Genomic DNA, 57,671 nt, shown 5'->3' with positions numbered 1-57,671 from the left:
TTTGCAAAAACTCAAGCGTGTCCATGGCATGCGCGTTGATACCGATAAAAAATAAACCCCGCTCTTGACCGTCGTCTTGGGTCACGTTGGGCGGCACGATATCGCCATACGAAACGCTACGGCGGATGATACGGTGAAGACGTACATCGCTTAGAATAAAGTCTTTGGTATTGCGTGGGTTCATACGGCGAGCATGGGCACCAAATGGGCAGCCTTTGCCATAGGGATCGTCCGTGTAGTCAAATTTATTGTTTGCTACATTGTCTTTGCCGAGGGCTTCATCATCGTGATCTGGGCTTAGGGTGATGGGGGCACCCGAACGCCAGCGACCAAACATTTTTGCCCCCAATTTATCGGCTTTAGCTGGGTCATTGTCGCTTTGTTCTAGGCAATAGCGGTGAAAGTCAGCCACATTACTGCGGTATTTTCGCAGTACCATAAACGAACCGTTTTTTCCCAATACTTCAGGCTGTGGCATGGGGGGTACCACGCCCGCTTCACCTTTATAACCTAACACAAATTCACCCGCCGCAATCGGGCGTTCGGTGTTATTTTCAAGGCTGATACCACTGCCATCAACTTCTGGGTTACTGATACCATCGCGATAACCAAACACGTTTTTGACGTCACCCTCTGCGCCAAAATCATGTTCCACCAAGATTTCGATGGCGTTACGGCTGGCATCTAGATACGGGGCAAACGCCTGTTTAATTTCGGCAAGTTTGGCTTGCCATTTTTCTTGGCTATCGGCAATCACCGCGCCGCAAATATGAATATCGCCTTTATCACCAAATGGCGCAAGCCAGTTGCTAGGGTCATTATCGCCTTTGTCACCCAAGATATTGGAGCGACCTGCCATACCTGTTTTGAAATTTTCTGGGAAAGAATCAAGCGAGCTTTGCGGTAAGCCTAAGGCTTTTAGCCCCTCATACGTCATCACAATGGTCAAATTGGCATCCATATCTTTTTGGAAATTTTTTGAGCCTGTGACGTTTGGTAATACCGATTTTAGTAATTCACGACCCGCGTTGCTGTCATTGACTTTTAGCGCGACAAGCGTGCCATAGTAAGGTGCAGGGCGGTCATGCAAAATGATGGCTTGAATATCCTCAAGTTCCATCGTGGCGATATTGGGATAGATAGCGTTCGTTGCCCGTGTGGTGACGCTGTGCAGCTGCGTGCTGATTTTTTGTCTGGCTTCATGTACCCGTTCTTTGACACTGCCTTTTTCAGCGGATGTATCGCTGTGTTCAAGTTTGTCTTTAACGGCCTCTATGCCATGCTCGATACCATCTTGTAGATGGGTTTTTAATTTGCCAAGTAGGCTTTCATTCGCTGGGTTGTCGTTATTCATGGTCGTTCCTAGCAGGGAATTTTAAAAATTTGATGCTAAGAACCTGTTCACCATACACCACGCTAAATATCGTTTATGGTAAAAATCACGCAACAAATGGCTTTTGTATCTAAAATTTGACATAAAGCTTGCTCATTTATAGTACGCTTAGACTAATACCCTTATAATAGTATGCTGATAAACGTGATATAGTGAAGACAGGTTCTAAGCGGGATTATTGGGCTTGTTCAATGGCTTTATTGATGCCACGCACGATTTTGTCATTACGCGCAATATCACGAACCGTCAGATGAGGCACACCCACATACCAACCGGTAGCGGTAATCTGATGGTCAAGGATAAATTGCTTAACCGTCGGGCTTTTAATCCCAGGCCAACCCTCTACATTGCCAAAAATCAAGTCCATGAGTTCTGGAATTTTGGTAGCAAAGTCATTAATGTAAGCATCCCAATCGCCATCATAGGCGGTACAAAACAGTAGCTTGGTGTCATTGTCTAAAAACACCAACCGCAAATCATGCAAGGTGCCTACATTGGTCGCCCCTGCAAGATTGCCTTTGGTGATTTCTAAAATTCGCTTGATACGAGCTGCCCCATCTTTGGTTAAGGGAGCGATGGCGGTGAGTTCAGACACTTTGCCTGATTTTAAGCCCTTTTCACCGGCACTGGTGACAGAATGGTCATAGCCATCATCACCGCCCTCTTTGAAGTTTGCCATGAGCATTTGTGCTTTCAATGCCACATCGTCTAATAAAGAAAGTTTTTCGTTGTTTTCAGTTGTCATGTTTTATTGCCCTTATAGTTAGTTGATCATTAAGTAAAGTGCTTGATTTAAATTTATTTATCCCATTGTTTTATTATTTAAGATTTAAATCTTTTTCATTATATAAGCCGTAAAAAGTAAAAAGCGCTAAATTAACTTTTATCACCCATAAAATTACAAAACTAAACTATTGATTAAAAAATGACATACTAGAAACCATAAAACCGAAGCATTAATTTAAAAAATTCTCATTACAATCAATAGATTATTTAACTTTTAAATATAAAATCTGTGTAGAAAAATCACTTTTCCTGCTATGTGGGACCTCAAAAAATTTGGGACCTTGGACTTTGATGATTAACTTTAGCAAAGTAGCTTGCTGGTCTAATCTCACCCTATAACTGGCTACCACTTTTAAAAAAAGTCTATCAGTTAAAAGATTTATCAGTTAAAAGATGCTTATCATGGCTAGGGTACATTCCACTCACCCTGTCGGATGATAGATATAGATAGGTATAATAGGTAAAACCGAGGCGTAAAACGTGCCTTAGTTAGCACGTTTTATCACAAGCATTTAAGAGGCCTTTAATATGTATTTAAGATGAAGTTAAGAGGCGATGGCGTGTTTGGGTGTTTCAGTGGCAGGTGTTTTTGAGGCTGCCGTGTCACGGGTTTGTTGCGGGGGTGCATAGTTATTAGCGACAATTTCACCAAACGGCCCTGTCAAATTTGGCTTGACCAAGGTGTTTTGGGTGTCAATCGGTAATAATGGGAAAACCAATTCAGCAAAACGATACGCTTCTTCCAAGTGTGGATAGCCTGAAAAAATAAAGTTATCAATGCCCAAATCCGCATACTCTTGAATACGCGCGGCAACGGTTTGTGGGTCGCCCACCAGTGCCGTGCCTGCGCCGCCACGCACCAGTCCAATTCCTGCCCATAAGTTGGGCGAAATTTCTAAGTTATCACGGCGACCGCCATGCAAGGCTGCCATACGTTGTTGTCCCACCGAGTCCATTTGGGCAAATTTGGCTTGGGCGGCGGCAATAGTGTCATCATTGACATAACTCAATAATTCATCAGCGGCTTGCCAAGCGGCTTCATTGGTTTCACGCACAATCACGTGCAGACGAATCCCATAGCTTAATGTGCGACCTTTGGCAGCGGCTTTGGTTTTAAGCTGCTCAATCTTCTCTTTGACAGCGGCAGGCGGCTCACCCCAAGTCAAATAACTGTCAACTTGTTCGGCAGCCAGTGTTTGCGCCGCCTCAGATGAACCGCCAAACCACAACGGCGGATACGGCTGTTGTAAAGGGGGATATAGCAATTTGGCATCCTCGACTTGCAAGCGTTCACCGTTAAAAGTAAAGGATTCGCCTGTGTGCGAGCGAGTCAAAATCTCTCGCCAAATCGTGGTGTATTCACTGGCTGTCTGATAACGCGTCGCGTGGTCTTCAAAGATGCCATCGCCTTTAAGCTCTTGTTCATCACCGCCTGTCACCAGATTAAGCAGTAATCGACCATTTGATAATCGATCAAACGTGCCTGTCATACGAGCAGCAAGCGCGGGTGTCGTCACCCCAGGACGTAATGCCACCAAAAACTTTAAGCGAGTGGTCGCATCAATGAGACTAGCAGCGACCAGCCAAGGGTCTTCACATGAGCGACCCGTTGGAATCAACACGCCCTCATAGCCGAGGTTATCGGCTGCCACTGCAATTTGCTTCATATAGGTATGGTCAACGGTTCTTGCCCCTTTACTCGTGCCTAAATAACGACTGTCGCCATGTGTTGGTATAAACCAAAAAATTTTCATCGTAACACCTGCTTGTAAGCTCAAAAATTGATTAAGATAACTCGCCTTTTGTCATGGGCGGTTTATCAGTAGCCATAAGCTTAAAGCAAATATCGCTCAATAAAAAATAACAAAAACTGCTTTGGTTAGCACAAAAACTACTTAATAGTTTTGCTGCTAACCCTATCAATTTAATCGCTAAAGCAGTGACATCAAAAAAAACGCTTTACAGTTTTCACCACAAAGCGTTTTTATCGTCAAATGCATTGATATCAACACCAGATAAACAAGCCCAAATCTTAAAAATAGCACAGCAAGCGAGACAGCAAGCGAGACAGCAAGCGAGTTTAACGCGTATTACATCGAATGTAACAGACGATAAATTTGCAAACTTGCTTATCAGGATTTAGCGTTAGCTGCTAGGTTGTATGGCATCATGCATTGTTGTTTGGGTTAATGTGGGGTTACACAAGGCTAAAAACTGATAGCCAAATCCTCGTAAAAAATGCCCTTGTCGCACTGCTAGCAAGGTAGTATTTTGATGAAATAGTGGCTCGCAATTGAGTAATGTTAACTGGGTGTCTTTATTGGGATTGAACGCCATATCCGCGATAATACCAATGCCCATACCAAATTCCACATAAGTTTTTATCACATCAGAATCCAAGGCCGTCATCACGATATCAGGCTGTAATTCTGCTTTGGCGAACGCCTCATCAATCATCGTTCGCCCGGTATGACCACTAATGTAAGTGATAATCGGATAATGGACAATGTCGGCAAGCGTTACCTGTTCAAGCTGGGTTAGCGGATGGTTTGGCGGCACCACAATCGCATGATACCAGTGATAATAAGAAAAAGTCACAAGCTCGCTATAGCTTGACAAGGCTTCGGTGGCAATGCCAATATCCGCTCGTCCATCAAGTAGCATTGCCGCAATTTCTGGCGGTGCGGCTTGTAGCAATCGCAAATGCACCTTAGGAAAAAGCTGTTTAAACGCTTGCACAACGGGCGGCAAAATATAACGAGACTGGGTATGGGTGGCTGCGATGGTCAATTCGCCTTTATCTTGGCTGGTATATTGTTCAGCCAAGGTTTTGATATTATTGGCATCATGTAGCATCCGCTCTACAATCACCAACAATTCTTTACCCGGTTCGGTCAAACCTAATAGCCGTTTACCCTTACGCACAAACAGTCCTACCCCAAGCTCATCTTCTAAGTCTTTGATATGTTTGGACACACCCGATTGTGAGGTAAATAATGCATTGCCTACTTCCGTCAAGTTATAGTCACAGCGCACCGTTTCTCGAATAATACGAAGTTGTTGAAAGTTCATAGTCTGTTGCCCCAAATAATCCGATAATGAATAAAATTAGTGTAAGCCGAGCGGCCTAGGACAACAAACGCCTATCAAACAAATTAATATTCCAAAATTACATATATCAATCACACAAAAAACAAAATTAGAATAACCCAAACAGTTTGTTGCTCGGGTTATATTTACTCATACTGAGCTGGTGATGTCAGCTAATACACACTAAGACATGCGCCCTTTAGGCGACGGATGGATGGTTTTTAGGGGATGATTGAGTAGTTTGCTGGTGTAGTCTGGCTTCGGCACTCGATAAATCTGGCACTGCCACAGAGGGTAATATTTCCGCTTGTTCGACTTGTTTATTAATGCCTAACTGCTGATTGGCTTGCGCTGATTTTTCTTTAATGGCTTGGGCGCGTCGGCCTTTGGTGGGTGCCCACTCAAGTATCGGCAACGCGCGCGCCACCGCTAACACAATACGGTCACGCAACTGTTGGCTTGAGACGGTGTATTCTGGGGTAAAGTCTTTATCCGTCGCATACACGCCTATTGGTAATGTTTGGGCTTGGAAAAAACTAAACAATGGGCGAAGTTGGTGCTCTAGAACCAGTGCATGACGATCGCTACCGCCAGAGGCAGCCAATAATACCGGCACATCCACGAGCGCGGTTTGCTCCACAAAGTCAAATAAGTGTTTAAACAATCCGGTAAAAGACGCGCGATACACTGGCGTTCCTACAATCAAGGCGTCCGCCGCCTCAATCGCTGCCAAGTCGTTTTGTACTCGCTCTGGCAGTTGGTTACGATAAATCGCCCCACTGAGTAAAGGCCCGATTTCACTAAGTTTGATAAAATGTACGTTGATGGGCGTGGCTTGTGCCAATTCATCTACAATATTTTGCACCAAGCTTTCGGTTTTTGATGGTGTGTTGAGCCCACCCGATACCGCAACGATATTGAGTGGAATGGCTGGATTTGGTTGATTGGTGAAATTTTGAGTGATAGACATCTTTGTTCCTTAATTTAATGTAATCAGATAAATCGATGACATGTCGATAACCCCATTAAACGAAAAATTAAGCCGCTTGTGAAACAACAATATCTGCATTATTTAGCTGATTTTTTGCTATATCAAATTTGCCATATCAAAGTGGTAAATCTGCATGGCTACAATTGGCGTTTATCGACCCATTGAGCCAGACTATCGCCTGTGGCTTGCACCAACATCACCAATGCCACCAAAACGACAATGACTGATACCATCATTTGCACATCAAAGCGCTGATAGCCATAACGATAGGCAATATCGCCCAAGCCCCCCGCTCCAATCGCGCCAGCAATGGCAGACGAATTAATCATGGTAACAATCGTCACGGTAAACCCGGCAATAATGCCAGGCAATGCTTCGGGCAATAAGACATACCGAATAATCTGTGTACGGTTGCAGCCAATCGCTTGTGCCGCTTCTATGAGCCCTGGGTCAACTTCACGCAGACTCACTTCGGCAATTCGAGCAAAAAAAGGGGTTGCGGCTAAGGTTAACGGTACCACGGCTGCCCACACACCATAGCTTGTACCGACAATCATTCGAGTGGCTGGAATAATAGCCACCATCAATATCAAAAAGGGAATAGCACGCACAATGTTCACCGACCAACCCAAACTTAGATTGGTCAAAAATGATGGGGCAATACCTTGCTCGCTTGAATTGACCAATACCAATGCGATCGGTAACCCCAATAAAAACGCTAAAATCGCTGATACGCCAACCATAATCAGCGTATCAATCAACCCCGTCAGTAACAACTCAAGCATAACCGATTAACTCCACATGCAAAATTTGATTTCCCAAGCGATGCGCTAATTGCGCGACATCCAACCCAGTGGTTGCGACGCCAACGACGATATTGCCTACCAAATAGCCTTGAATGGTATCCACTTGACTTTGATACAAAGAGACGGGCGCTTCAAATTGCGCAAAAATTGCTTTTAAATCAGGGGCAGATTTTACTGGGGCAACGTATCTTAGGTTGAGCAAGGTATGAGTGGCATTGTGCTTGTCGGTGAGTTTATCCTCACCCAAATCAATGGATGACTGATTATAGCCTAGTAATTCTTGGGTCATGGTGTGCATGGGTGAGGCAAATACCTTCCACACCGGTCCTGTTTCAACGATTTGCCCTTGGTTAATGACAATCACTTGATCGCAAATATCTCGAATGACTTGCATTTCATGGGTAATGAGCACAATGGTAATGCCAAGTTTTTTATTAATTTGCTTGAGTAACTGCAAAATTAACTGGGTACTTTCTGGGTCTAGTGCTGATGTGGCTTCATCACACAATAACATTTTGGGTTCATTCACGAGCGCCCGCGCAATGCCTACCCGCTGTTTTTGACCGCCTGATAGCTGGGACGGATACATCAATGCTTTATCACTGAGCCCCACCATCTCTAGCACTTGCGCCACACGTTTATTGATATCAGCCTGACTTACCTTGGCGACTTTTAGGGGTAAGGCGACGTTGTCTTGTACCGTTTTACTCGACAGCAGATTAAAATGCTGAAAAATCATACCAATACCTTGTCGCAGCTGTCGCAGCTGTGTTTGGTTCAGCGCTGCCACATTGTTATCATCGATATAAACATGACCATCACTAATCGACTCCAAGCCGTTGATAATGCGTAATAAAGATGATTTGCCTGCCCCGCTTTTACCGATAATACCCAGAATTTTGCCTGTTGGCACCTCAAGCGAGATATCTTTTAGTGCATGAATCGCTTGCGCTTGTCCTTGATAAAACTTATTGACCTTATCGATTCGGATATAGGGAGGTGATGAATGACTGTCATCTTGGGTAATATGAGTAAACGACTGCATAGCATGATCCTTTGTAATTGTTATGGCTAAAACTTGTTAACGCATTACGAGGTCCAACCTGGAAACCAAAGTTTTCCCCCGATTTCTTTGTCAAGCACTTGTTTTACGTTGGGTGACGTTTGATAAATGTGAATAAATTTTTTCAGCTGTTCGGCTCGTTCAGGATTTTTTTGGGCAAAATCATCCCGGGTGACAAATAAAATCGCATAGCGGTTGTTGGTGGTATCATCAAGGATTAAGGCTTGATTGGGGTCAATGGTTTTGGCTAAGCGCAAATAATGCGGGTAGCTAAACACCAAATCAGCATCATCAACCGCTCTTGCAGTCTGCGGGCCTTCGACTTCAACAAATTGCAATTGTTTTGGGTTGCTGCTGATATCGCTTAAGTTAGACAGAAAATTATTTGGGTCTTTTAGCCCAATTAATTTTGCCTGTTGCAGCAGTAGTAGCGCTCGCCCTTGATTAACAGGGTCATTTGGCACCACCACACGGGCACGCGTCGGCAATGCTGCTAGGCTTTGGTATTTTTTAGAATACAAACCGACATGGGTGGCAACCCCTTTATCCAAAGCCGATAGCTTATACTCTGGATGCTGTTTGAGCGCATTGGTTAAAAACGGCTGATGTTGAAAATAATTGGCGTCGATGTCGCCACTGTTAAGTGTTACATTTGGGGTATTCCAATCCGTAAACTCGACCAATTTAACGTTGATACCTTGCTGTTTCGCCGCCGCGACCGCTTCTTTAAGTGGATTGGCAAAAGGCGGGCTAATACCGATGGTTAACGGATTGTCTTTGGTGACGTTTGATGCTTGGCTTTTATTGTAAAATGCCCAGCCGCTCAGTAACACCAAGACAGCAATGATAGTTACCCCTAAAACAGTAGCACGATGTTTTGCTGCGATTGCCATAATAGCTCCTTAAAAATAATTGTTTAAAAATAGCTGCTTAAAACATAAAAAACTGAAAACGCTGAAAAATGTCCTCTAAACAAGCCCTTAACATCGAAAGCTTTGCACTGGGTGTGAACTGGGTAATCGCTCACCTTTGCCAATGAGCTTATGGCGTAGACTGCCTTGTTTGTATTCGGTTTTGAAGCGTCCAAGACGTTGTAGCTCAGGAATGACATACTGAATAAAATCCTCATAAGACTCAGGCGTGACCGTGCGAGTGACATTAAAACCGTCAATCCCTGTCTCATCCACCCAAGTCAACAATGCCTCAGCCACCTCGCGCCCATCCCCCACGATTAGCGGATAGCGTCCCCCTAACCGATGCTCTGCTATCAGCTGCGCTTTGGTAACCTGCTGATGCTGAAAGCGCTGGTTCACCGACGCAATGCTATTGGTTTGTTGGTAGGCAATCACCTCATCATCGGCATACTGTGATAAATCAATCCCCACCGAACTTGAGTAATGTGCCAATCCTGCCTCGCTACTGGCATAGCCTTCATACTCTGCCAGTTTTGCTTGGGCAAGGTCGTGACGCTTGTCAGTCACTACCGTGATTCCCATCAGTATTTTGATGTCATTGGGATTGCGCCCCTGTGCTTTTGCCAACTGGCGAATCGTCTCCACCTGCCGTTTAATCGCTGATTTTTCACCACCCCCAATAAAAATCGCCTCCGCATGGTGGGTAGCAAATGCCAAACCTTTGGCTGATGCCCCTGCTTGAAATAACACAGGCGTGCGCTGAATAGACGGCATCACTTGAAAAACCCCATCACTTTGGTAAAAACGCCCTTGATGGTGAATCGCTTTTACCTTGGCAGGGTCAGTGAAAATGCGCGCCTGTTTGTCTATTTTGACTGCATCGTCTTGCCATGAGCCTTCCCAAAACTGGTAGCACAACTGTAAAAACTCGTCGGCTTGCTCATAGCGTAAATCATGCGCCTTTAGCCCTTGATTACCAATCAACCGCTCAGCGCTGTCCAAATACCCTGTCACGATATTCCATCCCAAACGACCTTGGGTTAAGTGATCTAGACTTGCCATACGTCTAGCAAATTGGTAAGGCGTCTCATAACTTAAATTCACAGTGATACCAAAGCCCAAATGCTCGGTCACCGACGCCATGGCAGACACCAAGGTGGTGGGGTCATGGCTTGGCAATTGCACCGACTCTTTAAGGGTCACATCGATGTTATGTTGATAAACGTCATAACACCCTGTGATATCCGCCAAAAACAACCCATCAAATAACCCTTCTTCCAAGGTCTTTGCCAAGCCTGTCCAATAGCTAAGCTCATTGAATCGATAAGATTCATCCCTTGGGTGCGTCCACAAACCATGATTGATATGCCCAGCGCAATTCATATCAAAGGCGTTGAGAATAATCGGCTTTGGCGGGTTATTTTCTTTTTTTACCGTTTCACCCATTACAACGTCCCTCGTCGTGGCGGTAATACCCCATTGAGTACATAGTTGGCAATAAAGTAGTATTTCCACCGTGCTGCATCGTGCAAGGTATGCACCCGTGCGTTTCGCCAATACAGGTCTAGCCCTTTGTCACGTTGGCTACCGCGACTGCCTGCCAGCTCAATGAGTTGTGAGGATGTTTTTAATGCCACTTCGGTGCTTAATGCACGCACTGCCGCGACCGCCAATGACGCTTGGGCAATATTTTGCTCATTGGGCGTTGGACGAGCGGCATCGATGGTTTGGGCAGCGTGTTTGAGTAACACCTCCACCGCTCGCACATCTGCCGCACTGCGCCCTATTTGCAATAGCGTGAGTGGGTCATCGGTGGCTTTATCCACGCCCGAATCAATCCAAGGACGAGCTTGCCGCACTTGTACCAAGGTTTCTTCAAACGCCCCACGTGCAATACCTGTCTCAATGGCGGCGTGCAACAGCTGGGCAAACGGCCCGCAAACCGTTGGACTTTGATAGGCTGTATCCAAAGCAATGACATCGTCTCTATCCACAAAAACTTGGTCAAATAATACCGTGCCTGAGCCTGTGGTACGTTGACCAAAACTTTGCCAATCGTCAATCAGCGTGAGACCTTTGGCATCTCGCTGCACAAATGCCAAAAATTCGCGTTCATTGTCATCTTTTACCAAAGTCGGAATACGGTGTGCAAACAGACTGCCTGTGCAGTAAAATTTTTCGCCATTGATTAGATAACCGCCTGGCGTTGAGGTGAGTTTGGTGGTTTTATCAACGGCATTTTTGGGCTTAAACTCAGCCAACGCATTGCCTAGCCGCGCCCCTTGTAATACCTCAGCAAAAATGCGTTGCTGCTGGGCTTCTGTCCCCGTGTTTTTTAATACTTCTAACGCATAGTAATGATTTTGCGGAATTTGCCCAATCGCCCCATCTGCACCACTCAATAGCGCAATGATTTGAGCGACGGTCCAACTTGATACATCAGCCCCGCCAAAGCGTTTTGGCACGGTGATTGCCCATAACCCTGATTGGCTCAAGCTTTCAATTTCTGCAAAGGGTAATAGCCGTTCGCGGTCTCGTTTTATACGTTCTTGTTTAAACGATTGGGCAAGCTGATAGGCGATTTCTAATGCTTCGTTGTCCGACTTGATGATATGGGCGACGGGCGCAGGTTTGATTAACGAGGCTTGAGCGTTCGTTACTGGACGGGTGATGGTATCTGACATGGTGTTCTCCTTAGACTCTAAATCCAAGCATGACGGTTGGGCAATTTGTGATTTAAGTAATAATCGCCCAATGCGTGCAACTTCCAGCGCACTGGGTCATGCAAAGTATGCACGCGGGCATTTCGCCAATGCTGATCCAAGCCATGCTCGCTAAGTGATGAACGACTACCGCCAATTTCAAACAGTTTTTCAGAAATCGTGAGAGCGGCGTCATTGGCATATACTTTGGCTTCTGCCACTTTGATAGACGCGAGTGCTGCCTCTTCTGCGGTGACAAAATCCAATCTATCAAGCGCATCCAAATAATCAGCCGCTTCTTGCAGTAATAGGGTAGCCGCATCCAAGCGTACTTTTAACTTTCCCACTACTTGTAGCAAATACGGCTCAAAGCGCGCAGCTTCGACTTTGGCATCGACAATGGGACGGGCTTTTTTTGCCACGGCTAAGGTATCTTCAAACGCCCCTTCTGCAATTCCGACATCAATCGCCGCTTGTATCAGCTGGGAATAAGCCCCACGATACGTCGGTGCATCGCTGAGCAAGCGTTCATCAAAAATTAGCTCAGGTAGGACTTTGACTTGGTTGAGTTTGACCGTGCCGCTTGAGGTGGTACGCAGGCCAAAACCATCCCAATCATCTACCACCTCAACGCCCGTTGCGGTTTTATCAATAATGGTAAGTACCACATGACCTTCAGGGTGTAAGGCTTTAATCGCCAAGTAATCGGCAAAACTGCTGCCTGTTGAATAGAATTTTTCCCCGTTAAGATAGTAACTATTGTTGGCAATGGTCAATGTCGTCGCCAAGGTTTTGCTGTCTTTGGTGTCACGTTCTGGCCCGCCATTGGCTAAGCGACTGCCTGACAAAATCTCGCCAAAAATAAAGCGTTTTTGACTGTCATTGCCGATGATGTTGATGATATTGAGTAGGCTGATTTGATTTTGTGGAATCAATCCAATATTGGCATCGGCTTTGCTCAAAATGCGAAAGACGTCTGCCAAGGTGCGATTTGACACTTCGGCGCCGCCATATTGTTTGGGAATACGTATGCCGCCAAGCCCGGTTTGGCTAAATAAATCCATCACTGCAAAAGGCAATTGTCGCTGTTGGTCGCGCTCGTCGCGCTTGATGAGGGCAAAAGCCGCCACTTGCTTGGCAGCTTCAATGGCTTGCTCATCAGTGACAATGCGTTGCGCTTTGGCATATTTATCAAGTGGCTGATTAAAATCCGTCATGCTAATTCCTTACCGCTAAATGCTTGAATAAGGCATCATGGTAAAGATTTTTTTTCGCAAAGATAACCAAGATATTTTGCTATCTATAGCAAGAAATATGATGAACAGCATGTCATTTGATTGATTGGGTGAACATAAAAAAAGCCCATCAATCTTTTAATGGGCTTATATCAGGGCTTAGACCAACAGGTAAATTGTTGGATAAATTTCAAATTAATAACCAAGCTAATTTGTAGCGATAGGGTTTTTCAAACCATCAAAAATATCCCCACTGTCGGCTATAATTTACTGTCAGCTGATATTGATTTTCATCAATACCCGCTGCTTTGAGGGCTTTTTTTAACTCCCACGTATCAAAGACGGCTTGGGAGCAATGATTGCTAAAGCCAAATTGCGCTAACACCGTCTTTGGCAATGAGATTTGACTTTTGATAGTGGTTGATTGGGTAATCATAAATTTATCCAATAGTTTGCAAACACATGGTTAGAGAGCCAATAGCCCAGCGGTAGATTGACCAAAACACCCGCTGTAAATGCAAGTACAGGTTTAATGCCCACGCTTGCCAATGCTTTAAATCGCGTTGTCATACCAATGGATAAAAACGTTAAGGTAAAAAACCAACCGCGATAGTCTTTGATAAGACCCAATGCTTGTTTATTAAAGGCCTCAGCGTTGGGTGCAATCAGTACAAATAAGGTCGTGATGATTGAGGCAATAAAAAAACCGATAATAAACTTAGGGAATCGACGCCAAATCTCTGATTTATCAATTCGCTCGTTCGTTGAAGCACGCTCCCAGACAGTGACCGATAAATAAGCTGCCAAAAATGCCCATAATCCAACAAACATATCTCGGCCTACCACTTTCATTAATGTAAAAGCTTGGGTAGCAGACTCATTACCAATCGCTTCAACCGCCGCAAAGCCAGCAGCGTCTGCAAATTCAGACGTTCCAATCCAGGCACCAGCAATCGCAGGTGGCAAATCCAACAACTTACAAGCAAATGGCAGCGCAAAAATCATAATTACCGCCCACACAATCACCAACGAAATTGACGCCGCCACATGCTCATGCTTGGCTCTACACGCACCGCCAATGGCAATCGACGCTGACACCCCACACACCGAGCCACCTGCGCCAAGGGTCGCTGCAAATCGGTTATCAAGCTTGAATACTTTTGTTGCTACGAAATAAATGGTAGAAAAAGTCACAACCGAAACAATTAAGGCTTGCACAATGGCGGCCGGACCCGCTTTTAAAATCGTAGTGAAGGGTAAGGTCGCCCCCATTAAAATAATACCAATTTTGACATAGTATTCGGTTCTCAGCACTTCCTTTAATTTATCAGCAATTGAGGTAAAATTGCCAAGTAAAAGACCAATGAACAAGGCTACTAAAGGACTTTCTAGTTGCCATGCTTTGACGACCTTATTACTGCTTAAAATCAAAATGCCCGCCGCCATCAAAAACAATAAGATAAATTTGGCTAAAAATGGGGGTAACTTTATGTCTGGTTGCGCGGATTTGGCACCCAAAAATAGCAATAACCCAAAACCAATCGCTAAGCTTAGTAGTCCTAGGATTGAATGACTAAGTAGCGTAAATAATTCACTAAAATCTGACCAAGGTTTTATTTTGACATTTAAGTTGGCGATAGGTATTTGCAATATATACAAGGTGCAAATCACCACCACAATAAATAGTCCCAGCACAACCGACCAATTATCCTCATTTTTTAAAAATTTCATGACCTCACGCTCCTTTCTCCCAATATCGATATAACACTTGCATCAAATAAAAAAGACATTATTCCATAAATTATTGATTATACTTAATAACCATAACTGATATGAATATAATAAATTCTACTAACAGGCGCTACTGTGACCGCATAATGTTTAGGTGGTTTTTACTTACTGACTTAGCACCAATAAAAGCGCTGAGCAAAACTTTGACTAACCTAGACAGAGAAATCAAATCGATTAATTTTATCGTTAAAAAAGCCCATTAATTTTTTAATGGGCTTTTGCTAAATAAGTGTTACCAAAGGGTGTCAGTGGCTTGCCATTGAACGATTGACAGACTCAATGCACCGCTAAAATCTTATCCAGCACAATTTGCTCAAATGGCGCAGTTTTAGTCATATTATTACGGGGATGTGGCAATAAGATTGGCAAGTCAAGTCCAATTCTGCCTTGTTCAATTAAAATCACCCTATCAGCCGTGATGACCGCTTCACTGACATCATGGGTCACTAAAATCACCGTAAATCGATGTTCTTGCCATAATTTGACCAATAGTTGCTGCATATCAAGACGGGTTAACGCATCGAGTGCCCCCAATGGCTCATCAAGTAGCAACAGCTGGGGACGATGAATAATCGCTCTAGCTAAAGCCACTCGCTGCTTTTGCCCCCCTGACAATGCCGATGGCCAATCATCAGCCCGCTCTGCCAAACCGACCTCTGCCAACGCTTTTAACGCTTGCGCTTTCCAGTCTGGCGTTTTTAGCCCAAGCCCCACATTTTCCAGTACCGTTTTCCAAGGTAATAATCGGTCATCTTGGAACATCAGCCGCGTAGATTGTCGCCATGCCTGAGGTGACATGGCTTGGTTGGCAATTGACATGGCTGTCAACTCCCCACTACTCGCCGTTTCTAACTGCGCAAGTAAACGCAGGAGTGTTGATTTGCCACAGCCACTGTGCCCGACAATAGCGATAAAATCCCCACTTTGAATGTGCAAATCTAGGTTTTTAATGACCTCTCGATTGTCAAATTTTTTGACCACATTGGTTAAGCTTAAAGCCAATCCTGCTGAGGTTGTTAATGACGTTCTGAATGGCGCTGACAATTGCGTTGACATTAGTGTGCTCCTTGTTGGTAAGCGGGGTGCCATTTGAGCCAAACAAACTCAAGCTTTTTGGCAATAAAATCGGCTAAAAATCCTAATAATGCATAAACCAAGATTGAAAACATGATGATATCAATCTGAAAAAACTCGCGAGCGTGCATGGCTAAATACCCAATGCCTGTGGTGGCCGAAATGGTTTCCGCCACAATCAGCGTCAGCCACATAATGCCCAATGAAAAACGCACCCCCACCAAAATACTCGGTAATGCGCCAGGTAAAATCACTTCTTTAAACAATGCCCAACCTGTTAAATCATAGCTTTTTGCCATCTCAACCAGATGTTTATCCACATTACGCACACCATGATAGGTATTCAAATAAATCGGAAAAAATGTGCCAACTGCCACCAAAAAAACCTTTGCCGCTTCATCAATCCCAAACCACACGATGACCAAGGGAATTAATGCCAAATGTGGAATGTTTCTCAGCATTTGAAAGGTGGTATCCAATAAGGTGCGAAATACAGGCAAAGTGCTGGTCAATAGCCCAAACCCCAACCCAAACAACCCGCCAATCAACAACCCCGCAAACGCTCGCAGCGCACTAATGCCTAGATGCTGCCAAAGCTCACCACTTTTTATGAGTTCATAGCCCGCTTGAAGAACGGCACTGGGTGACGAAATATTTTTAAGGTAAGCCTCAGGCAGTAATTGATAACTTGCTACCAGTTGCCAACCCGCCAACATAAGTAATGGCAACCACCAACCCCCTGTACGCGCAAATAGGGTTTTAACAACCTTGCGGGTTGACAATGTCTTGACTTGCGCATTCACCCTTATCGGTTTCGTCGGTAGCGGTTTTGATGCCGCTACCACTGAATTATCCGCAACAAAACTTGACGTTTTCATAAACAATCTCTCAATGCAAATTTATCTTTATTAAGCTAACTGTTAAAAGCCTAACTGTCGGCTGTATCGCTTCAACGTAGTAAGTGCAAGCTAGCGTTATAAAGATTACCTACCCTTTTTTTACTAGCTTTTTACTAGCCATATTTTTACTAGCAATAGGGTTTACTTGGGTGGATACCAGACAATATCTTTTACCTGTATTTGTTTTGGCAGCAATTTATTTTTATAAAAAGTATCCGCTTCTTGCTGCTGCGCTTGAATGATGTCATCGGTGATATAGTTGACACCATAATTTCTTGATTTCACCGAGGCTAATGCCACATCAGGTTTTAGATTGGTGACTTTTTGGATCATTTTGCTAAAAGCTACCGGGTCAGCGGTAATGGCTTTATCCGCTTCATCAATGGCTTTGACAATGTCTTTAACCACATCGGGGTGTTTTTGAGCAAAATCCGTTGATGCCAAATAAAACGATGTATTATTCGGCTTAAGACCTGTAGCGTCGGTCAAAACTCGCGCTTTTAGCTCAATTTTGGCACTCGACAGATAAGGCTCCCAAACGGTCCAAGCATCCAGTTTCCCTGATTCAAAGGCAGCACGGGCATCAGATGGCTGTAAATACTTGACATCTATGTCAGCAAAACTCAATTTGTCACGTTCCAATGCTTTTAGTAACGTATAGTTAGCACTAGAGCCTTTAGTCACCGCCACAGATTTACCTTTTAATTCAGCCACTGACTTTAAGGTTGAATTAGCCGGGACAATGACGGCTTCAGATTGTGGTGAAGGTTTTTCATAGGCAACATACACCAAATTACTACCCGCAGCTTGGGCAAAAATGGGTGGCGTGTCGCCTGTGGTGCCAAAGTCAATATTGTTGGTATTTAGCGCTTCTAGCATCGGTGGTCCCGATTGAAACTGCACCCAATTGACTTTAATGCCGGATTTTTCGAGCGACTTTTCAAGCAGCTTACTTTCACGCAAATACACCAACGCCCCTGAACTTTGTAATCCGATACGCACTTCTTCAAGTGGTTTTGAATCACCGCTCTTAGCGTCATTGGTGTGTGCTTCATTGGTGGTTGCCGCATTGGCAGATTTGGAGGAATTTTGCTGGCAACCTGCTAATAGCAAGCTAATACTAAACCCCGAAATAAGTAGAGCAGAAACTTTTTTCATTACAATACCTTATGCAATATTTAGGACAATTTGTCCTTATCCTCAAAATTTTTCATTTTTTTCGAGATGAAATGCTATCAAGCGCTATCAAACATCATCGAATGGCGCTATTATTCCACAGAATAATAACAAAGCTTAATAATTATAATTGATAAGAATATAGAGGAATTTGCTAACCGCTTTAATTTTTGTTTATTGATAGCGGAAGGGTGTATGGACAGATAAATGCTATTCTGCGTAGAGAAAAACATAGGGCGCAATCGCTACAGCCAGTGCTGGACCGTTCATTTATTCGGGGTAATAATAGCGGACAAACATTCCTAGATTGTTGTTCGTGTATTTGTAAAATGCGTTATTCTCTCAGTCATGCCGTGAAATAGCCTGCCATAGGATATCAAACAAAGGGTCAAAGTCAGCCGTCATCGGTTTGGCAGCGTGTCTTAACACGTGCATCAGCCCCAATCGGGTGATAAATCCCATAAACACATCTAATAAGGTTTTAAGCGAAACATTTTGATTAAGCTCCCCACGCTGCTGCCCATCCGACAACACTTGCAAAAAAGCTTCCATCAAATCCTTGTTTTCATAAATGGCAATATGTTGATAGTGGGAGACAGGAATCGCTGTAGAAAAAAACAATACCGCATCAGGATTGTGGTCAACAAAATCAAACATCACCCATAGCGTCTTACGCAGCCGGTCTTTGACACTATCAATACCGCTCAAATGGTCAATCATTCGAGCGGCTAGGCGACTAAGCACTCGATCTAGAATCACATAAATCAGCGTGTTTTTATCGCCAAAATATTTATACAAGGTCTGCAGTGACACGTTCGCGTGTTTTGCAATTGACTGCATAGTCACACTATCCGCAGCTGCCTCACTCTCACCACTGGCATACAGCGTAATCACACTTTTTTCGATTTTATCTAAGGTTGCAGGTCGTATCTGCGCAAGTAAGGTTAAATCACCCATTGTATTACTAGGACGTCCAAGCCTCATTGGCTTTTTCAACGCAGACATAACATCCTCTATTCAAATATTTAAAAAATAGTAATATATATTACCATATCTATAGATAATATTGTTCTCATTTTTTATCTTTGTTATTATAAAAACAGATATTAGCCGTATTATCTGCTTTTAAAGCATTTTTAGTTAAAATAATAACGGTAATATAAATTACCATTAAAATTTTAATTTAACATATTTGGTTATAAATACCCAAACAAATTTTTAAGGTAGTAATTAATATTACTATCACAACGGTTCAATTAATCTCTCAATAACCAACAAGGAATCAAGGATGATCAACCATTTTGAATCAAGCTGGATGAACGAAGAAGTCGCCATGCTAGAAGATACTGCCAAGAAGTTTTTTCAAACTTGGATCGATAAAGACATCGAGTGGCGAAAAAACGGCATGATGGATAAAGAAGCATGGCTTGAAGCAGGCTCGATGGGCTTTTTATGTGCATCGATGCCTGAAGAGTATGGCGGTGCCGGTGGCGACTTTCGTCATGAAGCGGCATTGATTTATGCCCAAGCCGATGCGGCCTTGAGCGGATTTGGTGGCTTTTTGCATTCAGGTATTGTGGCACCTTATATCTTGCATCATGGCAGTGAACAGCAAAAACAGCGTTGGTTACCAAAAATGGCAACGGGCGAATTGGTTGGTGCAATTGCGATGACCGAGCCAGGGACGGGGTCAGATTTGCAAGCTATCAAAACCTATGCCGTTAAAGACGGTGATGACTACATTTTAAATGGTTCTAAAACTTTTATCACCAATGGCCAGTTAGCCAACCTAATTATCGTCGCTTGTAAAACCGACCGTGAAAAAGGCGCTCAAGGGGTATCTCTCTTGGTGTTAGAAACCGATGGATTAGCAGGCTTTGAGCGGGGTCGCAACTTAGAGAAAATCGGTTTATCGTCACAAGATACCTCAGAGTTGTTCTTCAATAATGTGCGTGTCCCACAAAAAAACTTATTGGGCAGTGTTGAAGGCATGGGCTTTATTCAGTTGATGCAAGAGTTGCCACAAGAACGCTTAATCATTGCTTTGGCGGCGGCGGGGGCGATTAAGAAATCGATTGAGCTTACCATCGAATATACCAAAGAACGCCACGCCTTTAACAAGCCTGTGTGGTCATTTCAAAATACCCGATTTAAACTTGCCGAATGTAATGCGGACTACCTTGCCGTCAGGGCGATGTGTGATGCGGCACTCGAGGCCCATCTTAACAAAAAACTGACCGTACAACATGCCGCTCTATTAAAAGCCTTTACCACGGATAAACAAGCCAAAGTCACGGATGAATGCTTACAGCTATTTGGTGGCTATGGTTATATGCTGGAGTATCCGATTGCCCGATTATATGCTGATGCCCGAGTGCAAAAAATCTATGGCGGTACCAATGAAATCATGAAAGAGTTGGCGTCTCGTTTTATGTAACTCATCGTTTTATATGGCTGCGCCAATTTTTAGCTAGCCTAGATATTAGTATCAGATATTAGGATTAGCCATTAGCAATTGACAAATTTTAATCATGATTAAGGAAAATCAAATGAGTAATACCGCTTATATTTATGATGCTATCCGCACGCCGCGTGGCAAAGGCAAATCCGATGGCAGCTTGCACCAAGTCGCTCCAATTTGGTTAATCAGAGAACTGCTGACAAATTTACAGTCGCGCAATCAGTTGGACACGCAGTTGGTGGATGATGTGGTACTAGGTTGTGTCACCCCTGTTGGTGAGCAAGGCTCGGATATCGCCCGAATTGCGGTAATTGATGCCGGTTGGGCAGAATCGGTGGCAGGCGTTACCCTATCACGGTTTTGTGCATCAGGGTTAGAGTCGATTAATTTAGCCGCAAGCAAAATCATGTCGGGCATGGAAGATATGGTGGTGGCAGGTGGCGTGGAGTCTATGAGCCGTGTCAAAATGGGGTTAGACGGCGGGGCTTGGTACATGGACCCACGCGTCAATACCGCCACCGGCTTTGCCCCACAAGGCATCGGTGCTGATACGATTGCGACCTTAGAAGGCTTTAGTCGCAGTGATGTTGATGCCTATGCCACCGAGTCTCATCGCAGAGCCCAGCAGGCTTCTGAGCAAGGGTATTTTGCTAAATCAATTATTCCTGTTAAAGATATCAATGGTCTGATGATTTTAGACCATGACGAAACCATTCGCGCTGATACCAGCGTTGAACGCTTGGCAGAATTAAAGCCCTCGTTTGCCATGCCAGGAAAAATGGGCTTTGATAAAGTGGTCTTAGATAAGTATGCCACGATTGAAAAAATTAACCATGTGCACCATGCCGGTAACTCATCAGGTATCGTTGACGGGGCCGCGTTATGTCTGCTTGGTAGTCAATCAGCGGGACAAGCGGCGAATTTAAAACCCCGTGCCAAAGTCACGATGGCGGCAGTGGTGGGGTCAGAACCGACGATTATGCTAACAGGTCCGACACTGGCCGCAAGAAAAGCCTTAGCCCGGGCGAATATGCAGGTGTCTGATATTGACCTATGGGAAATTAACGAAGCGTTTGCAGCGGTGCCAATGAAAACGGCAAAAGATTTAGGGCTTAATATGGATATCGTGAATGTCAACGGTGGTGCGATTGCTATGGGACATCCATTAGGCGCAACAGGAGCAATTTTGATTAACACTTTGTTAGATGAATTGGAGCGTCGTGATTTGACCACTGGACTTGCGACCTTATGTGTCGGTGGCGGTATGGGTATTGCCACGATTATTGAACGTGTTTAAGTCGCCTATTTAATTGAATTAAAAAACTGAAGAAAAAAGGATGTTTCTATGACCAGTCTTACCAGCCAAGCGGCGAATCAATTGGCCAATTTTTCTGCCACTGACGACGATAATATTGTCATTTTGACCATTCAACAATCTCGCAAAATGAATGTGCTTAATGAGCATTTTAGCAATGATTTAGAAAAAATCGCTCAAAGTTTTATTGAAGACAAAGACAGCAAAGGGCTTATCATCACCAGCGATAAAGATAGCTTTATCGTGGGTGCCGATATCGACCAATTTGCCAATATCCAATCCCCCAAGCAAGCTTTTGATTTTGTGGAACATTTCAAAAAGGTGTTACGCAACCTTGAAACCTGCGGTAAACCTGTCGTCGCTGCATTAACAGGCACTGCCTTAGGTGGCGGGCTTGAAGTGGCGTTGGGCTGTCATTATCGCATTGCCGTTGACCAACCGAATGCCAAATATGGCCTGCCTGAAGTCAAATTGGGCTTGTTACCTGGGGGCGGTGGTACGCAGCGTTTAATGCGTCTTGTCGGTATGCAAAAAGCTATAGAACTGATGACCCAAGGCACTAAGCTTACCACCCACGCCGCTCATCAGCTTGGCATTATCGATGCGGTAGTTACTGATAAAACGTCACTGATTGAACAAGCCAAACAGTGGATTCATGAGCATCCAACCGCTCAGCAGCCTTGGGATGCTAAAGGCTTTAAAATCCCTCAAGGCAATGCCTTAACCCCGCAAAATGCCCAAATACTGAGCATTGCCCCTGCGATGGCGAATCAAAAATCGCATGGCAACTACCCTGCCATTACCCACATTTTATCCTGTGTGTTTGAAGGTAGCTTAGTGGATATCGATACAGGCCTGCAACTTGAGTCTCGCTATTTTGCCGCCTGTGCCATGTCACAAGTGTCAAAAAACCTGATTGGTACGCTTTGGCACCAACTCAACAGCATCAACAAGGGCCAATCTCGTCCAAAATCTATCCCGCCATACCAAACCAAAAAAGTCGGTGTGTTGGGCGCAGGGATGATGGGTGCAGGTATTGCCTATGTCTCTGCTAAGGCAGGCATTGACGTGGTATTGCTCGATACCACGATTGAAAATGCGGATAAAGGCAAAACGTATTCAGAAAACTTGCTGGATAAAGCGATTGCCAAAGGCAGAAGCAATGATAGCAAAAAACAATCGTTACTGGATAAAATTCAAACCACCACAGATTATGCAGATTTAGCGGATTGTGACTTGGTGATTGAAGCGGTGTTTGAAGACCGTGATATTAAAGCCAAGTGTACCCAGCAAACAGAAGCAGTCACCGCTAGCGATGCGATTTTTGCGTCAAATACCTCAACCTTGCCAATTACCGGTTTAGCCAAAGCGAGTGGCCGTCCTAAGCAATTTATCGGCTTACACTTTTTCTCACCTGTCGATAAAATGCCGCTTGTTGAAATCATTATGGGCGAGCAAACCGATGAAACTACGTTAGCCAAAGCCTTTGACTATGTATTACAAATTGGTAAAACGCCGATTGTGGTCAATGATAGCCGTGGTTTTTATACGTCTCGTGTGTTTGCCACCTATATCACCGAAGGGTCTGCCATGCTCTCTGAGGGCGTCCATCCCCAATTGATTGAGGTAGCTGGTATCAAATCGGGTATGCCAGTCGGACCGCTGGCACTGCAAGACGAGGTGTCTTTAGGTCTGATGCTGCATATTAATGAGCAAACCAAAAAAGACTTACAAAAAGAAGGCAAAGAAATGCCGCATCACCCCGCCGATAACGTGGTCGAACTGATGGGCAAAACCCACGGGCGTTTGGGTAAAAAAGTCGGCAAAGGGTTTTATGACTACCCAGAGGGAGGTGAAAAACAACTGTGGCCCGGGCTATCAAACTTATTCCCTGTCGCAGACACGCAGCCTACTCAGCAAGAGCTTATTGACCGCTTTATGTTTATCCAAGCCAATGAAACCGCTCGTTGTTATGAAGAAAACGTGATTAATTCAATCGCAGATGCCAATATCGGTTCTATCTTTGGCTGGGGATTTGCCCCGCATCATGGGGGTACCTTGCAGTTTATTAATGCCTATGGCGTTGATAATTTTGTCGCACGCAGTCAACAACTTGCCGAGCGTTATGGCGAGCGCTTTGCCCCTGCCCAAGTTTTAGTAGCTATGGCAAAGGCGCATAAGGAGTTTGTTAATGAATGACGCCATAGCTGCACTGGGTATAGCTGACTGCTTAACAGGGCTAAAAGTTATTGACTTATCACGCAACTTGCCGGGTCCATTTGCCACAAGACTGCTCGCTGATTTGGGGGCAGATGTGATCAAGTATGAACCCAAGTCAGGTGACCCTGCACGGGCATTAGGCAATTTGTTTGATGCTTTAAATCATGGCAAAGCTTGTCACAAAATGGACTTCAAACACCCCGATGATATTGCTAAGCTTAAAAGCGAAATTGCCACTGCTGATGTGATGATTGATAGTTTCCGCCCCAACGTATTAGAAGGCATGGGACTTTCGCCACAGGCACTGCTTGCGGACAACCCAAAGCTGGTGATTGTTTCCATCACTAGCTATGGTACGACGCCCAACTGGGCGGATAAAGCCGGGCACGATATCAACTTTATGGCAATGAGTGGCGTGCTTGACCAACTCAAAACCGCATCGGGTGAACAAGCCATGCCCAATGTTCAATTTGCCGACTTGGCTGGCGGGAGTGACACGGCGGTCATCGCTTTATTAGCGGCCGTTGTCAATGCCAAGCTAACTGGCAAAGGTCGCCATATCATCATCAGCATGACCCATAGTTTATACAACCATTTGGTGATGCCAAAAGCGACGGGGAAATTTGTCAAAGCATTAACACAGGTAACACCGACGCCTGAGCAGGATTTTTTAGGCGGCGTGCTGCCATGTTACCGGCTATATCAGACACAAGACGGTCGTTATATGGCAGTCGGCTCGCTTGAGCTAAAGTTTTGGCAAGGCTTGTGTCAAGCGTTAGACGTTAATGAACATGCGGCTAGCCATTGGCAAATGGGCGTACTGCCTACTCATCCGCAGAGCCAAGCCGCTGCCCAAGCGATTGCTAAAAAATTTGCATCGCGGCCACTTAGCCACTGGCAGGATTACTTTACCCAATTTGATGTGTGTGTGACACCTATTTTAACCTTGGCAGAAGCCGCCTGTCATGAACTATTTGCTAATCAAGATGAGTATGGTAATGTTAAGCCTTGGTGTGATAATGACTGCAACTAGGCTATTCATTTGCGTCACTATCAACTCAAGGCACAGTAATTGATAGCAATCAAAAAGCGCGGCAATACGCGCACCCTAATAGGCCCATGAAAAAAACCTTTCAAGGGCCTATTAGCCTATTTTCTAAGGACAGAAAAAGGATAACAACATGGAAAATTTTTGGACAAAATTTTATGACCCTGCCACCGCCGCACACATTCCCGCTTTAACAGATCAATCGTTAATAGAATTTTTTGATGATCGTTTAACGGCCTTTGCCTCACGAGAATTCACCAGCAATATAGAGCGAGCGATCAGCTACAAAGAAGTGGATAACGTCGCACGCCTTGTCAGCCGCTGGCTACAATCCCAATCCTTGGGCCCAAATGCCAGTGTCGCTATCATGCTGCCTAACGTACAAGCGTATTTACCGGTCATGATAGGTGCGATTCGCTCAGGGTATGTTTTGACGCCGATTAATCCGCTACATACAGCTCGTGAATTAGAGTTTCAGTTGATTGATGCCAATACCGAAGTTATTTTTATTTTAGAAAATTTTGCTCACACTTTACAAAAAATCATTGATAAAACCCCAGTGAAAAAAGTCGTGATTATCCGTTTAGGGGACTTGTTAGGATTAAAGGGTAAAATAGTCGATATCGCTGTAAAATATGTCAAGAAAATGGTAGAGCCTTACCAAATTGACCAAAAGTATCAGCCATTACGATTGGGTCAAGTGATGAAAATCGCTAAATCCATGCCTTACCAACAGCCATCCAAATCACTTGATGATGTTGCCTTTATCCAATACACCGGCGGCACCACTGGCAGACCCAAAGGCATCTTGCTGACCCATCGAAATATTTTGACAGCAGTTGAACAATACTATCAGTGGTTTTTGCCGGTACTCAACCAACAAAAAAATGTCGAACAAGTATTCCATAGTATCCTAGCGTTGCCGCTATATCATATCTTTGCGTTTATCTTTTCCATGTTAGGCATGAAATCTGGCATGCGCATGACCTTGGTGACCAACCCTAAAGACATTGCCAGTTTTATCAAAATATTATCTGCTAAGCCGTTTCACATTCTTCCTGGGGTTAATACCTTGTTTCAGGCATTAGTTAACCACCCCGATTTTAAAAGTGTCGATACCCGTCAACTAAAATTATCAATCGCGGGCGGTATGGCAGCCACCCCCGCCACGGCCAAGGCTTGGCTTGAGCTTACAGGCTGCCCCTTAATAGAAGGATGGGGCATGTCCGAAACTATCGGTGCAGGCACGTGTAACCCCCTCACCAATCATGAGTACACTGGCGATATTGGCCTACCTTTACCGAGTATCGATATCAAAATCTGTGATGATGTGGGCAATGAAGTGGCGTTAGGCGAAGTAGGTGAAATCTGTATCAAAGGTGATAATGTGACTATAGGTTATCATAACATTGACAACACCGATTATTTCTTACCTGAAGGCCATTTAAAGACAGGCGACATTGGGATGATGATGCAAAACGGGCATATCAAATTAATGGATCGCAAAAAAGATATGCTGATCGTCAGTGGCTTTAATGTCTATCCAACCGAAATTGAAGCGGTGCTGTTAAATCACCCGAAAGTCCAAGAATGTGCCGTGATTGGCGTTGAAGATGCGCTTCAAGGACAATCGGTTAAAGCCTATATTGTCAAATCAGATGACAGTTTGACGATAGATGAGCTTAAAGCCTTTAGTCATGAGCAATTAACCGGGTATAAACGACCACGTCAATATACGTTTATTGAGCAATTACCCAAAACCGCGGTTGGCAAAATTCAAAAGACTCAATTACGACTGATTGATCAATAGGGTTTTTTAAGCAACCCTATGATTATTAAACACATTTTTTCAGCCTAACCGACACGGTTTTAAAGGCAGGCATGCCTGATTTTTTATCAAAATCTGTCATCGCAATTAGTGGATTGGCTTCAGGGTAGTACATGGCTAGATTGCCTTTAGGGATATCATACAAAATGACTTGAAAGCCTGTGACTTTTCGCTCAATACCATCGCCGTATTCACTTTGGATAGTCACCTTATCACCTGCTTTTAAATCCAATCTATCAGCATCATCAGCATTCATAAAAATTACTTGCCGCGTGTCAAAAACGTTGCGATAGCGGTCATCCAACCCATAAATGGTGGTATTGAATTGGTCATGAGAACGGATACTGGTTAGTGTTAATAAATCATCGGGCTGAGCCGTCAATTTATCTGCATAAATCTCGGTTAACGGTGTAAAGAAAAAGGTGGCTTTACCAGATTGGGTCTGCCATTCATAACGGTTGGCAGGATGCGGTAGATGAAAGCCTTGTTTGGTATAGACTTTTTGGTTAAAGTTATCAAAGCCTTCAATGGCTTTAGCAATGTCATTACGAATTCGGTCGTAATCTTCTACATACCAAGCCCAACGAATCGGGCTATGCCTAAGTGTAGCCGCAGCGATACTTGCGATAATCTCAGTTTCAGCGCGCAATTTATGTGAAACAGGCTGACGCGCTCCTTGTGACAACACCACATTACACATGGAATCTTCAATACTAATGTATTGGTTATTGTCGCCTTGCTTATCAATTTCAGTTCGTCCTAAACAAGGTAAAATAATGGCTTCTTTACCATGAATCAAGTGGCTACGATTGAGCTTGGTCTGTATCTGTACCGTTAACTCACAGCCGCGAATACCCGCTTCTGTACGTGCTTTATCGGGGGTTGCCACTGCAAAATTGCCCGCTAGGCTCATAAATACTTTAACCTTGCCTTGTTGCATGGCTTCAAGGGTCTCTACAACGTTATAGCCATGCGCTCTAGGGGACTTAATGCCAAAAACTTTGTCGATTTGATCAAGTAGCTTATCTGAAGGCTTGTCCCATACACCCATGGTACGGTTACCTTGAACATTACTATGCCCACGAATCGGCGCAAGTCCCGTCCCTGTCTTGCCAATATGCCCCATAACCAAGGCTAAATTTGCCAATATATGCACATTGTCCGTACCATGACGATGCTGGGTGATGCCCATACACCATGTTAAAATAGGACGTTTACTCTCTCGATAAAGCTGGGCTAGTTGCTCAATTTGCTGCGCGTCTAACCCTGTAATATGATAAATGGTTTGCCAATCGGTCGCCCTTACCCCTGCAATCATTTCATCAAAGCCTACGGTCTGGGCTTGAATAAAGTCATGATCAAAAATAGCGGCTTTACCGTTATCCCGTGCCTCGCGATCCCAATTATCTAAATGCTTGAGTATGCCCGTCATTAACGCATAGTCTGAGCCAATGTTTAGCTGGAAAAAATAGTGACTAAGTGGCGTGCTACCATTTGTCAGCATTTGGCTTGGGCGTTTTGGATCTTGAAAACGGGTAAGTCCCCGCTCTTTAAGCGGATTAATCACAATGATTTTGCCACCACGCTCAGCGACATTTGCCAATGTTTCTAGCATACGTGGGTGATTGGTACCTGGATTATGCCCGAAACTCCACACGCTGTCACAATGCTCAAAGTCATCCATTATGATGGTTGCTTTACCTAAGCCGATACTATCTTTTAACCCCACACTGCTTGCTTCATGGCACATATTGGAGCAATCTGGCATATTGTTCGTGCCATAGCATTTGGTAAATAACTGATACAAAAACGACGCTTCATTACTGGCTCGACCAGAGGTATAAAAGACAGCTTCATTCGGGTCATCCAATCGATTGAGATGACTGGCAATCAACTGATAAGCAGCTTCCCATTCGATGGGTTCGTACTTATCAGTCGCCGCATTGTACTGCATAGGCTCAGTCAAGCGTCCTTGGTTTTCCAAGAAATAATCACTTTGCGCGAGCAGTTCAGTGATGGTATATTTGGCAAAAAAATCAGCCGTCACGGTTTTTTTGGTGGTTTCAAATGCCGTTGCTTTAGCCCCATTTTCACAAAAATTAATGGGCTTTTTTTTGCCGTTTGGAAATGCACAACTTGGGCACTTAGTGCCAAATGGCTGATTTAGGTCTAATAATGTGATTGGCGCACGGGTCAATGCCTGCTGCTTTCGCATATTACCTTGCACGGCTATCAACGCACCCCACCCCCCAGATGGCGTAATAAGCGCATCAAGTTTATTATCGGTTTGGTTCAAATCGGTGGTATGAGTCAAACCATGAGGAAGATTGACATAGTCAAAAATTTGATTCGTCAACGTATGGAAGGGTTGCATTAATCGCATGGCGTTTTCCAAAATATTTGAGGAGAGATAAATTATCTTAAAATAAACATTTGAAGGATATAAAGTCATAAACTGTAGTAATTTATCTACAAAAATTTATTAATAGCTAAACATCTTTTAAATATTAACTCACGCTAAAACTTAACCAGCATTTTTAATCCCGCTAGCAATAACACCAATGACAATAGCTGATTAAGACTTGGGTCTGTAAGGCGTTTACTACCGTAACTTGCGCCGATAAATCCTCCGACCAATACCACGCCAAGCCAAACTGGCAATTCGCTGGGTAATTTCGCCCCTGTCGACAATACGCCAATTAAGCCTGAAATTGAATTGACCCAAATAAAGGCTGCCGCCACGCCCGCCACAACTTTTGGACTTGCCCATCAACACCGATAAATAAAGTAGCGCTGAGATGAAAAATAGTACACCCCATATGACAGCGGTCATGACGACAAGTCCTTATTTTTAATTATTACTTTATCCATTATTAGATAACCAAAGGCTTTCGCGACCGTTCGCATAAAACTCTTGCTTCCAGACAGGAATATCCGCTTTGATGGCATCAAGTAGCCAGCGGCAGGCATCAAATGCTGGGTAACGATGCGCCGATACCGCGCCAATCCATACCGCCATATCCCCGATACTTAAGTCGCCGATACGGTGAATCGCAACGATTTTTTCAATAGCAAACTGGGCATAGGCTTGCTCGACCAATTTTTTGCCTTCATTGAGTGCCAGTTTTTCATAACCATAGTAAGTCAGCTTGGTCACTGGGCGAGCGTTATTATGATTGCGCACCCAACCTTCAAACGTTGCTAACGCACCACAACCATCATTCATTAAGGCTTGTTTTAGCCGCTTGTCGTCAATGGGTTTATCAAGTAAAGCGAAACCTTGAGCAATGGCAAAGTGATAAGCATCATCTTCGCTTAATGCAATGGTGGATGAGCCTTGATGTAAATTTGCCATTGATTTAACCGCCTGCCACAGGGGGGACAAAAGCGACGGTATCGCCGTCATGAATGGTTGATTGCCAGTGAGTGATTTCATGGTTGATGGCCACCGCAAGTTTGTTGGTGGCAAGGTTAAAGCCATATTGGTTATGTAAATATTGGTAAAGCTCAGTCAACGTATCGCCATCAAAGCGGATGGTTTCTGCATCTTTGCCTGCTTGTTCGGCAAGGCTGGCAAAGTATAAAATTTCTAAGGTCTTAGTGCTTGGCATAATCGGATTTGCCCCCTGTTTTTTGTAATAACTTGATGTCGCTGATGGTGATGTCATGCGATAACGTCTTGGTCATGTCATAAATGGTGAGACAGGCCACTGATACGGCGGTGAGGGCTTCCATTTCCACGCCTGTTTTATGGGTGACTTTGACGGTGGCGGTGACGATGATTGCATGATTGCTGTCATCGTATTCAAAGCCGATTTTGACACCGTCTAGCGGTAGTTGGTGGCAAAGTGGAATCAGCTCGTGGGTACGTTTGGCGGCCATGACCCCTGCAATGTGGGCGGTCTGAGTGATTGAGCCTTTACGTGTCTGTCCGTCTGCGGTTTTAATGGCTTGGTAAGTGTCGGGCGGAAAAATCACTTTGCCAGTAGCAGCTGCGGTACGTTTGGTAATGGTTTTGTCAGCGACATCCACCATGGCAATGTCGCCGTTTGCGTCTAAATGCGTAAGGCTTGGATGCGTTAATTTTTGGGTCATTGATTACTCTTTGGTAATTGTTTTAAAGCTAAATTAAATTCATCTAAAGTATTAAAATTCGCCAAGTTTACCCAATCGTCCAGCAAAGCAACCGTTTTTAGCTCTTTATCGTTTAAAAACTGCATCACTGAGCGCTTGTCTTTGTCCAAGTAATCCCTTAATTGTGGCAACAAATCCGTGCGATATAGCCCTAGCAAGGGATAATCCCTTTCCCCTTTAACATACATCACATCGGCACAAGCCAAGTATTGCAACCGTTCAAATACCCAATCCGCCCCAAGCAAACTATCACAACTTACCACCAATAAATAACTGTCTTGAGCGGTTAAATGTTGCATTGCAGACGCGATTGCCGATAACGCCCCTGCACCTTTGCCAGTTTTATCTGATTGAACATAATCATCAATGATTGTCACATCATTGTCTTGGGAGAAATTATCTTGAAAGAAATTGTCTTGGTAAAAATTGTCTTGGTAAAAATTTTTACCATTGTCAGCGACCATCACAGGCACATTCAAATTTTTGGCATGGCGAATATGAAAATCAATTAATCGCTCGCCATTTGGTAATTTTAATAATGCTTTGGGCGAACCCATGCGACTAGACTCACCCCCTGCCAAAACCACAATCCCTACCAAATCAATCATGGGATGGATTTTCACGCATCAAGTGCGGCACAAAATTGCATGGACGGGTGCGATTATCTAATTGCGCTTTGATAATGCCTTCCCACCCTGTTCGACATGCCCCTGATGAACCCGGTAAACAAAAAATCACGGTGTTATTGGCCATGCCAGCCACCGCACGAGATTGCAGGGTCGACATACCAATTTCATCTTTGGATAACGCTCGGAACATTTCACCAAACCCTTGTACGTCTTTATCAAATAAAGGCATAAGCGCCTCAGGGATTTGATCACGAATATAAAACCCCGTACCGCCTGTGGTGATGATGGCATGCACATCTGGGTCAGCAATCCACTGACTGACTTTGGCACGGATTTGATAAATATCATCAGTGGTCAAAGCACGCTCAGCAAGCTTATGGCCTGCTTGTGTCAAACTATCGACAAGGTATTGACCTGAGGTATCTTGCGCTAGGGTGCGAGTGTCCGACACGGTCAAGACAGCAATGTTGAGTGCTATAAAAGGCTTTTCGGGTTTACTCATTGGGTTTTCCTTATTTTCTATAGGTTTTCTATAGATTTTCTATAGGCAATTTGACTATTACTCTATCTCATACGTTTTTTATACAATTTTTCTTGCCAATTCACATCCAGACAATCAATTGCTGTCCATTGATTGACAATAGCCATCGAGATAGGTTGTTTTTGATTGGCAAGTTGCCAAAGTGTGGCTAAATCGGCAAATGGATAGGGTCGCTCAACCAAGTAGACTGGTAGCCCAACGGATAAATTACCATCTTGTACCACTTGCAAATACCACCCTGCCATGCCTTGATGGTGAATGCAATTTACTAAGGTATCAAAAAAAATACTAGTCATAATTAGGGATCAGCACAGAATGCGGAGAAAATAGTACGCTAAGGAAATTAGTCGAGTATTTTTAAAATTGATAATGGGTGAAATGTCTATAAAACGACCGTACTGTGCGCATTGTGCCGAACCTTTCTTTATAAAAAATAAATCTCATCAGTCAGTGCCGATATTTCGTCTTTATCATGGCTAACATACAGAATAGGAATTTGCGTAGTAGTGATGATTTGTTGAAAAAACGGCAAAATCTCTTGCTTATGAATACTATCTAAGGCGGATAACGGCTCATCAAGAAGCAGTAATTGCGGAGAATATAGCAAAGCCCGCCCCAAAGCTACTCGCTGTTTTTCACCACCTGATAGCTTGGTTGGCATTCGATGAGTCAAATGCTCAAGTTTTAACAAGTCGATAATTTCATCAATTTGAAACCGCCGATTTTCTGGTGAGATATTACGATAGCCGAACAATAAATTTTCCATGACAGATTTGTGGGGAAAAATTTGAGCATCTTGGAACACCAAACCCACTCGTCGTTGCTGAGTCGATAGATTGATTTTCTTTTGGCTGTCAAACCATGTCTGACCATTGATGATGATTTTACCCTGTTTGGGTGTATTAATTCCCGCGATACTGTGCAAAATACTGGTTTTACCCGAACCCGACACACCAAATAATCCCATAACTTGCTTGGTTGATTGTAGGTTTGCTAACAACTGAAATTTACCCAAGCTTAGTAAAAAATCACAATCAAAAACAAGCGGTTGGGTAATATTTGTCATAATAATATTCGTTTAAGGTAGAATTTATTGTAAGGTGAAAAGCTAAGCCAGTTTGCGTTTCCTATAACGCCCATACCATTGCGACAACCACAATGCCATAAATGCAATACCAACCGATAAGACCAACAAGCGCATAATTTGGGAATCACTATCAGGCTGTTGTAATAGACTGTAAATAGCAAGCGGTAGTGTCCGAGTTTCGCCCTCAATATTACCGACAAAAGTAATGGTCGCCCCAAATTCCCCCAAACTGCGACAAAACGATAAAATAGCCCCGATCACAATCCCCGCACCCGACAGCGGTAAGGTCACTTGGAAAAACGTCCGCAAACGACTTGCACCCAGTGTCATGGCAGTTATTTCTAGGCGTTTATCGACCAACTCAATTGCCAAACGAACTGACTGTACCATGAGTGGAAAACCCATAACTGCCGATGCCAAGACCGCACCTTTCCAGTTAAAAGCAAGCTCAAAACCCATTCTTGTTAGGTATTTGCCAATTAAGCCTTCATTGCCAAATAGCACAAGCAAGATATACCCTGGTACAACTGGCGGCAATACAAGCGGTAAAAATACCAAAGTTTCAAATAACGATTTACCCCAAAAATCCTTACGAGCGAGCAACCACCCCATGCCAATGGCAGGGACAAGGTTAATCAGCAGGCTAAAACTTGCCACTTGGCAAGATAGCTTAATCACTTCAATTTCTTCTGGCGTCAAATTGGGGGCTAACATAGTTATTTGATTGCTTATTGCAGCCCATTAAAGCCATATTTTTTATAAATCGCTTTGGCAGGAGCAGATTGTAAGAACTGGTAATAGCGCTGTGCCTCCGCGTTTTTCTTAACCATAGCAATAGGATAAACAATCGGTGTATGCGTAGTCAGTGGGAACACACCAATAATTTGTACATTTTTGGCCACCGCTGCATCGGTTGCATACACGACACCAAGCTGACATTCCCCACGATTAACAAAGTTTAACGCCGCACGTACGTCTTCGGTTTCAACGAGACGTGGTTTGAGCGTATCCCACCAGCCAAGATTGGTCATGGCTTGTTTCGCATATTTGCCGACTGGTACACTTGAGGTATTACCTGTACACCATTTGCCCGTGAATGCTCCACCCATATTAAAGGATTTTTCCATTCTAATTGGTGTGGTAATAGGTTTTGATTTTGGTGTGATTAAAACCAAACGGTTGCCTAAAATATTTTTGTAAGTGCCACCGATGATTTTATTTTTTTTGCTTAAATAATCCATCCAAGCGGTATCTGCTGAGATAAATATATCTGCCCCTGCCCCTTGTTCGATTTGTTTGGCAAGGGTTGAGGAGGCAGCATAAGAGGTTTTTACTTTGGTTTTGTATTGTTCTGTATAGAGTTTATTGATATCGTTAATGGCATTGGTCATGCTGGCAGCAGCATAAATAGTGATATCAGCATTGGCGATTTGGTTAACACCAATGGCAAGGGCTGCTAAAACCAGGGTTTTTGCGACAAATTTCATGCGATTTTCCTCTCTTATATCCAATATTAATCTTTTTTTACACCCAAGATAATGTGCGATGATTTAATTAAAACAATACTTGGTATGCTTGCAGCCAAACAAATAGTAATAATACCGAGTAAGGATTTTAAGTTTTTCATTATTCATCCTAAATCTTTAATTAAATTTCCGATTAATTTGATACAACAAACATATAGCTAATATAATAAATCTTGGCTTATAAATCATGGATATCAAAATGAAAAATTTTTTAATTTGTAGTTTGAGTGTTTTATTTGCATGTAATGCCTTTGCTGACTCGTACTGGAATCATAATGGTTCAATTATGCGTTTAAGTAGCAGTGGCAATCATAGAATATTCTCATATGAAATTCCATCAAATAAAATGCTTAAAACAGGCGTTTCAAAAGGTATAATACTCCCAGAAAACTAGACCAAAAAATCGTAGTAAATAACTGAAGTTACGCAAAAGGCTATTTTTTAAAATTTTGACCACAAGATATTGTACTTTTAAGTGATTTAGAACCACAAAATACTATTGGTCTGCGTAACTTCAGTAAATAAGATAGAATAACCTTTAGAAAAGAGGTCTATCTAATGACAAAAGTTCGTAAGCGTCATAATGCTGAATTTAAAAGTAAAGTTGCCTTTGAAGCAATTAAAGAGCAAAAGGCTGATGCTAACAATCTATTGTTAACTGCAACGGTTATGAATACCCTACAGCTTGAAGACTGGCTAGTAAGTATGTCGCATATGTCAGAAGTTATTTAGCCAAAACCACTACGGGAAAATGTTATCGAAAGGCTTAAAAATGCGTTAGCTTATTATCAATGAGTGTTAGCGTTAGTTAGTATCCGTACTAAACAAAAACAGGTAATGCACGGTAAACCGCAACAGTGACGAAAACTGCCAAGTCGAATTATTGCCAACGGATTGCTTACGGGCAATCCCGATTTCATAATCAAAAGATGTTTTACTTGGAACAAGATGGAATTTAGGTTCTTCATTTTGCTCGTGATAGCTCTGAAGTAGCGTGGTTAACTTACTATAAATCACACTATCGGATTTTTGATACTTGATAAGCCATTTCTCAGCGGGCAGTAATGTTAAGGCAATGGGTAAAAATTCAACCAATTCTGCATAAGACAGTGGTAAGGCAGGCTGTCTGGTGCTGAGTTTTTGAATTCCCATTGTCAGTAACTTTTGATAGCCTAAATCCTTCTGGGTAACCAATTGACGCAAATTTAGCATCAGTGCTTGGCGCAACTTTTTTTCATCATCGTGAAAAACCGCTATTGGTGATAATTGGTTTGGCTCAATAGTAAAACGCGGTTGTTTTTTTCTTGTTTTTAAATTTGCTATTATTTTTGCTCTAGCTATTAGATGTTGAGCAATACCATCATCAATAGAACTTTGCTGGATAATTTGGCTAAAGTTTGCATCCAAATCTTGCTTATAAATCACATCGGCTTTGGCAAGTAAAGTTAATACCTGATTGACGCTATATTGATGAAAAGCAAAGGTCAAAAAGTCTTGATTCGCGAGATCGTCTTTTTCATCAAACATTGAACCCAACATGGGCAATGGTTGTTGCTCCCCTACTCGCTGCCAACTATCTTTGATAGCTTTTCGCTTGTCCAATATTAAACGATTGAGCAAAGGTTGCAGAGTTTTTAAATTCACACTATCACCCTCAAATTGATAGCCATTTTTGCCCAGTTTACGCCTATCAAAACCTGTGATGTTTTTGAAAGTGGCTAAAGGAATGATAATATCTGCTTGCGTGATTTTATCTGTCGCCATCAACATAGCCGTATGAATATAATACTGAAAAGTGCGTTGTGGGCTGATATGCGCAACAAAACTGGCAATCGCGTGCCACTTGTCTTGAGCATCATGGACACCTAATAATTCGCTATGCAGACGTTGTCGTTGTTCATCTGTCTGCTGCGTTAATAATCTAGCGAGCGTTGGGGTGGCATTAAGTGATAATGCCAAATTGGTGGCGGTGCAATGTCGTAATCCGTGAAGCGTAATTTCTTGCGTTGCCCCAATGTCTGCCAACACTTGCTCTAGCAGATTGTTGGGTAAAGAATCGCCAATGCCTTGTATGCTATCAGCAAAAACAAAAATTAACTGATTCAATTTATCGGGTTTACTCAGCTTAAAAAAATCACTCACAAAATTGAGTTCATCTTGGGTCAAAACCGCAAAAATCGGCACCCGCCGAATTGAACCCTCAGTTTTGATAGAGCGATGTTCATTGGGACGAATCAGCAACGAAGGATGCGGCGAAGATAACAGTTCTATATCTGAGAATTTTAGCCCAAGCAGTTCCTTTTTTCGCATACCTGTTCTGAAAGCGAGAATATAAAACACCCGAACCATCATGCCATCAAGTCCTTGGGTATTCAGGGTCAATTGCTCTAAGAAAGCCAAATACTGGTGGACTGAGAGCAGTTGAGCTCTTACCTTTAGCTTACTCTCTGCTTGTTCAATGGTGACTTTTGTGAGCCCAAAATTTGTTTCAGCAAAGTTATGTAAGCTCTGTAATCGCCGAGCAGCATAGGTGATATCTTGGTTACCTAATATACTTTTTTTATAATCGAGCATTTCATCATACGTTTCAGTAAAGTCTTCATCCGTCCAGCTATCAATGGGCTGAAAATTGGTAAAATAAATCCATTCATAGCCGATGGTGCTTAGGTATTGTAGAATTGACTGATAATTGGCAGATTGCCGCTTTACAAAATCAGCAATCCACGCGATCAAAATTCGTTCACTTAAACTGATGCCAACATGATGCAGTGATTGTAAGCGGTATAAAATATATTCTTCTTTTGTTGGTTTTTTATTGAGTGTTTCGATAAACTGGGGACGATATTTTTTATCCATAACTTTATCGAAAATATTGTGAATATCTTTGACCAAGTCTGATCGTCTCACCTTTTCTTTATAACCTGCCTTTGTAGCATCAAGCGACTTTGTGCTTTGAATATCAAGCTTGGCTAGTATCATCAAATCGTAATTGGCATCCAATTTTTTCGACGCTGGATTAGCAGATAACAAGTTTTCAAAATCAGCCTTTATCAGTCCCGTGGTACGATGTCTTCCTTGCATAACACCCACCAAGGCTTGGTCAATATCAACGCCGTCAAGCATTTCCCAATGATAACAGGCATTTTTTAAGAGCCAACTAAGCGTGATTTTTTTAAGACCTAATTGATTGGTGATAGGCGTAAGACCTGTTAATAACAACTCATTGACATTAATGGCTTTAGGATATGTCTGACCACTTTGTTTATAACGATATAGCCAACACAGACTCATCGCATCAAGCATAATTTGCTGGGTGTTAAATAGCGTTTCATTCTCAAATTCATTACCGTAGTGTTTTGAAGGGTAACGTATGCTCAATAACAATCGATAATCATCAAACACTAAGAAATCATCAATTTTTTGACAAGCTTTTAGCAAGCTAGTCAGCCAAGCTTGCAGCAGCGTGGCATCATTAATGCCGCCGTAGATAATGCCACTAAAAATCAGCCAACTTAAGCTTTCTTCTGTTGAAAAATCATCATGTGTCTGCCAATGGTGATGGACAGCTTTAATGATTTTGCGCAGCTGCTTGCCATTGGTGACATAACTATCAGTATAGCTAAGGGGATTTTCCTTGGGCTCAACGTCAATCGGTGGCGATGGCACCCGATAATGATATTCTTCAATAATCTGGGTATTTTGATAAGTGATAAACTGGGTTAAATGGCGATGTGCCGACAGATAAGTTTTTTTATTATCATTGTAATACTGATTGATAAAGCCTTGCGCAGACAGTAAGAATTGCTCAAAGCCTAATTTTGAGATAGGAATAGCGATACGCCATAGGCGGGTAAAATCTTTGCTAAACTGTCGATTAAGTGAATGATAGGTAGCAAAGCATGGATTAGGACAAGGATGAAAAATTTGTTTGGCAAAAAAACGATTGACGTATTTATCTGCCTTGGCCCATTTTCGATGCCCTGCGTTATCTTGCTGTTGTTGTCGCCATAGCGATGAGAGTTTGAGAAATAACACTGATTTTCTATGTTGCCGAAGGGCAAAGTAAGTTAGTGGTTGGCTTGAGAATTTACTTGTAGCAGCTTGATTACGATTTGTGTCACTATGATTGACAGGCGCAAAATCCGCAATGAGTTGCTTGGGAAATTTTAAAATCATGGTAAGTTATTTTTCTTTTAATTGATGAAGTTGCTGTTCAAGAAAGTGAATACTGTTATCTAATGCCAAGTCTGTAGCGATATGTTCAAAGGTATGGCGAACATCATGGACTTGTTTTTTTGAGGTTGAAGAAAATTTACCAAGGGCTTCTTGTTGGTTTTTCTCATGCCCTATCACGGTGTTTATCAGATGTATCGACACTTGCCGTTTTTCTAATTGAGTGCGAACAAAATGCCGTGTCCAGTAAACATCAAGCTTAATAAAATCCTGTAAAAATGCATTCATATCGCCCCGTTTGATGGCGTGTAATTTATCAAATTTTTCGGAGAGTAAATTGAGCAAGGTAATATCGGCATCGTCAAACGTGACTCGATGTAATCTTGCTGTGATAGCAGGGTTATCAAGGGATTGGGTGCGTAAAATAGCAAGGATTTTTTGGTAGATGACCAAATGGTTAATTAGCGTGTCGCATAAAGGTATCAAGCGGTGATTTTGCACTTTCTTATTGGGTTTATCTTTTACCATTATCCAGCCAACTTCCAAATCGATATCTCTCACCGCACCCAGTGCATTGTTAGGACGAATGCCTGTCAATACACAAAACACCAGCCAGACATAGCAGCTTAATCGATTAAATAGTGGCTCAAAATCATTGGTACTAGCAATCCAATTTTGTACTTCTTCAAGCAATGATTTCACGCTGTCTAACGTTAATGCAAATGCTGAACCGACATTTGCATCGGTTCGCCGATTAGAATAGTCAAACACTAAATGATTCTGCGTATTAAGCTGCTGTAGTGCTTTAATGTAGTGTTTGACGATTTCACTGTTAGCATGACTGCTATAGTACATAGCAGGTGCGTCAGGGGCGGGCATACGGCAAACTAGTTCGGCAATATGTCCATGACTACCAGCCAAATACCTTGTCAATAGGGTCGCCAGTGCCATCTCAATGCGGTTAATGGATAAGTACGGCAGTTCGAGTGATTCCCGTAACACCTTTAAATAGTCAGCAATTTCATTAATTTTGTTTTGGCTAATATCCGCTTCGATATTTGGCAAGTTGTCAGAATTGGCTAAATGATGTACCAATGCGACAGGCAATGGCAAACTGACTTTATCGCTATTATTTTCAAAAACTAAATGGGACTGTTCAATTTTTCTGGGCGTAATACCCAGATGGTAGCTAAGTGTCACTTGGGTTTTCTGGATGATAAATAAAGAACTGGTCGCTATAAATAATGGCTGAATCAACGTTTTAATAGGCATTGCCGTAATAAAACTCAGTAATAACAATTTAGCGGCATTTTTATGAGCCACTGATAAATCTCTCGCTTGATTAACTAACGCATCAAAAGCCAGGCGGTTAAACAAGACTTGATATCCCCACTGTGATAAAGCATGTGTGTCCGTATTAAAACGAAAATCTCGCCGAGAAATATACAGTTGCTGTAAGGTCAACTCAACCGATTGCAGTGGCGGATTATGAGCAATACTGGCACTAGGACGATCTTGATAAGTTAAAAACTGCTGAGCATTTTCGACAGCTTCTTCAAATGTAATATTGGTTTGGGCATTACTGTCAATGTTAGGTAGTAAAAATTGTGTCTGTATATCAGGGGTAGTGTTTTCTAAATCTCGGTCAAATGGTGGCTTATCCCAACGATAATCATAGCTCAAAGGTAGTTGAAAAATAGGTTCTACGACTACTTGAGAAGATTGTGACGGCGTGCTGTTCCTATCTCTGAGTGCTTGAAATTCTTTGATGGCTTGCTGCTGATTTTGCTCATGTTGCTCATCATCACGCTCAATTTTAGCTCTTTGCCGTTTACCCTTATAAAAGCTTAATTGAATGGCTTTGGCAATGTAATGCAATTGACGAGAACGTTTTTCTCCAACTTTAGCATCATTGAGAATTAACATTTGATGAAGATAGTTATCAGCTGTTTGCTTTAGTCGTGAAGTGAATTCCTCAATGGCGGAGCTTGTATTCTCAAAGTCAATTTTATCCAGAGGTTCGGATTGTAGTACCTGCCAAATCCACTGATAATTCGGTGAGTTGGAGAAAATCGCCAATTTGATACGCAAAATAATGGTTCTATAATAACTCTTCAAACCTACGATTTTGAGCCGAACAGCAATAAGCAAAATCAGTAGCAACCATTGTTTTTTTAGCTGATTTTTTTTGGTTGTTTCTCCCAATCTCAAATAGTGCAGCAAAACTATCAGTTGTAATAAAGGCGGATAAGCATCTAGTTGTTTCTTTTGAAAGCCTTCAAAGGTTGACTGAAACACAGGCAACTCTGATAGTAATGGCTCATCAATAAGCTTTGATAGATCAATGTGTTCAATGGTGACATAGTTGTTTAGCTCAATAACCAATTTAACCAAACTAGACTGCAAATTAGCAAGGATATCGTCATCTGGAAAATGATTACTTTTATTAATTGATTTTTCTTCGCTAAACAGCATTTCAATTGCTGTGATGATTTGGTCAGCCTTGATAGCTATCAAACCGTCTTGGTTTTCGATAGCATTGTTGGGGTTAGCTCCGATGCCAATTGAGGTTGTGATATCATCATTATTTGGCATCACTTTTTTCCTTGCCGTTATAAGCGGTGGCAATTGACATACCTAACAGCGGATAAAATTTGCTTTGGGTAAGCTTAGGACGACCAACAATTGATTGCCACTGTTCTTTGGTTAATAGAGATGCAATCTGCCGTCTAAGTCGTTCAAGTTCATCATCAAAATTGAGCAATTTTTTCTGCCGAGCGATAAGTTCGATGGTTTCAAAAAAGATCATCCCTGCATCTAGCTGCTCATCATCAAGAGTTAAAACAGTTAATGGACGAACCAGCTGCGAGCTAGCAAAGTTATTGTTCAAAATAGCGAATAAGACAGTGAAGTTATTCAAAAAAAGATTTTGCTCCGCCGATTTTTGTAAAAATATTGGCTGGTGAATGGCGCGACTAATTTCTAGCTCTAATTGAGTCTCTGCTATTGTTTGAAAAATTTGGCGTTGAATGTCATACCATTGCTTTAGTTCGTCTGCATGGCTCGAAGTTAGTTTTTGTAAATGAATCAATGTCGGATTTGATAGTTTAATAGTCATAGTCTTGTTAGATTAAAAAATTTTTAAAAAAATATTTTAGTTGATTCTAACAAAGTATAAGATTTTGAGAATAAGTGGGGGTAAACTTTGCGACATTATATGTCGTTTTGTTTCTCCCTATTTGATTGATAAGCTAGACTGAAAATCATTTTTTAAAAAAGCAGACTTCGTTGGGTTCACTTAAAAAAGTTGAAACAATGACTTAATTTTTAAGATAAAAAAATACCGCCTAATTAGGCGATATTTTTGTAGAGCATATTTAAAATGGACAATCATCATCTTCTATATTTACTAAAAAACTGTGTAAATTGATCACACCCCTTTGCTTAAATATTTTGCAGTCGTCACACTGCCAGCTCATAAAATCATTTGGATTAGGTAGTTTACATGGATTATTTAACTCATACATTTTCCCGCATGTGTCACAACGGATATAAGAATCGAAAGCTTTTACCATCGATAGTCTCGTGATAAGCTCTTCAGAAGTGACATCATAATGATGGCATATATGTTTAATATGCCATTCAAGCGAAAATGGATGTTGGCTTGGATAATTAAAAGGTTGCCAATAATCCTGGCACATTTTTAATGAATAGCCATTTAGCATATTATTTGTCAGTAATCGTACACGCATTTTAATGAACCTCTTCTATAAACTCTGAAAAATTGGCGTAAAATAGTCGACGAATCTGACGATATCTTTCAAAATCCGTTTCATCACTATCAATTAATGGCAACTGTTGCTGTACCCAAACCATTAGCGCTTTATGTGATTTGTATTTTTGTTCATTGAGCCATTCAGACAGCTTATCGTCATTAGCAATACCATACTCAGTAATCAACTTTCTTGCCAAATCACAGGCAGTTTGGCTGACAAAATTCAAATTATTATGCGGTTTAATCGTTTGACGCAATTTTTCATAATCAATAACCAACACGACTATTCTCCTTGCTCTTTATTTTGACTACTTGCTATCAAAGCTTCAAAGGCACTGCCATCACGGCGTGTCATATTCGGTACATAGCGGCTATAAACTTTAAACAACATGGTAGTATTGGCGTGACCCATCTGCCTTGCGATCCATTCTGGCGCCTCCCCTGCCGCAAGCCATAGCGTTGCAGCCGTATGGCGGGTTTGGTAGGCATTACGGGCTTTTAACCCTAACAGTCGAAGCGTGGGATGCCACACTTTACGATTGACATTGTGATAATCGAGTGGCTCTCCTTCTCGATTGCAAAACACGAATTTTGAGCGACCATGTGTGACTTTGTACTGCGCTTGTAGCGCTTCATAAACCCAAGGTGACATAGCAATATCTCGATTGGATTCTTGGGTTTTGGGCTTACCAATTACGCCTTTGACATACGCTTGGCGAACACGGATTTCACGGCGGTCAAAATCCACATACTCCCACGTTAGTCCATCAATTTCGCTGGTTCGCATGCCGGTGAAAAACCTTACGGTGTAATAGTTTTTATAGTCTTTACGCACGCCATTGATAAATTTCCAAACCTCTTCAATGGTGAATGGCTCAATATCAGGCTTATCAAGTTTTAAAACCTTGATATCCTCATAAGGATTTTCAAATTTATAGCGTTTTGCCGCTTCTTGCAGTATCATACGCAAAGTGGTCATTATCGAATTAATTCTGGCTGCTGACAGATGCTTGTTAGCTGTTCCGTAGGTCACTTTGCCGAGAGAAGTACGGAACGCTAACACATCTGCCCTTGTGATAGCGATAACACTGCGTTTGCCAAAATGTGGCACCAGATACTTATCCAAAATATCTTTGATTTTGCCGATGTAGCTTGCTCGCCATTCAATTTGCTTTTCTTCAAACCAAGTTTCAGCAAAGTCCTTAAATACGGGCGTGTCAGATTGAAAACTTTGCACACGCTCTTTGACTGCCATCAGTTCAATGCCTTTCTCACTTTTTGGGAAGTATTTGAGATAATCAAATAGTCCAAGGGTGATTTCTGCTTCCATTTTTTGGATGATTTTTTCCAGTTTTTTTCGATTTTCGGGCGTGTCGATTAGGTTGGTTGTTTCTCGACAGCGTTTATTCAAAAAGCGAAAATCAACAACAAGTTTATCGTAGCGCTTTCTAATTGAAGCCATTTATTTTCTCCCGTTTTATTGTAAAGCCATTGCATTAATGGTACCCAACAAGGTGTTACGCATATCTTTTTCAATTTGTTCCCATATATATAAGATTTTACGACCACCAAATGGACGAATATAATGCACTCCTTCAATGAGCACATTATCCTTAAGGGTCACACGAATTGTGCGTGGCGTATACTTAATGCGTTCAGAAAGCTCTTCTGTTGTCAGATATGTTTGTGTCATAATAACCTCTTAAGAAATGAAATTTATTATATATCGAATAACAAAATTGTTTTATGAAACTATTTTGTTATTCGATAGAAGTACTTTAATGCAAAATGTAGTTCAATGCAAGTACTTTTTAAGTCAATTAAGGTTTTTTATATGATAAAAAGTAATTTACCGGTACTTTTGGCAGAAAGACGTTTGAAAGTGGCTGATTTAATTCGAATGACAGACATCAGTAAATCAACGATGCACAAGATTTATAACGATCAAACCACACGAATTGATTTTGAAACGATTGATAAAATCTGCGAAGCACTTGATGTGCAGGTGGGAGATTTGTTCCAATATGAACCTAATAAAACAGGTAGTTAAATTGTTGGATAAGTCAGATAGTGAATTTATTTTTAGTAATTTATGAATAGGCTATTATTTTTTTGCTAGTTACTAATGAGGCTGATAGATTTAGAGCGTTAAAACTTAAAGCCACATTTTTTTAAGAAAGGTAAGTAATCAGCGATTTTTTTAGCATCTTTTTGTAGTTCATTAGATAAGCGATTGATAAACTCATTCATAGATTCACCCGAACGAGCAAATTTACCCCCAAAGTTATTGTCATTGGCTAGTAATTTAGCAAATTTATTAGCTTGAATGGGTGTAAGCGTTTTCATCTGCTGAATTGAAGCTGTTGCACCACTATTGGCTGATTCAAATTTTGATTTAACAGACTTAATAGCGATTTCAAAGTGGCTAATACTCCGTCCCGTTTTTGTGGTTCTAAGTGTTAATTTGAACTCGCCTTGTTTATTGATTTGTTCAATAGCAGGTTCAAGTACACGGCGCTTAAATTCTGAAATTTGTGGGTATTTGTCTGCGACACCGAAAAATTCTTTCCATTCAAACACGCTCATGGCAGGGACTTTTCTGATAGCTTGCCATTTTTTCACTAATTCATATAGACGTTTACTGCTACAGCCTGTAAATTCAATGGTTTTAACATAATCATATTTTGTGTAGGCCTCATTGGTTCTTTCAATCAAAAATGCTAATGGGTCAGAAAAGTGCAGAATAATATAGCCAAGTTGGTCTTGATAAGAAATTCCCTGTAGCCAATTGTATTCGGCTCGTAACGTCGTAAAATGAGAATGATTTGGCTTGATGACAGTTAGCTTATCTTCTTCTTTTTCAGTGTGACGAGTTAAGTCAAGATATAGGGTAAATTTAAGTTTCTTATTGCCTAAGGTATTCGCAGCTTCTTTGAGAGTTTGGTACGCATAGTTATCACTCACATTATTAGCCGCCGCAAACTCTTTAGCACTAATCATCACCTGTTTACCACCTGTTTTTTCTTTGTGCAGTTTATTGACTGCAAGCGTCATCAAATCATGTTCGGCAAAAGTCAAATCATAACCCGCCTCAATTAAAGTATTGGATTTGGTTATCATAATTTGGCTATTACCTCTGCCATAAAAGTTTAGCTCAGACACGTTTTTACTCAACACAATAAAATTGGTTAAATTATAAAAACGCTAAAAATTTCGCTCAAAATATAATGTACCTTAATGTACATGACTTACAGAAGCATAACAAAAATCCATGATGGTTGAAAATTTTGTCTTAACCAAGAATTTGTACATTAAAGGTAAGAATCTGTACAGGTAAGGGTAAGAATCTGTACAACTCATTCCAATAATTTGTACAGATTAAGGTAGCAATCTGTACACATTTAAACGCTGAAATGCAGTGATATGGCGATATAGTGAATTATCTATAACTCTTATAATATTGATAACTCTTAAATCAAGATTTTTTTGATAATTAAAATCCATAACAACCAAATTTTAACAATTGACTAAATAAACACCTCAATATAAGTTATGAGATTAAGTTTTTTCTAAACGTCACTACTTGTCGTTTTACTATAATTACCCTATTGCATTCATGAACATGGTTTGACAGACTAAAGAAAAATCAACTTATGTCATCTCTATCATGTCAAACGCCAATCCCTATACCGACAATAGCTTTACGTCTTCTGACTTAAAGACCATCCTGCACTCCAAACGTGCCAATATCTACTACCTACAATACTGCCGCGTCATGCAAAAAGATGGGCGTGTATTGTATCTTACTGAAGCCGAAAAAGAGAATCTTTATTACAACATTCCGATTGCCAACACCACTTGTATATTATTGGGCACAGGGACATCAATTACCCAAGCTGCCATGCGGATGCTGTCGCAAGCGGGGGTATTGGTCGGGTTTTGCGGCGGCGGTGGTACGCCTTTGTTTATGGGAACCGAAATCGAATGGATGACGCCGCAGTCAGAATATCGCCCGACTGAATATGTACAAGGCTGGCTATCGTGGTGGTGGGAGGATGGCAAACGCTTGCAAGCCGCCAAACACATTCAATTTGCGCGATTGGCATTTTTGCAAAACATTTGGAGTCGCGATCAAGATTTTCGGCAAATGGGTTTTGACAGTAGAAGTGACGCTGTGACGAACTTAATTGAACGCTATCGCGCTGATATTCCTAAGCAAACTGAAGTTATGCACTTATTACAGCTTGAAGCGCGTATGACTAAAGAATTGTATAAGTTAGCGTCAATTCATACCGATAATGCAGGCTTTAGCCGTGAGCATGATGGGATGGATAAAGCCAATAGCTTCTTGAATCACGGTAATTATTTGGCGTACGGACTCGGGGCAACCACTGCTTGGGTACTGGGTATTCCGCATGGTTTTGCGGTCATGCACGGTAAGACACGGCGTGGGGCATTGGTGTTTGATATTGCGGACATCGTTAAAGATGCAATTGTGCTGCCGCTTGCCTTTATTTGTGCCAAAGAAAATACCAGTGAGCAGGAATTTCGCCAAGAATGTCTGAATTATTTTACCACTTATAAAACCTTGGATGTGATGTTCGATACGGTGAAAGATTTGGCATTAAAAAAGGACTTTTAAAAATTATAAACTTATGAAAATCAATGGATTGGAAAAATTAATTTATGCTAGTGACGTTTATTTCGCAATGTGAAAAAAAGGCGTTAAACCGTACCCGCCGTATTTTGGATGCGTTTGCCAATCGTATTGGCGATAACGTATGGCAAACCGCCATTACCGAAGATGGGCTGGACACTGTCAAAAAGTTATTACGTCAATCGGCAACCAAATCTACCGCCGTGAGTTGCCATCGGGTAAGGACACGGCAACGCAGTGAACTGGTGTGGGTGGTGGGGCGTAAAGACGCATTCAACAACTTAGGCTTTGTGCCTGTCAACTGGACAACAAAGGAAGTATTTATGGATTTGCCAATCGAAACAAAAAACATTCTAGCCAACACGCATGGTCAGCCACTAAGTCACCATTTATTTGCGGTAGGTTATTTGGCATACCAAATTATAAACAAACTAAAAATAGACAGTCCAAATTTGGCAAAATCAGCTTTTATCGCTGGCATTTTGCACGATTTGGGCAAAATTGACCCACAATTTCAACAATGGATAACCAAAAAATCTGCCAGTCCAAAATTTAAAGTCGCCAACGAAGATGAACCAGAAGATATCAAATTGCTTGATGATGGGGTACATATCGATAGCACGGTAAAAGGCTTGGGAAAATTTACCTTTGAAACCCATCCAAGGCATCATGAATTATCTTGGTTATTGGCTGCTTCCTTGCTAAAAGATGAAAAAAATTTGAACACCACTCAGCTAGCCCAAATCTATCACGGTATCTACTGGCATCACACGCGGCCTTACCGAAAAGAAGATAAATACTTCAGTAAAGCAGAAGGTATTGATAAGCTCTTTATCAAGTCATTAACTAATACGCATATTGATAAAGTAATTAACCAACTCGTAGCCGTTCTCAAAGATTTTAAAGTAATTGCTGAAAATTTTCAGTCAGAAGATTTTGATTTTGCCAATTTATTTCCAACTTTGTCATATCCTTACCAATTAACTAAAAATGATTTGCCATTGTATAAGAATTATAATGACTTATCCGATGAAGTGGCGGAATTTGTCAAAGATATCAAACCCAATGCATTACACAATTTGGTACGAATGGCAGTGATTAATGCTGACCGTATCGTCTCAAAAATACCGAGCGAAGATTTAGCCGAATATCTAGCAGAAGGTTCACTGGTGCATGCCTTAAACAATATTCTGCAAGAAGATACCAATTTAAAAATAGAAATTGACCGCTGTATTCAAGGCTTTAATCAAAGTTATCCTAATAGTGAACGTAATCAAAGCCAAAATGCTGCTTCAAGTCAATTAGCTGAACTGACAGAAATTGCTGAATTTGATGGTCGCGATAATGTTGCCGTATTACAAGGTCCTGCTGGCTGCGGTAAAACCAAAATCGCCCTTCAATGGGCAGCCAAAACCAATGTCCAAAAAATCGTGTGGGTATGCCCACGCGTGCAAGTATGTTTGGGTATTTTGCAAGATTTAACCCAAGCAGACTATTTACCAAACAGCAAAATCGAAATTTTCACAGGCGAATACAAGAAAATTTTGACGAATGGACAGCGTTTTGAAGATATCGAAGAAACGGCTGTTGATGATTATTTTAGTGGCGATATTGTCATTACCACAATTGACCAAGTAGTGAATAACATTATTTCCCATCAAAAAATTGACGGCATGATGAGATTTATGCACGCTCATGTGGTTTTCGATGAATTTCATGAATTAATTCCAATGCCTGCATTTAATTTGCTTTTTGCTGAACTTATCGAAGCCAAAAAAATGAGAAAACACCAAGCTAATACCCTGCTTGTCTCAGCAACACCCCATGATTTTTACGTCAAAAATATTCTACAACTTGATGAGACCGATATTGTCCGAGTGGATAGTTTCAATAACGCAGATTATCAAATCGAGTTTAAAGATTATGATGATCAAAATGGTGAAGTCAGTCCTTTAATTATCGATAAAGTGATTGATAATAACGTAACCTTCGTCATTACCAATACCGCCCAAGAAGCCCAACTTGGCTTTTTACTCAATCAAAATGATGAGCATGCTATTTTGTTGCATTCAAAATACACCAAACAGGACAAAGCTGAATGGTTTGATAAGGTGTATAAGTGCTTTAAGCAAAATGGCAACGGCAACTTCCAAATATTACGCAGCGGACCGATTGTGCAAGCATCACTTAATATTAGCTGTGAGCGAATGTTTACCGATATGACCAGTCCCGAAAACTGGCTACAACGTCTGGGGCGACTTGACCGTTTTGACAGCAATAATTCTTTAAATATCTATACTACTGTATTACCAAAATCAGCTGAAACAGGCAAACAATCGAGTAGTAAAGCCAAATTCTTGGCAAATATGAATGTATGGCACAGTAGCGTAGCATGGCTTAATTTTGTCAAAAATTATATTGCAGAAAAGGGCGATATCGTCAAAATCAATGATTTATACCAAATTTATCAAGCCTTTTATGCCGATGAAAAATGCCAAGAAAAAGTTAGAGAAGACTTGAATAAATCGCTCAAAGAAAGTGTCAAATTGATTAATGACAAAATTATTGACCCCATCAGTATACCAAGCCGTAAAAAACAAAAAGATGGCGTTGCCAAAATCGCCAATGTGTCGTTGCGTGGCGATAACCGCTTTGTGCAAATGGCGGTGTGTGAAGTGGATAGCGAGTTAAAACCCAATTTTATTGAAGAATATGCCTATCCAGAAGATACCGACCATAGCAAAATCACAATAGGATTGACTGAAAGTACCAACCGTATTCAAGGCGGGCGATTTGAGATGCGTGATAGCAATAAAGATTTGGTGACTTTCATGCATAAAAAACATCACAACATCATGGCAGGCAAGTATCCAAATGAGACTTTCAAAGCCACGCGCTTTGATTGGGAATTATTAAAACTGGCTCGCTCACCCGAGTTTCCAATTTATCTAAGTTATACCACCAAGGATTTAGAGCCGATTGGCGGTGAGCGTGAACGTCATGGATATGCGATGTATTATGTCAAAACGGCAAAACAGCCAGTCGGTATGATGTCGATTGATAAATTGAAAAACCCACAATCGATAGAAAGTGGGCTTGAAGAAGAGAGTAATTAGTTTTTTAATGTGATTGGGATAGCACAATAAATTTATCCTTAATTCAAAATGCATAAGTCGCTAGGAGAAAATTATGGAAAAAGTAACAGGTATCAAAAGTGTGGATTTTAAAATCAAAGCATTCGGACACGGCGTAGTCAACTGGAATGGTCCAACTACTTTGAGTAGCGAAGGTCGTACTGTTGATAATCATACTTTGCCAAAATTGCGTGGCTATACCAATTTAACAGGCAAAATCAAAGACGAAACAGGCTATAAATATAAAAAAGAAGCGACCGATATCAATTTTAAAGAAACACCACTTTATATTAGCCAAAACTGTATTCGTCATCATTTATTCCGTGAGCAAGCTTTCGATTTACATTTTGCAGGTGAAAAATCGCTTGATAAAGTACTGGCTTCTATCACAGGCTTGGTGCGTGGGTACGTTGTTCCAGCTAGCCAATGCAAACGCACTAGCCCTCTATTAATTGAAGATTTTGTAGACCAACTTGGCAATGGAAACTTTGAGCAATTTGGTCAAGCAGGCGAACGTGATAGCTCATCATTCTTTTCAAAAACTACATTTGGTGACACTGAATATATCTCTTATGGCTCGATTAGCATTGAGCAGCTTGAATTTATTTCTTTGGATAACAAGTTTGACCGTTGTGCAATGGTGATTAAAGATAATCAAGGTGAGGCAGTCGCCCAACAAGTACAAAGTTTTATCCAGTCACTTGCCCCAAATCGTAATCCTAAAGCTACTTTCCACTCAAATTATGTGCGTAAAGGTACAATTTATGAACAAGGGGAAGTCGGGATTTTGCTTGATCAAGAAGCAATTGATATTTTGGTGCACACCACTCTAGAAATGATTCGTAATTTGTCAATCCGCCAAGCCAAAGGCTATATGTATGTGGATAGCTTGGAGGTGGATTATAACGACAGTAATAAGATGATGCGCATCAAACGTAACCCAGATGAAGTATCTAGTCAACCAAATGGCAATTATGCGGTATATTTTGAAGCCAAGCCTGCTCAATAAGGAGGCGTTATGCGTATTATTATTGAATACGAATCATCATGGCGAAATTCCTTTTTGGACGGTAGTAATGATGAAAAATTACCGAGTAAAGGGCGTAACTTTGTTGCGTCCATGACGAAACTCAAAAAGCCCGAAAACTATTTTCAACGTGAAGTGACCAAAAATACCGTGATGGGTATTTTAAGCCGTCTGATTGGCGATCAACGTAAACTTTACCAAGCTCGTGCAAGTGAGGATTATTACTTTGCTGATAAAGAACAATTGATTGCATTTGAAGATAAGCCCAAAGTCATCAATCGTGAAATTGCTTATATTCGCAATATGAAAGGCAGCACTGACCAAAATTCTTTTACAGGTATGATTAAGGTCAATGACCCAATTTTTTTATCGAATTATTCTGAAGAATTTTGGGGTGTATTGGCACTCGATATCGAACAGCTTTGTGAATTTATCTTTAGCGATAAATTGGTTAAAGAATTTGAAATTGATGCACCTATTTCACTTGACCCAGCATCGATTTTAAATCGTCTTGAAATTATTGGCAAATCCAAGCCTGTCGAGGCTGACGGTGTTCTTAAACAAGCATCAGATAAACTAGCCAGTTTGTTTGATAAATATAAACCACTTAACACCAAAGGTTTACAGTTGATTTTGCCAATGTACTGCTCTGCTTTGTATTTGCAAATGCAACGCCTTGAGCAACGTTATGACATGACCACTGCCAAATCAAAAATGGGGGGTATTAGTGGAATTTCTAATAACGGCTTTACCCCAAAAGACTTTATGAGAGCCTATACAACAGGTAAAAGTAAATTAATTTATGGCAACCCCTATGTCCGTGAAGAATTTGTCAAAGGTGAAGGTAAGATTAACCATAATCTGACCAAAGCCAATGGTCAACTTGAAATCACATTGAATATTAATATTGAGCAAGCCAAAGAATTAAAGCAGATGATTGACAACGCAGGCGTTTCTAGCTTTTATTTAGGTAAAAAAGGCTTGGCTTATGTATCCGATATTCGTTTACGCTAAGGAAATATTATGAAGTACTATCAAGAACTCACGCTAATCGCTGATGATATGCCTTTTTTTGAACTATGGAGTAAGATTTTCACCCAAGTCCACATCGCACTTGCCGATGTCAAAAACAACCACAGTATTGACAGCATTGGGGTCAATTTTCCCAATTATCAATATACCGAAAAACAGGGGAAAACCTTCGCCACTTTAGGACACAAATTACGCATTTTTGCCCCAAGTGAGCAGGCGTTGCAAACGCTGAATTTGGATAAATGGCTAGCGCGTTTGATAGATTATGTACATATTAAACGTATCCAGCCTGTACCCGAATTGCATGGGCATGTGGTGGTGAGACGTTACCGCTACAAGAATTTTGACAAAAAAGTGGCGGAGTTTGCCAACTTTAAGGGCATCAGTGATCAAGAAGCGTTGGCGCATTGTCTTGCCCATAAGCGTGCTATCAAACACTACCCTTTTATCACCCTAAAAAGTCAAACCACCCAAAATGACTACAAACTGGCAATTTGGCAAGAAGTGGCGAAGGATGAAAAAAGTGGCAGCTTGAATACCTATGGGATGAATAATCAATTAGATGCGGTAACCGTTCCCCACTGGTAATCAACCTTGCCGACAAACTATAAGGGTGAATAACCCTTATTTTTGACTCAATAAAAATAGGTATAAATTTCAATCAGTTATATCCAGGCAAAAAATGTAGGGTAAAAAGGGTATTTTTACTTGGTAAGCCTTGCTATAACTGCTTTTTTTGGGATAAAATTCTTATTCACCGCCACACAGGCGGCTTAGAAAAAAGTTATAGCCACCAAAATTCCAACCAGCAGATTCACCGCCACACAGGCGGCTTAGAAATAGTTTGTCGTCAATGTGATTATCAGAGTAATATTCACCGCCACACAGGCGGCTTAGAAAAATCTGATTAATTCAGGTGGGCAATGTGGGTTATTCACCGCCACACAGGCGGCTTAGAAATTAAATTTTAATAGATAACTATTGACAAAGTCATTCACCGCCACACAGGCGGCTTAGAAAAATATGTGCCATTGACATTGACGTGCTAGATGATTCACCGCCACACAGGCGGCTTAGAAATTTAGCGGCGGCGGTGTTGCCAGCGCAGACGAATTCACCGCCACACAGGCGGCTTAGAAAATTAGATGTATATCGCCTTCAACATACTTTCTATTCACCGCCACACAGGCGGCTTAGAAACTCTTAGGCAAGCTCACCTTTGCCATGCTTTGATTCACCGCCACACAGGCGGCTTAGAAAATTTTGGATGCCGATGAATACGTTTTGTGAGCATTCACCGCCACACAGGCGGCTTAGAAAGTATGTCAGCTCTGCCCTGCATCGCAATCTGCATTCACCGCCACACAGGCGGCTTAGAAAGTATTAAGATTATCAATTCGACTGGCTAACGCATTCACCGCCACACAGGCGGCTTAGAAAATCCTTGTTGGCCGATAAATCACGCACATACCATTCACCGCCACACAGGCGGCTTAGAAACAATGCGTACGCAAATCTCATGCAGACATTTGATTCACCGCCACACAGGCGGCTTAGAAAAATACAGATTGTCGGTGTCGCGGTTTTCACTTATTCACCGCCACACAGGCGGCTTAGAAAAATCACTGTTAACGGTGAAACTTACGAACCTCATTCACCGCCACACAGGCGGCTTAGAAAAAAGCAATGTAAACAATGCTACCCCAGTGCAAATTCACCGCCACACAGGCGGCTTAGAAAAGTATCAATCAAATCACGGACGATTTCTAAACATTCACCGCCACACAGGCGGCTTAGAAATGCAATAGCGTTTTTGTCCTTGCCCTCATCCGATTCACCGCCACACAGGCGGCTTAGAAAAAATGCCTTTTTCTAAATCTATCTCTGCCCATATTCACCGCCACACAGGCGGCTTAGAAAGTATTCTTTTTCCCACTGGTAACGCTCGATGGATTCACCGCCACACAGGCGGCTTAGAAAATATAACTTGAGCGATTCCGCTGACTTTTTGAATTCACCGCCACACAGGCGGCTTAGAAAATCGTATTTGAGATTATCAATGAATGTTTTAGATTCACCGCCACACAGGCGGCTTAGAAATTTCTTAAGCTATCTCAATCACACGTCTTTCGATTCACCGCCACACAGGCGGCTTAGAAATAAAAACTAAGGCTGGCTCGATTGGTTATCAATATTCACCGCCACACAGGCGGCTTAGAAAACTATCAGGCAACTCAAACTGCACAGGGCTAAATTCACCGCCACACAGGCGGCTTAGAAAGTTAAATATGCCGTCAAACTTCATAACAGTGAATTCACCGCCACACAGGCGGCTTAGAAAATATCAATGTCGATACTGGCTGTTTGCCATAGATTCACCGCCACACAGGCGGCTTAGAAAAGAGTTTAACCCCTACTACCTTCGTGACGGTGATTCACCGCCACACAGGCGGCTTAGAAAGATAGCACAATCAGCACCGCAGCGCCCTTCTCATTCACCGCCACACAGGCGGCTTAGAAAATGATTTATCCCCTTATAGGTTAGTTACTAAGATTCACCGCCACACAGGCGGCTTAGAAAATCTATCGCATCGTGACAATCACCACAAGCAAATTCACCGCCACACAGGCGGCTTAGAAATGTGGCGTTTGTGCATATTCTTTCCTAGCTTGATTCACCGCCACACAGGCGGCTTAGAAAGTATGATTCTTGGCTGCGATATTCAATCGTTTTATTCACCGCCACACAGGCGGCTTAGAAATACGAGATATCGCTATCACATTGCTTGTGATTATTCACCGCCACACAGGCGGCTTAGAAAGATTGAGCCAATCCGAAAACACGCGCACTACTATTCACCGCCACACAGGCGGCTTAGAAATATAAACTCGAGCACATCAGCAAAGTATGGGCATTCACCGCCACACAGGCGGCTTAGAAAGTAAATAATTATCGTGTTCTCGCTCGTTGTACATTCACCGCCACACAGGCGGCTTAGAAATTCTTCACAATCATATTTTTTTGCTTCATCTCATTCACCGCCACACAGGCGGCTTAGAAATGCTTTGTTGAATTTAGCGGTTGCAAGGTCAAATTCACCGCCACACAGGCGGCTTAGAAAACGAAAAGCAAACGCTTTGATAGCTTTTTTGTATTCACCGCCACACAGGCGGCTTAGAAAGTCTGAGTATTCAGTAGTAACCACGTCATCGCATTCACCGCCACACAGGCGGCTTAGAAATTGGCAAACAAAGCAATAAATTTATAATGCGGATTCACCGCCACACAGGCGGCTTAGAAATATCGCAAAACCTCTGATTATGGCTATCGTGGATTCACCGCCACACAGGCGGCTTAGAAAAAAGTACGCGATAATTTTGTCTATCTCAGCTTATTCACCGCCACACAGGCGGCTTAGAAAAAAAGCGCAAAGATGATGGTAAGCCTAGCCTTATTCACCGCCACACAGGCGGCTTAGAAATGTATACCAATCAATAGGTGTAACCCCACCAAATTCACCGCCACACAGGCGGCTTAGAAATGCTTTTGGGATTGGTAATGGCGCAGGGTTGTATTCACCGCCACACAGGCGGCTTAGAAAACTAACGCCAGTCAAACCAAGGCGTAATTTTGATTCACCGCCACACAGGCGGCTTAGAAATTTTGAGATAAACTCGCAATGACAGCTAATTAATTCACCGCCACACAGGCGGCTTAGAAAGTGCGATTTTTTCTCTCAGACAGAGTAGCCGAATTCACCGCCACACAGGCGGCTTAGAAAATTTAGCAACTCAAAGTAGGCGATATAGCCAAATTCACCGCCACACAGGCGGCTTAGAAATTGCTAGATACTTTGAGAAATGAACGTGATAGATTCACCGCCACACAGGCGGCTTAGAAAGCAATCAACACTACAGCAAACCTGTGACCTGTATTCACCGCCACACAGGCGGCTTAGAAAACTATTAAGGCTGTCTTGCGGAAAGCGCATATATTCACCGCCACACAGGCGGCTTAGAAAATTAACTGCTCACCAATCAGTGTGCGTGCCTGATTCACCGCCACACAGGCGGCTTAGAAAACTTGAGCAGCATCCACGGTATCATTAAGGTTATTCACCGCCACACAGGCGGCTTAGAAAAATATTGACCGCATCTTCTGCGGCGCCCGCAAATTCACCGCCACACAGGCGGCTTAGAAATAATGGGCATAGTCCAGCTTCTTGTGTTATGTATTCACCGCCACACAGGCGGCTTAGAAATTGTTCTAGGTCTTTATTGTCACGAATCCCGAATTCACCGCCACACAGGCGGCTTAGAAAAAAAGCGCAAAGATGATGGTAAGCCTAGCCTTATTCACCGCCACACAGGCGGCTTAGAAATGTATACCAATCAATAGGTGTAACCCCACCAAATTCACCGCCACACAGGCGGCTTAGAAACAAAGCCCACACAATGAGAGTCTGCACCCAGCATTCACCGCCACACAGGCGGCTTAGAAATATTGCAGAATCTATAGATTTGCTATAGAATTATTCACCGCCACACAGGCGGCTTAGAAAAACGCCAACGACTTTACCGCCCACGCTATCGAATTCACCGCCACACAGGCGGCTTAGAAAAAAGCAGATTTTAACCCACGAGTCCACATTAAATTCACCGCCACACAGGCGGCTTAGAAAACTACTTCATCGTCTGGTTTATCTACAATGCTATTCACCGCCACACAGGCGGCTTAGAAATATGGCAAGGCTGACTGGATTAACGGTAATGCATTCACCGCCACACAGGCGGCTTAGAAAATAATCGCCTTGGTAAATTTATTGAGTTTGCCATTCACCGCCACACAGGCGGCTTAGAAATGCTTTTGGGATTGGTAATGGCGCAGGGTTGTATTCACCGCCACACAGGCGGCTTAGAAAACTATTGCTAGAAAATCGTATCTGCTCATGAGATTCACCGCCACACAGGCGGCTTAGAAAACTATCAAGCAGGATGTTAAGACAGCAACAACATTCACCGCCACACAGGCGGCTTAGAAATTTGTACGCATTAGCAATGCGTTTTTCGTATTATTCACCGCCACACAGGCGGCTTAGAAAACTGGTTAATGCCTTGGCTTGTTTTTCGGTTAATTCACCGCCACACAGGCGGCTTAGAAAAA

47 protein-coding genes and 1 CRISPR repeat array (1 of these 48 cut by a window edge) are annotated in these 57,671 nt (G+C 42.2%); of the genes, 12 read left to right on the top strand and 35 right to left on the bottom strand.

The genetic code is table 11. The features are described 5' to 3' along the window. From RTL34_RS07560 to RTL34_RS07480, 17 genes are all read right to left on the bottom strand, one after another. Positions 1-1,354, bottom strand: the 5' portion of a protein-coding gene (locus RTL34_RS07560; protein WP_312115895.1) for a Dyp-type peroxidase. 236 nt of this gene lie to the left of the window's left edge; only the first 1,354 of its 1,590 coding nucleotides appear in the window; it begins with the start codon at positions 1,352-1,354; the stop codon falls past the left edge of the window. A 214-nt stretch (positions 1,355-1,568) separates the two neighbouring features. Then, positions 1,569-2,138 carry a hypothetical protein gene (locus RTL34_RS07555; protein WP_309593098.1) on the bottom strand — a complete coding sequence of 190 codons (570 nt, stop codon included), beginning with the start codon at positions 2,136-2,138 and terminating at the stop codon, positions 1,569-1,571. Positions 2,139-2,724: 586 nt separating this feature from the next. Beyond that, entirely contained in the window at positions 2,725-3,933 is a 1,209-nt protein-coding gene (gene ssuD / locus RTL34_RS07550) for an FMNH2-dependent alkanesulfonate monooxygenase (protein ID WP_312115892.1), read from the bottom strand. Positions 3,934-4,324: 391 nt separating this feature from the next. Then, a complete protein-coding gene (locus RTL34_RS07545; RefSeq protein ID WP_312115890.1) occupies positions 4,325-5,251 on the bottom strand; it encodes a CysB family HTH-type transcriptional regulator in 927 nt (308 codons plus the stop codon). Between the two features lie 217 nt (positions 5,252-5,468). Further along, positions 5,469-6,239: an FMN reductase gene (msuE, locus tag RTL34_RS07540; RefSeq protein ID WP_312115888.1), complete on the bottom strand. Its 771-nt coding sequence runs from the start codon at positions 6,237-6,239 to the stop codon at positions 5,469-5,471. Between the two features lie 158 nt (positions 6,240-6,397). Then, positions 6,398-7,045 carry a methionine ABC transporter permease gene (locus RTL34_RS07535; RefSeq protein ID WP_065253422.1) on the bottom strand — a complete coding sequence of 216 codons (648 nt, stop codon included), beginning with the start codon at positions 7,043-7,045 and terminating at the stop codon, positions 6,398-6,400. Then, positions 7,038-8,111 (bottom strand): methionine ABC transporter ATP-binding protein, encoded by a 1,074-nt coding sequence (locus RTL34_RS07530; protein ID WP_312115885.1) that lies wholly within the window; start codon positions 8,109-8,111, stop codon positions 7,038-7,040. Before RTL34_RS07530 ends, RTL34_RS07535 begins: the two co-directional genes overlap by 8 nt. 44 nt (positions 8,112-8,155) lie before the next feature. Then, the gene (locus RTL34_RS07525) at positions 8,156-9,022 is read right to left on the bottom strand and encodes a MetQ/NlpA family ABC transporter substrate-binding protein (RefSeq protein WP_312115883.1); all 867 of its coding nucleotides are present in this window, start codon (positions 9,020-9,022) and stop codon (positions 8,156-8,158) included. 87 nt (positions 9,023-9,109) lie between these two features. Beyond that, a complete protein-coding gene (locus tag RTL34_RS07520; protein ID WP_312115881.1) occupies positions 9,110-10,489 on the bottom strand; it encodes an LLM class flavin-dependent oxidoreductase in 1,380 nt (459 codons plus the stop codon). Continuing rightward, positions 10,489-11,727, bottom strand: coding sequence for an SfnB family sulfur acquisition oxidoreductase (locus RTL34_RS07515; protein ID WP_312115879.1), 1,239 nt, complete (start codon positions 11,725-11,727; stop codon positions 10,489-10,491). The genes RTL34_RS07520 and RTL34_RS07515 overlap by 1 nt, the downstream gene beginning before the upstream one ends. Before the next feature lie 17 nt (positions 11,728-11,744). Further along, entirely contained in the window at positions 11,745-12,962 is a 1,218-nt protein-coding gene (locus tag RTL34_RS07510; RefSeq protein ID WP_312115877.1) for an SfnB family sulfur acquisition oxidoreductase, read from the bottom strand. Between the two features lie 256 nt (positions 12,963-13,218). Then, positions 13,219-13,416, bottom strand: coding sequence for a hypothetical protein (locus RTL34_RS07505; RefSeq protein ID WP_159771840.1), 198 nt, complete (start codon positions 13,414-13,416; stop codon positions 13,219-13,221). Continuing rightward, the gene (locus RTL34_RS07500) at positions 13,413-14,711 is read right to left on the bottom strand and encodes a YeiH family protein (protein WP_312115870.1); all 1,299 of its coding nucleotides are present in this window, start codon (positions 14,709-14,711) and stop codon (positions 13,413-13,415) included. Before RTL34_RS07500 ends, RTL34_RS07505 begins: the two co-directional genes overlap by 4 nt. A gap of 336 nt (positions 14,712-15,047) precedes the next feature. Continuing rightward, a complete protein-coding gene (locus tag RTL34_RS07495) occupies positions 15,048-15,827 on the bottom strand; it encodes an ATP-binding cassette domain-containing protein (protein WP_312115868.1) in 780 nt (259 codons plus the stop codon). After that, positions 15,827-16,723, bottom strand: a complete 897-nt coding sequence (locus RTL34_RS07490) for an ABC transporter permease subunit (RefSeq protein ID WP_312115865.1) — start codon at positions 16,721-16,723, stop codon at positions 15,827-15,829. Before RTL34_RS07490 ends, RTL34_RS07495 begins: the two co-directional genes overlap by 1 nt. Positions 16,724-16,885: 162 nt before the next feature. Beyond that, positions 16,886-17,902, bottom strand: a complete 1,017-nt coding sequence (locus tag RTL34_RS07485; RefSeq protein WP_312115863.1) for an aliphatic sulfonate ABC transporter substrate-binding protein — start codon at positions 17,900-17,902, stop codon at positions 16,886-16,888. 360 nt (positions 17,903-18,262) lie between these two features. Further along, on the bottom strand, positions 18,263-18,925 hold the full coding sequence (locus tag RTL34_RS07480; protein ID WP_312115862.1) for a TetR/AcrR family transcriptional regulator: 663 nt from the start codon (positions 18,923-18,925) through the stop codon (positions 18,263-18,265). A gap of 283 nt (positions 18,926-19,208) precedes the next feature. Between RTL34_RS07480 and RTL34_RS07475 the strand changes: the two genes are divergently transcribed. The 5 genes from RTL34_RS07475 to RTL34_RS07455 all read left to right on the top strand — a co-directional run bounded on the left by RTL34_RS07475 (position 19,209) and on the right by RTL34_RS07455 (position 26,774). Next, the gene (locus RTL34_RS07475; protein WP_050324617.1) at positions 19,209-20,357 is read left to right on the top strand and encodes an acyl-CoA dehydrogenase family protein; all 1,149 of its coding nucleotides are present in this window, start codon (positions 19,209-19,211) and stop codon (positions 20,355-20,357) included. Between the two features lie 112 nt (positions 20,358-20,469). Beyond that, positions 20,470-21,678 carry an acetyl-CoA C-acetyltransferase gene (locus RTL34_RS07470; protein WP_007117086.1) on the top strand — a complete coding sequence of 403 codons (1,209 nt, stop codon included), beginning with the start codon at positions 20,470-20,472 and terminating at the stop codon, positions 21,676-21,678. A gap of 48 nt (positions 21,679-21,726) precedes the next feature. Then, entirely contained in the window at positions 21,727-23,895 is a 2,169-nt protein-coding gene (locus tag RTL34_RS07465; RefSeq protein ID WP_312115859.1) for a 3-hydroxyacyl-CoA dehydrogenase NAD-binding domain-containing protein, read from the top strand. Then, complete coding sequence (locus RTL34_RS07460; RefSeq protein ID WP_312115858.1) at positions 23,888-24,949, top strand: CaiB/BaiF CoA transferase family protein; 1,062 nt, start codon at positions 23,888-23,890, stop codon at positions 24,947-24,949. Before RTL34_RS07465 ends, RTL34_RS07460 begins: the two co-directional genes overlap by 8 nt. Positions 24,950-25,097: 148 nt before the next feature. Then, the gene (locus RTL34_RS07455) at positions 25,098-26,774 is read left to right on the top strand and encodes an AMP-binding protein (protein ID WP_312115856.1); all 1,677 of its coding nucleotides are present in this window, start codon (positions 25,098-25,100) and stop codon (positions 26,772-26,774) included. Between the two features lie 25 nt (positions 26,775-26,799). On the opposite strand, the gene RTL34_RS07450 is transcribed toward RTL34_RS07455, so the two are convergent. The 11 genes from RTL34_RS07450 to modA all read right to left on the bottom strand — a co-directional run bounded on the left by RTL34_RS07450 (position 26,800) and on the right by modA (position 34,670). Next, complete coding sequence (locus tag RTL34_RS07450; RefSeq protein ID WP_312115855.1) at positions 26,800-29,175, bottom strand: FdhF/YdeP family oxidoreductase; 2,376 nt, start codon at positions 29,173-29,175, stop codon at positions 26,800-26,802. 134 nt (positions 29,176-29,309) lie between these two features. Continuing rightward, a complete protein-coding gene (locus RTL34_RS07445) occupies positions 29,310-29,543 on the bottom strand; it encodes a hypothetical protein (protein ID WP_312115853.1) in 234 nt (77 codons plus the stop codon). 112 nt (positions 29,544-29,655) lie between these two features. Further along, complete coding sequence (locus tag RTL34_RS07440; RefSeq protein ID WP_203172317.1) at positions 29,656-30,147, bottom strand: molybdenum cofactor biosynthesis protein MoaE; 492 nt, start codon at positions 30,145-30,147, stop codon at positions 29,656-29,658. Between the two features lie 4 nt (positions 30,148-30,151). Continuing rightward, positions 30,152-30,403, bottom strand: a complete 252-nt coding sequence (moaD, locus tag RTL34_RS07435; protein WP_203172318.1) for a molybdopterin converting factor subunit 1 — start codon at positions 30,401-30,403, stop codon at positions 30,152-30,154. Beyond that, a complete protein-coding gene (gene moaC, locus RTL34_RS07430) occupies positions 30,390-30,887 on the bottom strand; it encodes a cyclic pyranopterin monophosphate synthase MoaC (protein WP_312115850.1) in 498 nt (165 codons plus the stop codon). Before moaC ends, moaD begins: the two co-directional genes overlap by 14 nt. Beyond that, complete coding sequence (mobA, locus tag RTL34_RS07425) at positions 30,884-31,534, bottom strand: molybdenum cofactor guanylyltransferase (RefSeq protein WP_203172320.1); 651 nt, start codon at positions 31,532-31,534, stop codon at positions 30,884-30,886. The genes moaC and mobA overlap by 4 nt, the downstream gene beginning before the upstream one ends. Then, entirely contained in the window at positions 31,527-32,057 is a 531-nt protein-coding gene (gene moaB / locus RTL34_RS07420) for a molybdenum cofactor biosynthesis protein B (RefSeq protein ID WP_203172321.1), read from the bottom strand. The genes mobA and moaB overlap by 8 nt, the downstream gene beginning before the upstream one ends. Positions 32,058-32,119: 62 nt before the next feature. Continuing rightward, positions 32,120-32,392, bottom strand: a complete 273-nt coding sequence (locus RTL34_RS07415; protein WP_203172322.1) for an MOSC domain-containing protein — start codon at positions 32,390-32,392, stop codon at positions 32,120-32,122. Positions 32,393-32,520: 128 nt separating this feature from the next. Then, positions 32,521-33,162: an ATP-binding cassette domain-containing protein gene (locus RTL34_RS07410; RefSeq protein ID WP_203172323.1), complete on the bottom strand. Its 642-nt coding sequence runs from the start codon at positions 33,160-33,162 to the stop codon at positions 32,521-32,523. A gap of 42 nt (positions 33,163-33,204) precedes the next feature. After that, positions 33,205-33,897: a molybdate ABC transporter permease subunit gene (gene modB, locus RTL34_RS07405; protein WP_099808700.1), complete on the bottom strand. Its 693-nt coding sequence runs from the start codon at positions 33,895-33,897 to the stop codon at positions 33,205-33,207. A gap of 14 nt (positions 33,898-33,911) precedes the next feature. Next, complete coding sequence (gene modA, locus RTL34_RS07400) at positions 33,912-34,670, bottom strand: molybdate ABC transporter substrate-binding protein (protein WP_203172324.1); 759 nt, start codon at positions 34,668-34,670, stop codon at positions 33,912-33,914. A 597-nt stretch (positions 34,671-35,267) separates the two neighbouring features. Here modA and RTL34_RS07395 point away from each other — a divergent pair. Beyond that, positions 35,268-35,441, top strand: coding sequence for a hypothetical protein (locus RTL34_RS07395; RefSeq protein WP_203172649.1), 174 nt, complete (start codon positions 35,268-35,270; stop codon positions 35,439-35,441). A 72-nt stretch (positions 35,442-35,513) separates the two neighbouring features. On the opposite strand, the gene RTL34_RS07390 is transcribed toward RTL34_RS07395, so the two are convergent. The 6 genes from RTL34_RS07390 to RTL34_RS07365 form a co-directional block, all read right to left on the bottom strand. Continuing rightward, positions 35,514-38,885 carry a tyrosine-type recombinase/integrase gene (locus RTL34_RS07390; RefSeq protein WP_312115843.1) on the bottom strand — a complete coding sequence of 1,124 codons (3,372 nt, stop codon included), beginning with the start codon at positions 38,883-38,885 and terminating at the stop codon, positions 35,514-35,516. Positions 38,886-38,891: 6 nt separating this feature from the next. Then, complete coding sequence (locus tag RTL34_RS07385) at positions 38,892-41,477, bottom strand: site-specific integrase (protein ID WP_312115840.1); 2,586 nt, start codon at positions 41,475-41,477, stop codon at positions 38,892-38,894. Beyond that, complete coding sequence (locus tag RTL34_RS07380) at positions 41,467-42,000, bottom strand: hypothetical protein (protein WP_312115838.1); 534 nt, start codon at positions 41,998-42,000, stop codon at positions 41,467-41,469. The genes RTL34_RS07385 and RTL34_RS07380 overlap by 11 nt, the downstream gene beginning before the upstream one ends. 635 nt (positions 42,001-42,635) lie before the next feature. Further along, on the bottom strand, positions 42,636-42,938 hold the full coding sequence (locus tag RTL34_RS07375) for a hypothetical protein (protein WP_203172330.1): 303 nt from the start codon (positions 42,936-42,938) through the stop codon (positions 42,636-42,638). Positions 42,939-42,940: 2 nt separating this feature from the next. Beyond that, entirely contained in the window at positions 42,941-44,119 is a 1,179-nt protein-coding gene (locus RTL34_RS07370) for an Arm DNA-binding domain-containing protein (protein ID WP_312115833.1), read from the bottom strand. Positions 44,120-44,134: 15 nt separating this feature from the next. Then, positions 44,135-44,350, bottom strand: coding sequence for a hypothetical protein (locus RTL34_RS07365; protein WP_095356849.1), 216 nt, complete (start codon positions 44,348-44,350; stop codon positions 44,135-44,137). Positions 44,351-44,491: 141 nt separating this feature from the next. Here RTL34_RS07365 and RTL34_RS07360 point away from each other — a divergent pair, with 141 nt between their 5' ends. Next, the gene (locus RTL34_RS07360; RefSeq protein ID WP_095356848.1) at positions 44,492-44,707 is read left to right on the top strand and encodes a helix-turn-helix domain-containing protein; all 216 of its coding nucleotides are present in this window, start codon (positions 44,492-44,494) and stop codon (positions 44,705-44,707) included. A gap of 98 nt (positions 44,708-44,805) precedes the next feature. Here RTL34_RS07360 and RTL34_RS07355 read toward each other — a convergent pair whose 3' ends face one another. Further along, positions 44,806-45,777 carry a RepB family plasmid replication initiator protein gene (locus tag RTL34_RS07355; protein ID WP_312115832.1) on the bottom strand — a complete coding sequence of 324 codons (972 nt, stop codon included), beginning with the start codon at positions 45,775-45,777 and terminating at the stop codon, positions 44,806-44,808. Positions 45,778-46,324: 547 nt separating this feature from the next. Here RTL34_RS07355 and cas1f point away from each other — a divergent pair. The 5 genes from cas1f to cas6f all read left to right on the top strand — a co-directional run bounded on the left by cas1f (position 46,325) and on the right by cas6f (position 53,095). After that, entirely contained in the window at positions 46,325-47,299 is a 975-nt protein-coding gene (gene cas1f / locus RTL34_RS07350; protein WP_312115830.1) for a type I-F CRISPR-associated endonuclease Cas1f, read from the top strand. A gap of 44 nt (positions 47,300-47,343) precedes the next feature. Then, entirely contained in the window at positions 47,344-50,430 is a 3,087-nt protein-coding gene (locus RTL34_RS07345; protein WP_312115828.1) for a CRISPR-associated endonuclease Cas3'', read from the top strand. A 73-nt stretch (positions 50,431-50,503) separates the two neighbouring features. Continuing rightward, positions 50,504-51,457 (top strand): type I-Fv CRISPR-associated protein Cas7fv, encoded by a 954-nt coding sequence (gene cas7fv, locus RTL34_RS07340; protein WP_203172334.1) that lies wholly within the window; start codon positions 50,504-50,506, stop codon positions 51,455-51,457. A 9-nt stretch (positions 51,458-51,466) separates the two neighbouring features. Continuing rightward, positions 51,467-52,489, top strand: a complete 1,023-nt coding sequence (cas5fv, locus tag RTL34_RS07335; protein WP_312115825.1) for a type I-Fv CRISPR-associated protein Cas5fv — start codon at positions 51,467-51,469, stop codon at positions 52,487-52,489. Positions 52,490-52,498: 9 nt separating this feature from the next. After that, the gene (cas6f, locus tag RTL34_RS07330) at positions 52,499-53,095 is read left to right on the top strand and encodes a type I-F CRISPR-associated endoribonuclease Cas6/Csy4 (protein WP_312115822.1); all 597 of its coding nucleotides are present in this window, start codon (positions 52,499-52,501) and stop codon (positions 53,093-53,095) included. A gap of 164 nt (positions 53,096-53,259) precedes the next feature. Next, positions 53,260-57,669: a CRISPR direct-repeat array (repeat unit 28 nt; unit sequence ATTCACCGCCACACAGGCGGCTTAGAAA). Positions 57,670-57,671: the final 2 nt, after the last annotated feature.

The organism is Moraxella sp. CTOTU47915 (assembly GCF_031986685.1).
Lineage (GTDB): Bacteria > Pseudomonadota > Gammaproteobacteria > Pseudomonadales > Moraxellaceae > Faucicola > Faucicola tetraodonis.
Note: the sequence above shows the minus strand (reverse complement) of the source record. Positions and strands in the feature narration are given on the sequence as shown.

Bases quoted from the DNA above. Each gene is read 5' to 3' on its own strand.
- RTL34_RS07555 (WP_309593098.1), bottom strand. From the start codon at position 2,138: ATGACAACTGAAAACAACGAAAAACTTTCTTTATTAGACGATGTGGCA.
- ssuD (WP_312115892.1), bottom strand. From the start codon at position 3,933: ATGAAAATTTTTTGGTTTATACCAACACATGGCGACAGTCGTTATTTA.
- RTL34_RS07545 (WP_312115890.1), bottom strand. From the start codon at position 5,251: ATGAACTTTCAACAACTTCGTATTATTCGAGAAACGGTGCGCTGTGAC.
- msuE (WP_312115888.1), bottom strand. From the start codon at position 6,239: ATGTCTATCACTCAAAATTTCACCAATCAACCAAATCCAGCCATTCCA.
- RTL34_RS07535 (WP_065253422.1), bottom strand. From the start codon at position 7,045: ATGCTTGAGTTGTTACTGACGGGGTTGATTGATACGCTGATTATGGTT.
- RTL34_RS07530 (WP_312115885.1), bottom strand. From the start codon at position 8,111: ATGCAGTCGTTTACTCATATTACCCAAGATGACAGTCATTCATCACCT.
- RTL34_RS07525 (WP_312115883.1), bottom strand. From the start codon at position 9,022: ATGGCAATCGCAGCAAAACATCGTGCTACTGTTTTAGGGGTAACTATC.
- RTL34_RS07520 (WP_312115881.1), bottom strand. From the start codon at position 10,489: ATGGGTGAAACGGTAAAAAAAGAAAATAACCCGCCAAAGCCGATTATT.
- RTL34_RS07515 (WP_312115879.1), bottom strand. From the start codon at position 11,727: ATGTCAGATACCATCACCCGTCCAGTAACGAACGCTCAAGCCTCGTTA.
- RTL34_RS07510 (WP_312115877.1), bottom strand. From the start codon at position 12,962: ATGACGGATTTTAATCAGCCACTTGATAAATATGCCAAAGCGCAACGC.
- RTL34_RS07505 (WP_159771840.1), bottom strand. From the start codon at position 13,416: ATGATTACCCAATCAACCACTATCAAAAGTCAAATCTCATTGCCAAAG.
- RTL34_RS07500 (WP_312115870.1), bottom strand. From the start codon at position 14,711: ATGAAATTTTTAAAAAATGAGGATAATTGGTCGGTTGTGCTGGGACTA.
- RTL34_RS07495 (WP_312115868.1), bottom strand. From the start codon at position 15,827: ATGTCAACGCAATTGTCAGCGCCATTCAGAACGTCATTAACAACCTCA.
- RTL34_RS07490 (WP_312115865.1), bottom strand. From the start codon at position 16,723: ATGAAAACGTCAAGTTTTGTTGCGGATAATTCAGTGGTAGCGGCATCA.
- RTL34_RS07485 (WP_312115863.1), bottom strand. From the start codon at position 17,902: ATGAAAAAAGTTTCTGCTCTACTTATTTCGGGGTTTAGTATTAGCTTG.
- RTL34_RS07480 (WP_312115862.1), bottom strand. From the start codon at position 18,925: ATGTCTGCGTTGAAAAAGCCAATGAGGCTTGGACGTCCTAGTAATACA.
- RTL34_RS07475 (WP_050324617.1), top strand. From the start codon at position 19,209: ATGATCAACCATTTTGAATCAAGCTGGATGAACGAAGAAGTCGCCATG.
- RTL34_RS07470 (WP_007117086.1), top strand. From the start codon at position 20,470: ATGAGTAATACCGCTTATATTTATGATGCTATCCGCACGCCGCGTGGC.
- RTL34_RS07465 (WP_312115859.1), top strand. From the start codon at position 21,727: ATGACCAGTCTTACCAGCCAAGCGGCGAATCAATTGGCCAATTTTTCT.
- RTL34_RS07460 (WP_312115858.1), top strand. From the start codon at position 23,888: ATGAATGACGCCATAGCTGCACTGGGTATAGCTGACTGCTTAACAGGG.
- RTL34_RS07455 (WP_312115856.1), top strand. From the start codon at position 25,098: ATGGAAAATTTTTGGACAAAATTTTATGACCCTGCCACCGCCGCACAC.
- RTL34_RS07450 (WP_312115855.1), bottom strand. From the start codon at position 29,175: ATGCGATTAATGCAACCCTTCCATACGTTGACGAATCAAATTTTTGAC.
- RTL34_RS07440 (WP_203172317.1), bottom strand. From the start codon at position 30,147: ATGGCAAATTTACATCAAGGCTCATCCACCATTGCATTAAGCGAAGAT.
- moaD (WP_203172318.1), bottom strand. From the start codon at position 30,403: ATGCCAAGCACTAAGACCTTAGAAATTTTATACTTTGCCAGCCTTGCC.
- moaC (WP_312115850.1), bottom strand. From the start codon at position 30,887: ATGACCCAAAAATTAACGCATCCAAGCCTTACGCATTTAGACGCAAAC.
- mobA (WP_203172320.1), bottom strand. From the start codon at position 31,534: ATGATTGATTTGGTAGGGATTGTGGTTTTGGCAGGGGGTGAGTCTAGT.
- moaB (WP_203172321.1), bottom strand. From the start codon at position 32,057: ATGAGTAAACCCGAAAAGCCTTTTATAGCACTCAACATTGCTGTCTTG.
- RTL34_RS07415 (WP_203172322.1), bottom strand. From the start codon at position 32,392: ATGACTAGTATTTTTTTTGATACCTTAGTAAATTGCATTCACCATCAA.
- RTL34_RS07410 (WP_203172323.1), bottom strand. From the start codon at position 33,162: ATGACAAATATTACCCAACCGCTTGTTTTTGATTGTGATTTTTTACTA.
- modB (WP_099808700.1), bottom strand. From the start codon at position 33,897: ATGTTAGCCCCCAATTTGACGCCAGAAGAAATTGAAGTGATTAAGCTA.
- modA (WP_203172324.1), bottom strand. From the start codon at position 34,670: ATGAAATTTGTCGCAAAAACCCTGGTTTTAGCAGCCCTTGCCATTGGT.
- RTL34_RS07395 (WP_203172649.1), top strand. From the start codon at position 35,268: ATGACAAAAGTTCGTAAGCGTCATAATGCTGAATTTAAAAGTAAAGTT.
- RTL34_RS07390 (WP_312115843.1), bottom strand. From the start codon at position 38,885: ATGATTTTAAAATTTCCCAAGCAACTCATTGCGGATTTTGCGCCTGTC.
- RTL34_RS07385 (WP_312115840.1), bottom strand. From the start codon at position 41,477: ATGCCAAATAATGATGATATCACAACCTCAATTGGCATCGGAGCTAAC.
- RTL34_RS07380 (WP_312115838.1), bottom strand. From the start codon at position 42,000: ATGACTATTAAACTATCAAATCCGACATTGATTCATTTACAAAAACTA.
- RTL34_RS07370 (WP_312115833.1), bottom strand. From the start codon at position 44,119: ATGGCTTCAATTAGAAAGCGCTACGATAAACTTGTTGTTGATTTTCGC.
- RTL34_RS07365 (WP_095356849.1), bottom strand. From the start codon at position 44,350: ATGACACAAACATATCTGACAACAGAAGAGCTTTCTGAACGCATTAAG.
- RTL34_RS07360 (WP_095356848.1), top strand. From the start codon at position 44,492: ATGATAAAAAGTAATTTACCGGTACTTTTGGCAGAAAGACGTTTGAAA.
- RTL34_RS07355 (WP_312115832.1), bottom strand. From the start codon at position 45,777: ATGATAACCAAATCCAATACTTTAATTGAGGCGGGTTATGATTTGACT.
- cas1f (WP_312115830.1), top strand. From the start codon at position 46,325: ATGTCAAACGCCAATCCCTATACCGACAATAGCTTTACGTCTTCTGAC.
- RTL34_RS07345 (WP_312115828.1), top strand. From the start codon at position 47,344: ATGCTAGTGACGTTTATTTCGCAATGTGAAAAAAAGGCGTTAAACCGT.
- cas7fv (WP_203172334.1), top strand. From the start codon at position 50,504: ATGGAAAAAGTAACAGGTATCAAAAGTGTGGATTTTAAAATCAAAGCA.
- cas5fv (WP_312115825.1), top strand. From the start codon at position 51,467: ATGCGTATTATTATTGAATACGAATCATCATGGCGAAATTCCTTTTTG.
- cas6f (WP_312115822.1), top strand. From the start codon at position 52,499: ATGAAGTACTATCAAGAACTCACGCTAATCGCTGATGATATGCCTTTT.